The 56,464-nt window shown below is 65.1% G+C and carries 52 protein-coding genes, 1 tRNA gene and 1 pseudogene (2 of these 54 running past the window's edge); 18 read left to right on the forward strand and 36 right to left on the reverse strand.

Annotated features, from left to right (window positions below):
- Positions 1-1,534, forward strand: the 3' portion of a protein-coding gene (locus J1C56_RS20415; RefSeq protein WP_214391909.1) for an aldehyde dehydrogenase family protein. 836 nt of this gene lie to the left of the window's left edge; only the last 1,534 of its 2,370 coding nucleotides appear in the window; its start codon lies beyond the left edge, outside the window; the stop codon is at positions 1,532-1,534.
- A 104-nt stretch (positions 1,535-1,638) separates the two neighbouring features.
- Here J1C56_RS20415 and J1C56_RS20420 read toward each other — a convergent pair whose 3' ends face one another.
- The 6 genes from J1C56_RS20420 to J1C56_RS20445 are packed head-to-tail and all read right to left on the reverse strand — an operon-like array spanning position 1,639 to position 8,769.
- A complete protein-coding gene (locus tag J1C56_RS20420) occupies positions 1,639-2,067 on the reverse strand; it encodes a MarR family winged helix-turn-helix transcriptional regulator (protein ID WP_214391910.1) in 429 nt (142 codons plus the stop codon).
- Positions 2,064-2,648, reverse strand: a complete 585-nt coding sequence (locus J1C56_RS20425) for an amino acid synthesis family protein (RefSeq protein WP_214391911.1) — start codon at positions 2,646-2,648, stop codon at positions 2,064-2,066. The genes J1C56_RS20420 and J1C56_RS20425 overlap by 4 nt, the downstream gene beginning before the upstream one ends.
- Positions 2,641-3,522, reverse strand: coding sequence for a UPF0280 family protein (locus J1C56_RS20430; RefSeq protein ID WP_214391912.1), 882 nt, complete (start codon positions 3,520-3,522; stop codon positions 2,641-2,643). Before J1C56_RS20430 ends, J1C56_RS20425 begins: the two co-directional genes overlap by 8 nt.
- Positions 3,519-5,054, reverse strand: a complete 1,536-nt coding sequence (locus J1C56_RS20435) for a 6-hydroxynicotinate reductase (RefSeq protein WP_214391913.1) — start codon at positions 5,052-5,054, stop codon at positions 3,519-3,521. Before J1C56_RS20435 ends, J1C56_RS20430 begins: the two co-directional genes overlap by 4 nt.
- The gene (locus J1C56_RS20440) at positions 5,051-7,915 is read right to left on the reverse strand and encodes a molybdopterin-dependent oxidoreductase (RefSeq protein ID WP_214391914.1); all 2,865 of its coding nucleotides are present in this window, start codon (positions 7,913-7,915) and stop codon (positions 5,051-5,053) included. Before J1C56_RS20440 ends, J1C56_RS20435 begins: the two co-directional genes overlap by 4 nt.
- A complete protein-coding gene (locus tag J1C56_RS20445; RefSeq protein ID WP_214391915.1) occupies positions 7,912-8,769 on the reverse strand; it encodes an FAD binding domain-containing protein in 858 nt (285 codons plus the stop codon). Before J1C56_RS20445 ends, J1C56_RS20440 begins: the two co-directional genes overlap by 4 nt.
- A 211-nt stretch (positions 8,770-8,980) precedes the next feature.
- Between J1C56_RS20445 and pncA the strand changes: the two genes are divergently transcribed.
- Positions 8,981-9,580, forward strand: a complete 600-nt coding sequence (gene pncA, locus J1C56_RS20450; RefSeq protein ID WP_214391916.1) for a bifunctional nicotinamidase/pyrazinamidase — start codon at positions 8,981-8,983, stop codon at positions 9,578-9,580.
- 90 nt (positions 9,581-9,670) lie between these two features.
- The gene (locus J1C56_RS20455; RefSeq protein ID WP_214391917.1) at positions 9,671-11,098 is read left to right on the forward strand and encodes a sodium:proton antiporter; all 1,428 of its coding nucleotides are present in this window, start codon (positions 9,671-9,673) and stop codon (positions 11,096-11,098) included.
- On the opposite strand, the gene J1C56_RS20460 is transcribed toward J1C56_RS20455, so the two are convergent.
- From J1C56_RS20460 to gcvA (J1C56_RS20495), 8 genes are all read right to left on the reverse strand, one after another.
- The gene (locus J1C56_RS20460; RefSeq protein WP_214391918.1) at positions 11,095-11,802 is read right to left on the reverse strand and encodes an ABC transporter ATP-binding protein; all 708 of its coding nucleotides are present in this window, start codon (positions 11,800-11,802) and stop codon (positions 11,095-11,097) included. The two genes, J1C56_RS20455 and J1C56_RS20460, sit on opposite strands and share 4 nt — an antisense overlap.
- On the reverse strand, positions 11,799-12,536 hold the full coding sequence (locus tag J1C56_RS20465) for an ABC transporter ATP-binding protein (RefSeq protein WP_214391919.1): 738 nt from the start codon (positions 12,534-12,536) through the stop codon (positions 11,799-11,801). Before J1C56_RS20465 ends, J1C56_RS20460 begins: the two co-directional genes overlap by 4 nt.
- Positions 12,533-13,498: a branched-chain amino acid ABC transporter permease gene (locus J1C56_RS20470; RefSeq protein ID WP_214391920.1), complete on the reverse strand. Its 966-nt coding sequence runs from the start codon at positions 13,496-13,498 to the stop codon at positions 12,533-12,535. Before J1C56_RS20470 ends, J1C56_RS20465 begins: the two co-directional genes overlap by 4 nt.
- The gene (locus J1C56_RS20475; protein ID WP_214391921.1) at positions 13,495-14,376 is read right to left on the reverse strand and encodes a branched-chain amino acid ABC transporter permease; all 882 of its coding nucleotides are present in this window, start codon (positions 14,374-14,376) and stop codon (positions 13,495-13,497) included. The genes J1C56_RS20470 and J1C56_RS20475 overlap by 4 nt, the downstream gene beginning before the upstream one ends.
- Positions 14,377-14,528: 152 nt before the next feature.
- The gene (locus tag J1C56_RS20480; protein WP_214391922.1) at positions 14,529-15,827 is read right to left on the reverse strand and encodes an ABC transporter substrate-binding protein; all 1,299 of its coding nucleotides are present in this window, start codon (positions 15,825-15,827) and stop codon (positions 14,529-14,531) included.
- A 165-nt stretch (positions 15,828-15,992) separates the two neighbouring features.
- Complete coding sequence (locus tag J1C56_RS20485; protein ID WP_246591673.1) at positions 15,993-17,441, reverse strand: hypothetical protein; 1,449 nt, start codon at positions 17,439-17,441, stop codon at positions 15,993-15,995.
- Positions 17,442-17,794: 353 nt separating this feature from the next.
- The gene (pncB, locus tag J1C56_RS20490; RefSeq protein ID WP_214391923.1) at positions 17,795-19,099 is read right to left on the reverse strand and encodes a nicotinate phosphoribosyltransferase; all 1,305 of its coding nucleotides are present in this window, start codon (positions 19,097-19,099) and stop codon (positions 17,795-17,797) included.
- 151 nt (positions 19,100-19,250) lie between these two features.
- The gene (gene gcvA / locus J1C56_RS20495) at positions 19,251-20,213 is read right to left on the reverse strand and encodes a transcriptional regulator GcvA (RefSeq protein ID WP_214391924.1); all 963 of its coding nucleotides are present in this window, start codon (positions 20,211-20,213) and stop codon (positions 19,251-19,253) included.
- 211 nt (positions 20,214-20,424) lie between these two features.
- On the opposite strand from gcvA (J1C56_RS20495), the gene speB reads away from it, so the two are divergent.
- From speB to J1C56_RS20535, 8 genes are all read left to right on the forward strand, one after another.
- Entirely contained in the window at positions 20,425-21,486 is a 1,062-nt protein-coding gene (gene speB, locus J1C56_RS20500) for an agmatinase (RefSeq protein ID WP_214391925.1), read from the forward strand.
- Between the two features lie 93 nt (positions 21,487-21,579).
- Complete coding sequence (locus J1C56_RS20505; protein ID WP_214391926.1) at positions 21,580-22,383, forward strand: transporter substrate-binding domain-containing protein; 804 nt, start codon at positions 21,580-21,582, stop codon at positions 22,381-22,383.
- Positions 22,384-22,386: 3 nt separating this feature from the next.
- Positions 22,387-23,055: an amino acid ABC transporter permease gene (locus J1C56_RS20510; RefSeq protein WP_214391927.1), complete on the forward strand. Its 669-nt coding sequence runs from the start codon at positions 22,387-22,389 to the stop codon at positions 23,053-23,055.
- A complete protein-coding gene (locus tag J1C56_RS20515) occupies positions 23,052-23,699 on the forward strand; it encodes an amino acid ABC transporter permease (RefSeq protein ID WP_214391928.1) in 648 nt (215 codons plus the stop codon). The genes J1C56_RS20510 and J1C56_RS20515 overlap by 4 nt, the downstream gene beginning before the upstream one ends.
- Before the next feature lie 72 nt (positions 23,700-23,771).
- The gene (locus J1C56_RS20520; protein ID WP_246591675.1) at positions 23,772-24,860 is read left to right on the forward strand and encodes an ABC transporter substrate-binding protein; all 1,089 of its coding nucleotides are present in this window, start codon (positions 23,772-23,774) and stop codon (positions 24,858-24,860) included.
- A gap of 202 nt (positions 24,861-25,062) precedes the next feature.
- A complete protein-coding gene (locus tag J1C56_RS20525) occupies positions 25,063-26,100 on the forward strand; it encodes an ABC transporter ATP-binding protein (RefSeq protein ID WP_214391929.1) in 1,038 nt (345 codons plus the stop codon).
- Complete coding sequence (locus J1C56_RS20530) at positions 26,097-26,951, forward strand: ABC transporter permease (protein ID WP_214391930.1); 855 nt, start codon at positions 26,097-26,099, stop codon at positions 26,949-26,951. The genes J1C56_RS20525 and J1C56_RS20530 overlap by 4 nt, the downstream gene beginning before the upstream one ends.
- Positions 26,948-27,748, forward strand: a complete 801-nt coding sequence (locus J1C56_RS20535) for an ABC transporter permease (RefSeq protein ID WP_214391931.1) — start codon at positions 26,948-26,950, stop codon at positions 27,746-27,748. Before J1C56_RS20530 ends, J1C56_RS20535 begins: the two co-directional genes overlap by 4 nt.
- 34 nt (positions 27,749-27,782) lie before the next feature.
- Here J1C56_RS20535 and J1C56_RS20540 read toward each other — a convergent pair whose 3' ends face one another.
- Complete coding sequence (locus tag J1C56_RS20540; RefSeq protein ID WP_214391932.1) at positions 27,783-29,186, reverse strand: MATE family efflux transporter; 1,404 nt, start codon at positions 29,184-29,186, stop codon at positions 27,783-27,785.
- Between the two features lie 185 nt (positions 29,187-29,371).
- A complete protein-coding gene (gene gcvA / locus J1C56_RS20545) occupies positions 29,372-30,265 on the reverse strand; it encodes a transcriptional regulator GcvA (protein WP_214391933.1) in 894 nt (297 codons plus the stop codon).
- A gap of 118 nt (positions 30,266-30,383) precedes the next feature.
- Here gcvA (J1C56_RS20545) and J1C56_RS20550 point away from each other — a divergent pair, with 118 nt between their 5' ends.
- Both J1C56_RS20550 and J1C56_RS20555 read left to right on the forward strand, forming a co-directional pair.
- Positions 30,384-30,563: a hypothetical protein gene (locus tag J1C56_RS20550; protein ID WP_214391934.1), complete on the forward strand. Its 180-nt coding sequence runs from the start codon at positions 30,384-30,386 to the stop codon at positions 30,561-30,563.
- A gap of 99 nt (positions 30,564-30,662) precedes the next feature.
- Positions 30,663-31,298, forward strand: a complete 636-nt coding sequence (locus J1C56_RS20555) for an HAD family hydrolase (protein ID WP_214391935.1) — start codon at positions 30,663-30,665, stop codon at positions 31,296-31,298.
- A 267-nt stretch (positions 31,299-31,565) separates the two neighbouring features.
- Here J1C56_RS20555 and J1C56_RS20560 read toward each other — a convergent pair whose 3' ends face one another.
- The 13 genes from J1C56_RS20560 to J1C56_RS20620 form a co-directional block, all read right to left on the reverse strand.
- On the reverse strand, positions 31,566-32,324 hold the full coding sequence (locus J1C56_RS20560; protein WP_214391936.1) for a class II aldolase and adducin N-terminal domain-containing protein: 759 nt from the start codon (positions 32,322-32,324) through the stop codon (positions 31,566-31,568).
- Between the two features lie 113 nt (positions 32,325-32,437).
- Entirely contained in the window at positions 32,438-33,073 is a 636-nt protein-coding gene (gene ureG / locus J1C56_RS20565; RefSeq protein WP_184770298.1) for an urease accessory protein UreG, read from the reverse strand.
- The gene (locus tag J1C56_RS20570) at positions 33,070-33,510 is read right to left on the reverse strand and encodes a DUF3995 domain-containing protein (RefSeq protein WP_214391937.1); all 441 of its coding nucleotides are present in this window, start codon (positions 33,508-33,510) and stop codon (positions 33,070-33,072) included. Before J1C56_RS20570 ends, ureG begins: the two co-directional genes overlap by 4 nt.
- Complete coding sequence (locus tag J1C56_RS20575; RefSeq protein ID WP_420797424.1) at positions 33,507-34,220, reverse strand: urease accessory protein UreF; 714 nt, start codon at positions 34,218-34,220, stop codon at positions 33,507-33,509. Before J1C56_RS20575 ends, J1C56_RS20570 begins: the two co-directional genes overlap by 4 nt.
- Positions 34,168-34,719, reverse strand: coding sequence for an urease accessory protein UreE (locus J1C56_RS20580; RefSeq protein ID WP_214391938.1), 552 nt, complete (start codon positions 34,717-34,719; stop codon positions 34,168-34,170). Before J1C56_RS20580 ends, J1C56_RS20575 begins: the two co-directional genes overlap by 53 nt.
- Positions 34,720-34,761: 42 nt before the next feature.
- A complete protein-coding gene (locus tag J1C56_RS20585) occupies positions 34,762-35,352 on the reverse strand; it encodes a hypothetical protein (RefSeq protein WP_214391939.1) in 591 nt (196 codons plus the stop codon).
- A gap of 205 nt (positions 35,353-35,557) precedes the next feature.
- The gene (locus J1C56_RS20590; protein ID WP_214391940.1) at positions 35,558-36,103 is read right to left on the reverse strand and encodes a peroxiredoxin; all 546 of its coding nucleotides are present in this window, start codon (positions 36,101-36,103) and stop codon (positions 35,558-35,560) included.
- Positions 36,104-36,257: 154 nt separating this feature from the next.
- Positions 36,258-37,046 carry a PhzF family phenazine biosynthesis protein gene (locus J1C56_RS20595; RefSeq protein WP_214391941.1) on the reverse strand — a complete coding sequence of 263 codons (789 nt, stop codon included), beginning with the start codon at positions 37,044-37,046 and terminating at the stop codon, positions 36,258-36,260.
- A 27-nt stretch (positions 37,047-37,073) separates the two neighbouring features.
- Positions 37,074-38,786, reverse strand: coding sequence for an urease subunit alpha (gene ureC / locus J1C56_RS20600; protein ID WP_214391942.1), 1,713 nt, complete (start codon positions 38,784-38,786; stop codon positions 37,074-37,076).
- On the reverse strand, positions 38,786-39,091 hold the full coding sequence (locus J1C56_RS20605) for an urease subunit beta (protein WP_214391943.1): 306 nt from the start codon (positions 39,089-39,091) through the stop codon (positions 38,786-38,788). The genes ureC and J1C56_RS20605 overlap by 1 nt, the downstream gene beginning before the upstream one ends.
- Before the next feature lie 11 nt (positions 39,092-39,102).
- Positions 39,103-39,357, reverse strand: coding sequence for a DUF1272 domain-containing protein (locus tag J1C56_RS20610; protein WP_214391944.1), 255 nt, complete (start codon positions 39,355-39,357; stop codon positions 39,103-39,105).
- 7 nt (positions 39,358-39,364) lie between these two features.
- The gene (locus tag J1C56_RS20615) at positions 39,365-39,667 is read right to left on the reverse strand and encodes an urease subunit gamma (RefSeq protein WP_055981164.1); all 303 of its coding nucleotides are present in this window, start codon (positions 39,665-39,667) and stop codon (positions 39,365-39,367) included.
- A gap of 16 nt (positions 39,668-39,683) precedes the next feature.
- The gene (locus J1C56_RS20620) at positions 39,684-40,538 is read right to left on the reverse strand and encodes an urease accessory protein UreD (protein ID WP_214391945.1); all 855 of its coding nucleotides are present in this window, start codon (positions 40,536-40,538) and stop codon (positions 39,684-39,686) included.
- A 197-nt stretch (positions 40,539-40,735) separates the two neighbouring features.
- On the opposite strand from J1C56_RS20620, the gene J1C56_RS20625 reads away from it, so the two are divergent.
- From J1C56_RS20625 to J1C56_RS20635, 3 genes are all read left to right on the forward strand, one after another.
- Positions 40,736-40,990: an acyl carrier protein gene (locus tag J1C56_RS20625; RefSeq protein WP_214391946.1), complete on the forward strand. Its 255-nt coding sequence runs from the start codon at positions 40,736-40,738 to the stop codon at positions 40,988-40,990.
- Position 40,991: 1 nt separating this feature from the next.
- Complete coding sequence (locus J1C56_RS20630) at positions 40,992-42,203, forward strand: beta-ketoacyl-[acyl-carrier-protein] synthase family protein (protein WP_214391947.1); 1,212 nt, start codon at positions 40,992-40,994, stop codon at positions 42,201-42,203.
- Between the two features lie 143 nt (positions 42,204-42,346).
- A complete protein-coding gene (locus J1C56_RS20635) occupies positions 42,347-43,051 on the forward strand; it encodes a glutathione S-transferase family protein (RefSeq protein WP_214391948.1) in 705 nt (234 codons plus the stop codon).
- Positions 43,052-43,076: 25 nt separating this feature from the next.
- Here J1C56_RS20635 and J1C56_RS20640 read toward each other — a convergent pair whose 3' ends face one another.
- The 3 genes from J1C56_RS20640 to J1C56_RS20650 all read right to left on the reverse strand — a co-directional run bounded on the left by J1C56_RS20640 (position 43,077) and on the right by J1C56_RS20650 (position 45,263).
- A complete protein-coding gene (locus J1C56_RS20640; protein WP_214391949.1) occupies positions 43,077-43,400 on the reverse strand; it encodes a hypothetical protein in 324 nt (107 codons plus the stop codon).
- Positions 43,401-43,496: 96 nt separating this feature from the next.
- Positions 43,497-44,105 carry a nucleoside triphosphate hydrolase gene (locus J1C56_RS20645; protein WP_214391950.1) on the reverse strand — a complete coding sequence of 203 codons (609 nt, stop codon included), beginning with the start codon at positions 44,103-44,105 and terminating at the stop codon, positions 43,497-43,499.
- Positions 44,106-44,171: 66 nt separating this feature from the next.
- Positions 44,172-45,263: a hypothetical protein gene (locus tag J1C56_RS20650; protein WP_214392357.1), complete on the reverse strand. Its 1,092-nt coding sequence runs from the start codon at positions 45,261-45,263 to the stop codon at positions 44,172-44,174.
- Positions 45,264-45,539: 276 nt separating this feature from the next.
- Here J1C56_RS20650 and J1C56_RS20655 point away from each other — a divergent pair, with 276 nt between their 5' ends.
- Positions 45,540-46,520, forward strand: a complete 981-nt coding sequence (locus tag J1C56_RS20655; RefSeq protein ID WP_214391951.1) for a D-alanyl-D-alanine carboxypeptidase family protein — start codon at positions 45,540-45,542, stop codon at positions 46,518-46,520.
- Between the two features lie 22 nt (positions 46,521-46,542).
- Here J1C56_RS20655 and J1C56_RS20660 read toward each other — a convergent pair whose 3' ends face one another.
- Together J1C56_RS20660 and J1C56_RS20665 are read right to left on the reverse strand one after the other, a co-directional pair.
- Positions 46,543-46,944, reverse strand: coding sequence for a (R)-mandelonitrile lyase (locus J1C56_RS20660; RefSeq protein WP_214391952.1), 402 nt, complete (start codon positions 46,942-46,944; stop codon positions 46,543-46,545).
- 242 nt (positions 46,945-47,186) lie between these two features.
- Complete coding sequence (locus tag J1C56_RS20665) at positions 47,187-47,774, reverse strand: IMPACT family protein (protein WP_214391953.1); 588 nt, start codon at positions 47,772-47,774, stop codon at positions 47,187-47,189.
- Positions 47,775-47,970: 196 nt separating this feature from the next.
- Between J1C56_RS20665 and J1C56_RS20670 the strand changes: the two genes are divergently transcribed.
- A tRNA-Arg gene (locus J1C56_RS20670) sits at positions 47,971-48,047 on the forward strand.
- A gap of 233 nt (positions 48,048-48,280) precedes the next feature.
- Here J1C56_RS20670 and J1C56_RS32995 read toward each other — a convergent pair.
- Positions 48,281-48,559, reverse strand: a pseudogene (locus J1C56_RS32995) (pyridoxamine 5'-phosphate oxidase family protein); the annotation flags it as partial.
- A 203-nt stretch (positions 48,560-48,762) separates the two neighbouring features.
- Positions 48,763-56,464, reverse strand: partial view of an autotransporter-associated beta strand repeat-containing protein gene (locus tag J1C56_RS20680; protein WP_214391954.1) — the 3' portion only. 2,027 nt of this gene lie beyond the right edge of the window; the window shows 7,702 of its 9,729 coding nt (coding positions 2,028-9,729); its start codon lies beyond the right edge, outside the window; the stop codon is at positions 48,763-48,765.

Here is a 56,464-nt window from a genome sequence, read left to right on the forward strand (position 1 = left end):
CGATCTCGACAGCGCGGTCGAAGGCCTTGTCGACGGCATCTGGTTCAACCAGGGCCAGGTCTGCTGCGCCGGTTCGCGGCTTCTGGTGCAAGAGAGCGTTGCCGACGCCTTCATCGCCAAGGTCAAGACACGCATGAGCCGGCTGCGCGTCGGCGCGCCATTGGACAAGAACACCGACATCGGCCCGCTGGTCGACAAGACCCAGCTCGACAGGGTCAGGCGGCTTGTCGAGGAGGGCGCCAGGCAAGGCGCGGTCTGCTGGCAGCCCGACCAGGATGTGCCTGAGACCGGCTACTACCACCTGCCGACCTTGGCGACTGGTGTCGCACCCGCCAACATCCTCGCCCAGGAAGAGGTGTTCGGCCCGGTGCTCGCCACCATGAGCTTCCGCAACACCGAAGAGGCGGTCGAGCTTGCCAACAACACCCGTTATGGCCTTGCCGCCTCGGTGTGGAGCGAAAACGTCAATCTGGCGCTGCATGTCGCCCCGCAGCTCAAGGCCGGAGTGGTCTGGGTCAACGGCACCAACATGTTCGACGCATCTTGCGGCTTCGGCGGTTATCGCGAAAGTGGCTTCGGCCGCGAGGGCGGGCGCGAGGGGCTGGAGGAATATCTGGCATCCAGCGAGCCGCATGGCCCCGTCATCAAGCCGGCTTCGGCTCCCAAGGCAGCCGCGCGCGACAATGGCGAAAGCCACGCCATCGACCGCACGGCAAAACTGTTCATTGGTGGCAAGCAGGTCCGTCCCGACGGCAATTATTCGATTGCCGTACTCACGCCCAAGGGCAAGCTCGCGGGCGAGGTCGGCCTTGGCAGCCGCAAGGACATCCGCGACGCGGTCTCGGCGGCTAGAGCCTGCAAGGCCTGGCCTGAGGCGACAGCCTACAACCGCGCCCAGGTGCTCTATTACCTCGCCGAGAATCTCTCGGGCCGCACGGAAGACTTCGCTGCCCGCATCTCGGAACTGACTGGCGCCAGCCACAAGGTCGCGAAGGCCGAGGTCGAAACCTCGATCGAGCGGCTGTTCTACTACGCCGGCATGGCCGACAAGTTCGAGGGCAGGGTGCACCAGCCGCCGGCGCGCACGGTCACGCTGGCGCTGCATGAACCGGTCGGGGTCATCGGCATCGTTGCCTCAGACGAGGCGCCGCTGCTCGGTCTGATCTCGCTCATCGCCCCCGCACTCGCCATGGGCAACACGGTGGTGCTGGTACCGTCGACCACCGCCCCGCTCGTTGCCACCGACCTCTACCAGGTGATCGAATATTCCGACGTGCCTTCAGGCGCGATCAGCATCGTCACCGGCCATACCGCCGAACTGGCAGCCGTGCTCGCCAAACACGACGACGTCGACGGCCTGTGGGTCGTCGCCGAGGCCGACATCTGCGCCAGGGCGGAAGCGGAATCGACAGGCAATCTCAAGCGCGTCTGGACCGGCCACGGCCGCAGCCTCGACTGGCCAACAGCCCAAGGCGAAGCCTTCCTCCGCCGCGCGACAGAGGTCAAGAACGTCTGGGTCCCATACGGGGATTGAGGGGAATAGGGCAGTAAGGCAGTAAGGCAGTAAGGCAGTAAGGCAGTAAGGCAGTAAGGGGAGCTTTCTCCCATACTGCCCTATTCCCCTACTGCCTTACCTCCTCAACTTATCTTCGTCAGCAGTTGCAGCAGCGTTTCCGCATCCTTCGCAGATAGCGGCGAAAGCGTCTCATCGCTGATCGCCTTTGCCAGCGGCACAAGCTCTTCTATGGCGCGGCGCCCCTCGTCGGTCAGGTTGACCTGAAGCCGGCGTTTGTCGACCTCATGCTTGCTGAGCCGAACCAGCCCACGCGCCGCCAGCCGGTCAATGACGCCTTTGACTGTCGCCGCATCCATGGCGATCATGTTGCCAAGCTGGTTTTGCGAGGTCTCGCCGACATCGTGCAGCTTGGCGAGCGCGGCGAACTGCGGCGGTGTCAGGTCGCTGATGTGCGAGGCGAAGATCGCGACATGGCGTTGGTTTGCCTTGCGCAGGATGAAACCGATCTGCCCCTGGACCTGATAGTCGCCTTCACTGGGGTTCGGGCTCATCGCAGGCCGTCCCAGGCCTTGATGTCGGAGGCCTTCAATCCACCCATGCGGTCGTGAATGCGCGGGCCTGAGGTCATGACCAGCGCGAAGACGATTTCGTCGGGGCGTGGCCCGTCCGGCACGCCCACCTCCATGGCATCGAAATGGCTGCGCACATAGGCGGCGTTGATATGGCCGATCGGCACGTCGAGCCGCGCGCCGAAGGCGCCGAGCTTCTTGGCCGAGGGTACGATCGCCTTGGCTTCGCCGAGGCGTTCGCGCATGGCGTAGCCGCCCGGCACGTGCCATAGCGCGCCGTGTTCCAGTTCGCCGGCCGAGCCGACGATGGCGCCCTTGCCATAGCCGTCTATGGCCTTGGCATCGCCACCGAGCGCCGCGATCAGCCGGTCGGACAGCATCAGCCCGAGGGGTTTCAGATCCTCCATCGCGCTTTGCAGATCCTCGACATAGCGGCCGGCGAGCGGGTTCTTCACCACCGCGAGCGCTGCCGCCCGTCGTCGCGGCGTGTCCGCGGCGCGGCCTCCATCATGGAATATCTCTTCGACCGTCACCGCGATCTTGCGGATTGGAAACTCAGGCATGGCTCAGTACCCCCCTAATCGAAACATCGGGCACGGCGGCAAACTGTTTGCCGCTGATGCGATGTTCACCTGCGAGGAATAGCGCGGCAGACTGGATCGACCCTTGCCGCCGCAACGTTTCGGCGATTTTGAGGCCGGCATCGAGTGCCGCGCGGATATCTGCTTGAGGCAGTGGACTGACATCAGTGGTGACCAGCCTTTGGCCGAGATCGCTGTCGGGCGCCAGTTCGCGTGCTGGCTTGCGCTGGATGGCCGGGTGCCCGGGCAGGTCGACGGCATTGGCGATCAATGTCGCCGCCGCATCGGCAGCTGCAGCGCTGGCGGCCAGCACGGTCACCGCCTCGGCGATGCCGAGCGAAAAGCTGCGCCCGCGCCAGCCGCTGGTGGCGATGCCGCGCACACCATCTTCCGCCCGGATCGTCAGCCGGTCGGCAAGACCGTGACCGGTACCGGCAATCGCTACTGAAATCTCGTGGCCCGGCGCTATATGCAAGGCGATGTCGCCACCATTGTTGATGTAGGCGCGGTCGAGCCTGCGCCCTGCGACCATCGCCGCCATGATCTCGTCGGCGACCGAGCCTGCAACCGCGGCCATCGGCGTGATGAACGCCCGGGCCAAAGGCGCGACCGCGGCCTCCATGCGCTGCGCCGTCGCGCCAGCGAAAAGTCGGGGCGTTGTCGAGGCCGGGCGGCGCAGCTCGGCGAGTTCGTCGACAAGCTCGGGCAGGATCGTCTCGAAACGCCGGGCGGCTTGCCGGTAGGCCGCCTGCAGCTCTTCGGCATCGCCAAAGGCCTCGACGATCAGGTCGATGGGGCCGTGGTTGAAGTGCAGGCGGCGGCGGTCGGGCAGCCAGGAGATTTCGGGGCCATTCATGGCAACCCGCCCGGCGCCATCCGGCGCAATTGCGCCAGTGGTGGCCAGGGGTTGTCTGTCCCGGCCGATCCAGTCGCCCGCTCGTTGAAATATTCGCCGCCACGCGCCATCACGTCGTCGACGCTCCTGATCTCGCTTTCATAGCCGCCGAGCGCCAGATAGTCGTCGCGCCGAAGCGTGAATTCGATCGGCGCCACCAGTGCCGGGGTCGGCACGTAGCCAAAGGCGTTGTCAGGCACGCGCGTGACATCGACCATCAAGGTGATGCCGCCACCGGGCCAGACATAGACTGGCGCGCCGCCCACCGTCACGTAGGTTCTCAGGCCTTGCACCGAGCGTGTCAGGTTGACCGGGTTCTCGGTCACCCCGGCACGCAGGCTGCCGCCGGCGCCACCGACGAACAGCACCGTACACATAGCCGGCTCACAATTCTCCTCGATCAGCCCGACCGATTTGCCCAACCGCTCCGGAAATGGCTTTTCGACCGGCTTGAGATCGTCGTCGAGCTCGTAATAGGCGAACTGCTCGCCGGTGGTGGAGACCATCAGCAGCGACAGGCCGGGCCGAGCGCCCTTGTTGGCGTTCCACTCGCCGAGGATGGCGAGCGGATCGGAGATCGAAGTGCCGCCCCAGCCAAGGCCGGGTTCCGACACCTTGAAATAGCGCCCCGGCGTCGAACGGCGGCCGAGGATCCTGATCCCGGTTGCCTCCCAGCCCAGAACCTTGCCGGCCTGGTGCTCGGAGACGACGCCGGTGATGTGATCGTCGACCACCACAACCTCGTCGACAAGGCCGCGCCATTGCGTCGCGAACATGCCGATGGTCGCCGAGCCGCAGCCGACGCGCATGCGATGCTCCGCTTTGCCATCGATGATGGGCGGCTTGCCGGCCTCGACCACGATTGTCGCGCCGCCGTCGATGCTGAGCTCGACCGGCTTGCGGTTGCACAAGCTGAGCAGCGTGTCGCAGGTCACCCGGCCTTCCGATTTGGAGCCTCCGGTCAGATGATGCACGCCACCGAGCGACAGCATCTGCGAGCCATACTCGCCCGTCGTCACATGGCCGACAGCCTCGCCTTGCGCGCGTACCATTGCCGTCTCGGGACCAAGGTGGCGGTCGGTGTCGATCTTCACCTTGACGCCGCAATAGGAGAAGATGCCCTCGGTCACGACGGTGACGAGATCGACGCCTTCGACCTCCTGGCTGACGATGAAAGGTGCCGGCTTGTAGTCGGGATAGGTGGTGCCCGCGCCGATCGCGGTGACGAAGCGCCGTCCTGTGTTGACCAGTTCCCCGTCCCACGCCTCGCCGCCGAACGGCACCACGGCCGCGCTTTTTTCGACCGCATAGTCAAGCACGCGGACGGGGTCGGCGCGCACAATGCGGCCACCGAAATTGCCGTAGCGGTCGCAGGCGCCGGTGCGGCCCTCGGCGATGTAGCACATCACCGGGCAGGCGTCGCAGCGCAGCTTTTCGTCTGCTTGCCGGTCGCCGGGTTCATGCGTCTCGAAACGTTCGGAGAGCTCGTTCATCGCCGTGCCTCCTGGATTGCCGAAAGGACCCGCGAGGGCGTTGCCGGCACCCTGGTCATCGCAACACCGGTGGCGTGGCGGATGGCGTTGAGGATCGCCGGTGCCGTCGGGATCAGCACATGCTCGCCCAAACCCTTGGCGCCGAATGGTCCTTCCGGATCCGGAACTTCCACCAGTATGGTCTCGATCGGCGGCACGTCGCCGATCGTCGGGATCAGGTAGTCGTGCAGGTTCTCGGTCCGGCCGGGAATATACTCTTCCATCAGCGCCATGCCGATGCCCTGGGCGATGCCGCCTTCGATCTGGCCTTCGGCGAGCAGCGGGTTGATCGCCTTGCCGACATCATGCGCCGCGGTGATCTTGACCAGCCTGACCGTGCCCAGCGCGAGATCGACCTCGAGCTCGGCGATCTGGGCGCCATAACCATAGACCGCATAGGGCTTGCCCTGGCCCTTGGCATCGAGCGGCGCGGTTGGCGGGTCGTAGCTCTCCTCGGCGGCGAAGACGAGGCCGTCCTTGTCTGCTTCAAGCTTCGTCAGGTCGATGCGCCGGCGTTCACCGCCTTCGTGCACGACCAGGAACCCACCCTGCAGCAATTGCAGCGATGCCTCGTTTGAGACATTGGCGTAGCGCAGGACCGTGTCGCGCAGCGCCCTTGCCGCCTTTTCCGCCGCCTTCCCCGACACATAAGTCTGGCGTGAGGCCGAGGTCTTGCCGGCGTCAGGCGTGATCGACGTGTCGGCGCCTTTCAGCACGAAGTCGCCGAGCGGCAGGCCGAGCGCGTCGGCGGCGATCTGGGCGATGACGGTGTTCGATCCCTGGCCGATGTCGACAGCGCCCTGGTGCAGCACGACCTTGCCGTCGGGCGAGATGCCGAGCTTGATTGTCGAGGGGTTGGGCAGCGAGGTGTTGCCGCAGCCATACCAGCACGAGGCGATGCCGACGCCGCGCTTGGTTGTGCTGTTGGTCGCGTTGAAGGCATCAGCTTCGGAAAGCGCGCGTGTCCAACGCGAGGCTAGCACCTCGAGGCATTCACCGATGCCGACGCCCGCTTCCAGTCGCTGTCCGGTAACCGTTTCGGAGCCGTTGCGAAGCGCATTCTTCAGGCGAAATTGCAGCCGGTCGATGCCAAGCGTGTCTGCCAGCTCGTCATAGAGCGTCTCCTGCATCAATGTCGCCTGGGGCACGCCGAAACCACGGAACGCGCCCGATACCGGGCCGTTCGTATGGATCGCGCGGGCGACGGCGCGATAATTCGGCGTGGCATAGGGTCCCGATGCGTGCACCGGTACCCGGTTGGCGACGGTCGGGCCGAAGCTGGCATAGGCGCCGGTGTTGAACGTGCCGTCAAAGACCATTCCACTGATCATGCCGTCGGCATCCGTACCGATCGTCGCCCGCATCGAGGCCGGATGACGCTTGGTGGTCGAGGCCATCGATTCCTGGCGCGTATAGGCCAGCGCGGCCGCCCTGCCGGTCTTGAGCGCCACCAGCCCGATCAGCGGCTGCAGCGAGATGTCGATCTTCGAACCGAACCCGCCGCCAGTCGCCGTCGGCATGATGCGCACCTTGTCCGGCGCGAGGCCCAGGATACGAGCGGTATCGTCGCGGTCCATGTGAGGTGCCTGGGTGCAGGCAACGATGGTCAGCGTGTCGTCGTCGAGGAATGCATAGCCGGCTTCCGGTTCGATATAGGCATGCTCTACATAGGACGTCTGCATGCTGCCCGAGACCACGCATGCCGCCTGTGCCAGAGCATTTTCCGGCTCGCCGCGCTCGACCAATCCGCGCACAAGCAGATTGTCGGGGCGGTTGGCGTGGACGAGCGCGGCCCCTTCCGCCTGGGCACCCGGCGGTTCCAGCATTGCGGGCAGTTCGCGCCATGTGACGGGAAATGCCGCCATGTCCAGATCGCGCGCCACCCAGCCCTCGCAGGCCACCAGCGCCACCGCCTCGCCGCGGAAGCGCGTCTCGCCCTCGGCCAGCGCCGGCTGGTCGGCAAAGGGCGGGATGACGCCAAAACTGTTGATGCCCGGGATATCCCGGGCAGTGAATACAGCCGCAACGCCGGCATTGTCGGCGATATAGGCACCGAGATCGCCGAAGGAGAAGCTGGCCCGGTGATGCGGCGAGCGGACGACCAGAACCGACAAGGCGACAGCGGGAAATGAATCGCCGCCGAAAAGCTCGGCTCCTGTCACCTTGGGAATGCCGTCGAGCCTGACGGGCGAGTTGCCTACGGCGGCACCTGAGGGGGGCAGCGCGAATTGCCCGTCACCCTTGCCCTCTCCCCATAAACGGGGCGAGGGGAGCGTCAACGTCGCGACCATCTCCCTTCCCCCCGCCGGCGGGGAGAGGCTGCCGGCAGGCGGATGAGGGGCGGCACTGTCGTCGTTCCAGCGCCACGCCCCCATAACGGCCTCGACGATCTTGCGGTAGCCGGTGCAGCGGCACAAAACCCCGCCGAGTGCGTCCTGCACCTGCTGCTCGCTCGGCTGGGCGATGCGCTCCAGCAACGCGCTCGCCGTCACCAGCAGGGCGGGCGTGCAGATGCCGCATTGTGCCGCGCCATGCGCCAGGAACGAAGCCTGCAGCGCCGACAGGCTGCCATTGCCCAGTCCCTCGACGGTGCGGATCGAGGTGCCTTCCACCGACGCCATCGGCAGCAGGCAGGCGCAGACCGGCTCGCCGTCCATGAGCACGGTGCAGGCGCCGCAGTCGCCGGCATCGCAGCCCACCTTGGTGCCGGTCAGCCTGAGGTCGTCGCGCAGCACCGACGACAGCCGCCGCATCGGCGCGGCGGTTACCGACATGAGGGCGCCGTTGACTGTGAAGTTGATCGGCGCCCGGTCGCTTTTCATGCCGCTGCCCGTTTCTGCGAGCCATGTGTCGCCAGCAAAATTGCACGCGCCACGATCTCGCGCGCCGCACTTCGCCTGTACCCGGCGCTGCCGCGCACGTCGTCGATCGGCGATAATTCATCCAGCCCTGCGGCTTGGACGCTCGCTTCAATGGCTTCCGGCCCTTGCCCGGCAAGCGAAGCTTCCAGGGGGTACAGGCGCTGCGCCACCGCGGAGCAGGAACCCACTGAAATCGCCGCGCTGGCGATCCGTCCTTGGCCGTCGAGCACGACCCTTGCCGCCGCCATGGCGATCGAGATGACGAGATAGCGCCGCGCCCCCAGTTTGACGAAGGCCGAACGACCGGCAACGCTGGCCTTGGGAATGCGCAGCGCCGTCACCAGTTCGTCCTCGCGCAGTCTCGTTTGGCGGTTGCCGACGATGAATTCGCCAAGCGGCAGGATGCGCAGCTCGTGACGCGACCGCAGCTCGACCTCGGCGTCGAGTATCATCAGGGCCGGAACCCCATCCGCTGCCGGCGAGGCGTTGCATATGTTGCCGGCTACCGACGCGACGTTCTGGATCTGGATCGAGCCGACCTCGCGCGCCGCCTGCTTCAGTGCCTCGAAGGCCGGCGGCAGCGGCGTCTTGTCGACCTCGGCCCAGCTTGTGCGCGCCCCGATGACAAAATGGCTGTCGCTTTCGACGATGCCACGCAGCGCGTCGATACCATTGATATCGATTACATCGTACTGAAGCGGGCGGTTGCCCAAGGCGGGATAGAAGTCCGTTGCGCCCGCCAGAATTCGCCACGAACCTTCGCTGAGCAGCGCCAGCGCTTCGTCGAGCGTCTTGGGTTTCGCGTAACGGGTCACGCAATGCCTCCCGGCAGTTGCCGGACATTTTCATTCGTACACAAGTGATAACCTGCCGGGACCTTTTGTCAAAGCCTGGCTTTACTTCGCCGGATCACTTCCCGGCGCGGATTGCGCCTCGCCAAGTTGGTGGTTGACGCAAGGCGCCTTCTGGACGAATTTCGGCGGCCCGCCACCGAGGCGGTACCGATTGAGTCACAATGGAGGCCGTATGGCCACGGACGCGCTTATCGTCGTCGATCTGCAAAACGACTTCTGCCCCGGCGGCGCGCTTGCCGTTAATGGCGGCGACGAGATCATTCCGCTGGTCAACGACCTCATCCGCAACGCCGAGCACGTCATGCTGACCCAGGACTGGCATCCGGCCAGCCATTCGAGCTTTGCTTCCAGCCATCCGGGCAAGCATCCGTTCGAAAGCGTTCGCATGTCGTACGGGCCGCAGACCCTGTGGCCAGATCACTGCATCCAGGGCAGCCGTGGCGCCGATTTCCACCCCGGGCTCGCTTGCGCCAAGGCCGAAATCGTCATCCGCAAGGGCTTTCGCCCAGGCATCGACAGCTACTCGGCATTTTTCGAAAACGACCGCTTCACCCCGACCGGTCTTGCGGGATATCTCCGCGAGCGTGACGTCGCCTCCATAACCCTCGTCGGCCTCGCCACCGATTTTTGCGTCGCCTATTCGGCGCTCGACGCGGTCAAGCATGGCTTCGCCACCACGGTGCGCCTCGATGCGTGCCGGGCGATCGACCTCAATGGTTCGCTGGAGACGATGATCGGCAAGATGCGCGACGCCGGCGTAAAGCTGGTCTAGTTATCCGGCGCTGGCAGCGCCCGGCTGCGCCGCCGACACGACGAATTTGAAAAGAATGTCCGGCGCATACGCCGGCACCGAGGGGACAGCATGAAGAGTTCGCGTCTTGCGGCAGCGTCATTGGCGCTGGCCTGCTTGCTTGTGAGCGCGGAATCGGCGCTGGCAGCCGAGCAAGGGTTGCCTGGCGCGTCGATGTCGCTGTGGTGGGCGTTGCCCTTCGCGGGGTTGCTACTCTCCATTGCCACCGGGCCGCTGCTTTGCCCGCATGTCTGGGAACATCATTATGGCAAGATCACTGCAGGCTGGGCCGCCCTGGTCGTGGCGCCGCTCGCGCTGTTTTTCGGTTTCGACGTCTCAGCCGGGGCGGTGCTGCACACGCTGCTGCTCGAATACATGTCCTTCATCATCCTGCTGTTTGCATTGTTCACCATCTCGGGCGGCATCCTGGTGGCGGGCAACATCCAGGGCACGCCGCTGGTCAATGCCGGGCTTTTGCTGATCGGCGCGCTGCTCGCCTCGGTCGTCGGCACCACCGGCGCGTCGATGATCATGATCCGCCCCGTCATCCGCGCCAACGACAACCGGCCGTTCAACGCTCATGTCGTCGTCTTTTTCATCTTCCTGGTGTCCAACATCGGCGGTTCGCTGACCCCGTTGGGCGATCCGCCATTGTTCGTCGGTTTCCTGCGCGGCGTCGATTTCTTCTGGACCACCGCCAACCTCTGGTGCGAGACGCTTTTTGTCGGCGGCATCGTGCTTGCCGCCTTCCTTGCGGTCGACTGGTTTTTTCATAGGCGCGAGTTCGGCCGGCCCAAGATCAAGGACCCGACGCCGCATTCAAAGGTTCGCATCCGCGGCCTCGCCAATATCGTGCTCTTGGCCGGCGTCATCGGCGCCATCTTGCTGTCGGCGTCGTGGAAGCCCGGCGTCGCCTTCACCATCCAGGGGGTGGCGGTCGAACTGCAGAACCTCGTTCGCGACGCCATCATTATCGTTCTGGCCGTCGTCTCGCTTGCCGTCACCCGTAAGGAGTATCGCGCGGCCAATGGTTTTTCCTGGGGGCCGATCCTTGAGGTGGCGAAGCTGTTTGCCGGCATCTTCATCTGCATCGTGCCAGTCATCGCCATCCTGCGCGCCGGACTCGACGGCGCCTTCGCACCGCTGGTGGCACTGGTCACCGGGCCGGGCGGCGCGCCCAACGATCTCGCCTATTTCTGGCTCACCGGCGCGCTGTCGTCGTTCCTCGACAATGCGCCGACCTATCTGGTGTTTTTCGAACTGGCCGGAGGCGATCCGCAGGCGCTGATGACGACCTTCGCCACGACGCTGGTCGCGATCTCGGCCGGCGCGGTGTTCATGGGCGCCAACACCTATATCGGCAATGCGCCCAACTTCATGGTCTATGCCATCGCCAGGGAGAGGGGGGTCAGGATGCCCGGCTTCTTCGGCTACATGCTCTGGTCGGGCGCGGTGTTGATCCCGACGTTTCTGATTGCCGGTTTCGTGTTCTTCGGCTAGCCGACGCCGACATAGCGCCTGACCATTTCAGGATCGTTGCGCAGCCGCGCGACATCGACGGTTTCGCGGTTGCGGCCGTTTTCGATGAAGGCGACCCGGTCGGCCACCGACAGCACCGCATCGACGCGCTGCTCGACAAGAATGGTCGAAACGCCGCGGTCGCGCAGCGCGGCCACGGTCTCGCGGATTTTGGCGATCATCGATGGCATCAGGCCCTCGGTCGGTTCGTCGAGCAGCAGCACCTCTGGTTCGAGGCACAACGAGCGCGCCATCGCCAGCATCTGCTGCTCGCCGCCCGATAGCGTGCCGGAGCGTTGCCTTAGCCGCTCGCGCAGGACCGGGAACAGGTCGAGCACCGCCTCGCGGGTTGCAGCGCCCTTGCGGCGTGCCATCAGCCCGATCTCGATGTTTTCGGCAACCGTCAACTCTGCAAACAGCCGCCGTCCCTGCGGCACATAGGCGATGCCTGCCCTTGGCACCTCATGCGCGGGCAGTTCGGTCAGTTCCCGCGCGCCGAGCCTGATCGAACCGGCGCGTGCCGGCACCAGCCCCATGATCGCCTTCAGCGTCGTCGTCTTGCCGGCGCCATTGCGACCGAGCAGGCACAGCACCTCGCCCTTGCGCAGTTCGAGGTCGAGGCCGTGCAGCACCTGCACTTCGCCATAGAAGCAGTCGAGTCCGGATATCGTCAGCGCCGCAGTCATGTGCCTGCTTCCTGCGCGGTGCCGAGATAGGCTTCCTGCACGGCGGTGTTGGCACGGATTTCGGCTGGGCTGCCTTCAGCCAGTATCTTGCCGGCGTTGAACACGGTGATGCGCCGGGCCAGTTCCATCACGACCTGCATGTTGTGCTCGATCAGCAGCACTGTCGCGTCGCTGGCGATCTCGCGCACCAGCGCGATGAAGTTTTCGATCTCGCCGTCCGACAGGCCCTGCGTCGGTTCGTCGAGGATCAGCAGTCGCGGCTTGAGCGCCAGCCCCATCGCCACCTCGAGCAACCGCTGGTGGCCGTAGGCCAGGGCGCCCGCCGGCTCATGCGCCCGGCCGGCGAGCCCGACGCGTTCCAGCGCTTGCATTGCGCCCTGCCGCACCGCGCCGCGCGAACGCCCGTCGGTCAGCGTGCGCTGCACCGGCAGGGCGACGTTGTCGTAGGCGCTGAGATTGGCGAACACGCTGGTGATCTGGAACGTATAGGCGATGCCACGCCTGACGCGGAGATGCGCCGGCATGTCGGTAATGTCTTCGCCGTCGAAGGTGATGCGGCCCGAGCTTGGCGCGTAGCGTCCGCAGACGAGGCTGACGAAAGTCGTCTTGCCCGCACCGTTCGGTCCGATGACGGCGCGGATTTCGCCGGTTTCGAGCGAGAAATCGACATCGTCGACGGCGCGCAGGCCGCCGAAATGGCGCGACAATCCCTTGGTGGTCAAAAGCGCCGTCATGGCAGCCACCTGACCCAGCGCTCGCGCATCGTGCCGAGCACGCCTTTGCGGAAATAGAGCACCAGAAGGATCAGCACGAGGCCGACGACCAGCATGTAGGCCGAGGTGTAGCCGCTGGTGATGTCGATGACATAATACATGAACAGCGTGCCGAGCAGTGGGCCGAGCGTGGTGGCGGCACCGCCGAGCAGGACCCAGAGCAGCGGGAGGATCGAGTATTGCACCGAGGCGAAGGTCGAGCCGACATAACCGAACAGCAGGGCATAGGCAGCACCGGCGGCGGCGCAGATGACGCCCGAGGTGACGACTGCCGCCAGCTTGTTGGCGAAGGTGTCGTAGCCGAGCATCTTCGTCCGCTCCTCGTTCTCGCGGATCGCTACGAGCACCCGGCCATGGCGCGAGCGGACGATGGCGAGCGTGGCGAATAACGCCGCGGCAAACAGCGCCACCGCCAGCAGATAGCGCGTCGCCGGGTTGGTCAGGTCGAGCGTCCCGCTGCCGAGCGCGACCTGCCGCGTCTGCTGTTGCAGCACCAGCCCTTCGTCACCACGTGTCCATTCGCCGAAATAGAGCGTGGTCAGGTAAAACACCTGCGCGAACATCATCGTCACGATCATGAAGGCGACGCCCGACGTGCGCAGTGCCAGCAGGCCGATGACCAGCGCCACCACGAAGCCCGCGCCAAGTCCGCCGGCAAATGCCGCCGGCACGCCCCAGCCGAGATGGTAGAGCGGCAGGCCAGCACCATAGAGCCCGGCGGCGAAGAACATCGCGTGACCAAGGCTGAGCAGGCCGACATAGCCGAACAGCAGATTGTAGCCCATCGCAAAGACGGCGAGCACCAGCACCCGCGCCAGCACGCCATGATGATATTCGGGCAGGATGAAATTCAGCGCGACGAGCAGGGCGATGACAGCCGCATGCAACGCATAGACTTTGGCTGTCGTCCCGTCGCCGCTCATTTCGTCGCCGTTCCGAACAGGCCTTGCGGGCGGAACACCAGCACCATGGCAACGACGAGCGTGGCGATGATCTTGGCCAATGTCGGCGAGAAGAACACCGAGATGATGCCGTCGGAGACGCCGATCAGCAGGGCGGCGATGACGGTGCCGCGCAACGAGCCGAGCCCGCCGATGATGACGACGATGAACGACAGCAGCAGTGGGTCGAGGCCCATCAGATAATGCGCCTGCTGGATCGGCACGATCAGCACGGCGGCGATCGCCGCGAGCATGGCGCCGAGCGCGAAGACAGCGCCATAGACGCGCCCGACCGGGATGCCGAAGGCAAGGGCTGTCTCGCGGTCATATTGCGTCGCCCGCATGATCAGGCCGATGCGGGTGCGGGTCAGCACGAACCAGGTGGCGAGCAGCAAAAGCGCGGAGGCCGCGATGATCGACAGCTTGTAGCCGGAGTAGCCGAACCACGGCAGCTGGATGCGGTAGTTGAAAGGCGGCGTCACCGGCCGCGCCTCGGGGCCATAGAAGGTCAGCGCCAGCTGCTGGATGATGTAGAGCAGGCCGATGGTGGCTACGATTGTCGCTTCCGGGTTGTATTCGATGCGGCGCAGCACCAGCCGCTCGGCGATCCAGGCGATGGCGCCGACGATCAGCGGCGACAGCACCAATGCGAGTGCAAAGCCGAGTGCTGGATTTCCGCTGATGGCGGACGTGATCGCCCAGGCAAGCACCGCACCCAGCATGAAGAACTCGCCATGCGCGACATTGACGATGCGCATCACCCCGAACACCAGCGACAGCCCGAGCGCCGTCAGCGCCAGCACCGCCGAGGTGACCAGTCCTTCAAGCGTGGCGAGCAGGAGATGCGGGAAGAAGGCCATTCAGGGGCGGCGTCCTTACCCTCCCCCTTGTGGGGAGGGTGACCGTGCAGCGGTCGGGTGGGGGTATCGGGCTAGGGCTGTTCTAGACGACCCCCACCCCGGCGCGTTCCGCGCCGACCCTCCCCACAAGGGGGAGGGTGGAGGTCGCACCCTCACAGCGGCTGCGTCGTGTAGTCCGCTTCCGGCTCGTACAGGCCGTCCTCGATCGAGGTCCGGTGCACCACGTTGAGCTTGCCGCCTTCGACCTTGGAGATGTTCTGGTGGCCGAAGACCTGGTGGAGCTTGCCGTTGAACTTCTTGTCGCCCTGGGGATGCTCGGGGCCTTCCTTGAACTTGGTCAGCGCCTCGGTCGCCTCGACGAGCTTGGCGCGGTCCTCGGGGCCCTTGTAGCCCGAATCCTCCATCGCCTTCTTGATGACGTAGAGCGTTTCCCAGCAGCCGAACATGTGGGCCGCGGTCGAGACGTCCTTGGCGTCCGTCGTCGAGGCGCCATTGTCATCGATGCCGACGGCGGCGCGATAGGCTTTCTGCGCCTCGCTGTCATTGGCCTGGGCGTAGCGCGGCGAGCCTTCCCAGAAATGGCTGCCATCGAGAAATTCGAGGCCGGGGCTGTTGATGTCGACGGCTTCGAGCGAGTCGATGAAGCCGAACAGCTGCGGCTTGTTCGAGCCGTAGAACTCGCCGAGTTCCTTGACGAAGGTCAGGACGCCGGGGCCGACCATGACGTGGTACAGCACCTCGGTGTCGGCCGGGATCTGCGGCAGGTATTTGGTGAACGAGCTTTCGGTCGGCGGGATCGGAATCTGGGCCACGACCTCGCCGCCCTGCGCCTTGATGGCGGGCGCGAAGTAGTCGCGGTGATCGTAGCCGAAGGCATAGTCCGGATAGATCATCGTCACCTTCTTGCCGAGGTTGGCCGCGACCCAGGGCGCGACCGAAGTGACCTGCGAACGCACGTCGGTGATGCCGGGCTGGAACACCCAGCGGTTCAGCTTGCCCGAGGCGACGTGGTAGCCCTCGCTGACGACGTAATAGGGGATCTTGAGCTCGCCGGCGGTGGGCGCCGAGCCGACGACGACATGGCTAAACAGCGTGCCGAAGACGATGTCGGTCTTGTGCTGGCTGGCGAATTTCGCCACCACCTCGGCGCCACGCTTGGGATCAGTGCCGTCATCCTCGACGATGATCTCGACTGGCCGTCCATTGATGCCGCCGGCATCGTTGATCAGCTTGACCGCGGCATTGGTGGTCTTTTCGTACCAGCGGCCATAGGCAGCACCGATGCCGGTGCGGTGGGCCTGGAAGCCGATCTTGATCGGCGCCGACGACTGCGCCTGCGAATAGCGCACGAAGCCGGGTGCCGCCATCAGGCCGGCACCTGCGGCGATGCCCTTGAGCGCCGTGCGGCGGCTGAGACCGGTCTTGCCGATGTCGAAGAAGCGTTTAGTCATGCCCTGTCCCCTTGCCGTGCCTTTTGACCAGCTGTGGTGCGGATTGGCGGCTGTTCCGCCCGGAACTCAAGAAATGGCGAAAAATTGCATGTATACAAACTAGATCACCAATCCCCAGGCGTGGCAATAGTTGCTTCCGCAGGGTCAAAACCATCTGCATTTGCACTATCCCGCCGTGGCTGTCGAGAGCAGCCAGAGGCCGAAAACGGTATAGCCGATCATCAGCACTGTGAGTGGCAGCTGGCTGAGCGAGGCGCTGGCTGGGGAGGGGTGAAGCCGCCAGGCGAGCAGGTGGGCGACAAGCACCGCCAGCACGTGCCCGGCGACGATGGCAGCCGCCTGCAGGTTCCAGATCAGCCAGGCGGATTCCGAGCCCATTGCGATGCCGGCCTCGACCGGCATATGGGCTGTGCCGAACAGGTTCCAGCCCAGCGCGAACGGGTCCGACAGCGCGACAAGTGCGTATTGGCCGTTGACCAGCAATGCCGTCAGGTAGTGCGAGAAATGATAGGCGAGCGCGATCGGCACGATCGACCAGACAAGCAGGCCGGCGGCATTCGACAGCGGCACGGTGCTGCGGACCAGCCTTTGGCCGGCGACGACCGCGAATAGCCCAAAGGCGGCGAGCGCCACGAAAACCGCCACCAGGCCGACGCTGTTGATGGCAATGAGCGCGCTGCGGCCTGGCAGTTCGAGCGGATTGATGCCGTTGAGCCCGAGCCAGACGAAGGTTTTGGCGAAGCCGTCGAAGGACACCGAAGCGAGTGTCGAGAGCAGGAACAGCGCGCCCGATGGCGGCAGCGGCTCGACGTCGTTGAGTTTCGCGCCGGGCCAGCACACGGCTAAGCGCAGGCGGGCCCCGTCCCGCTTGCCATCGACGATGCCGAAGCGGCCGATCATGGCTGAGAAGGCCGACAGGAATTCGCCTTGCCGGCTCCAGCGCTCGAAGCCGAAGGCCAGCATCGCAACGAACGAAAACAGCCAGTAGGTGCCGGCCGCGATGGCAAGGCGCGCCGGATCGTCGGGAGCCGGGTCGATCAGCTCGAACCAGGCGAAGGCAAGGAACAGGATGAAGGCCGGCCAGTAGCCGACCCAAGCGGGCAGGCGCAGCGGGCTGTCGCCATCCGCCTTCGAGCCCAGTGCCCGCCTGACCAGGCGATACGGCCCGTACCATGGGTTGAGCCGTGCCCAGAGATTGCCAACCAGGCCCTGGGCGAGGGTCAGGCCGACCCAGAGCAGTGTCCAGATCGTCAGCGGCAGTGGGTTGGACAGCGGGTCGCGTGAGCCGATGAACCCGGCGAGGATCAGTGCTGCGAAGGCGGCAAATGAGAGCAGGCTAACCGGCAGCCGCAGATTCGGGATCGAGCCGAGCGGAAAGCGTGTGCGCCAGAAGGAGACCAGCCGTTCAGGAGGCAGGATCGCAAGCACGAGGAAACTCGCGGCTACGGCCAAAGCTGCACCGGCTATGTAGTGTCCGGTTGGCAACAGCAGGACATGGCCGCGCTCGGAGGCGTGGGCGAAAGCGGGCGAGGTTTGCCATGCGGTCGCGCTGCATGCGGCAAGCACTGTCGCCGCACTTCGCCGGATGGCTCTGGTTGTGTTGGTTCCCCGCATCACGCTCCCGATGTGCCATATGGCTTGGGTCGCGGAAAGGGGGCGACTATCTACGGCGGATGGCGACAGGTGGTGACGCTCGCGCTTTGCGAGGCAGCCCTTTTGCCGCGCGATCCTTCGCACCCCCCTCTGGCCTGCCGGCCATCTCCCCCACAAGGAGGGAGATCACGCCTTCATCAGCCGCCCGGCCAACTACCAACGTTGCAAAGGCTCATCCATACGACGTTGTAGAATGAGCGCCGCCGGCAACGAGACTAATCTCCCTCCTTGTGGGGGAGATGCCCGGCAGGGCAGAGGGGGGTGCGAAGGAATGAGAGGTTGAAGGAAACCCAAATCCAGGCCCCAAGCCGCCCCTAAACCTTCACCAGCTGCTCGACCCGGTCCTTTTCGCCGAAGATGCGGAGGTAGCGGGCGATTTCTTTTTTGTCGCCGGTGGCCTTGGCCGGGTTGTCGGACAATTTGACTGCCGGGCGGCCATTGGTCTCGGTGACCTTGCAGACCAGCGAGATGGCGTTGAGCCTGTCGGTCTCGACCGGCGCGCAGCCTTCGAAGTCGTTGGTGAGGTTGGTGCCCCAGCCGAAGGACATGCGCACCTTGCCTTCGAAGTGGCGGTAGGTCTCGATGATGGTGTCGACGTCGAGGCCGTCGGAGAAGATCAGCAGCTTGGACCTGGGGTCCTGGCCCTTCTTGCGCCACCACTCGATGATGCGTTCGCCGCCTTCGATCGGCGGGGCGCTGTCGGGGCGGAAGCCGGTCCAGTCGGCGACCCAGTCGGGTGCGTCGCGCAGGAAGGCCGCCGTGCCGAAGGCGTCGGGCAGGACGATCAAGAGGTTGCCGCCGTAATAGCGCTGCCAGTCGCGCAGCACCTTGTAGGGCGACTGCTTGAGCTCGTCCTCGTTATTGGCAAGGGCGGCATAGACCATCGGCAGCTCGTGCGCGTTGGTGCCGAGCGCCTCAAGGTCGGTGTCCATGGCGAGCAGCACGTTGGAGGTGCCGGTAAAGGCTTCGCCGATGCCTTCCTTGAGCGCTTCGACGCACCAGCGCTGCCACAAGAAGGAGTGGCGGCGGCGAGTGCCGAAATCGGAGATCTTGATCTCGGGCAGCATCTTCAGCCGCTCGGTCTTGTCCCACATCTTGGCCTTGGCGCGGGCGTAGAGCACGTCGAGCGCAAAGGGGCCGAAGGCCTTCATCGCCGAGCGCGAGCGCAACTCGTTGATAATGGCGAGCGCCGGGATTTCCCACATCGAGGTCAGGACCCAGGGGCCAGCGAAAGTCAGCTCGTACTGGCCGTCGCGCTTTTCGAGATGATAGGGCGGCAGCTGGAAATTCTCGAGCCAGGCCAGGAATTCAGGTTCGAAGATCTGCTTGCGGCCGTAGAAATTGTTACCGCCGAGCCAGATCATCTCCTTCTTGGAGAAGCGCAGCGTTCGCGCATGGTCGAGCTGCTCGCGCAGTTCGCCCTCGTCAATCTCCTCGGCGAGCTTGACTGAAGTGGCCCGGTTGATAAGCGAGAAGGTGGCGTCGACCTTGGGGTGCATGCCCCAGATCATCTGCAGCATCAACAGCTTGTAGAAGTCCGTGTCGAGCAGCGAGCGCACGATCGGATCGAGCTTCCAGGTGTGGTTGTACACCCTGCGTGCAATGTCGGTCCTGGCCATGCCGCTTCATTCCTCCCTGGCGCGCCACTACCGGACGCACCTACGTTGACAGCATTGGGATATAGCGCCCGGGCGATCAAGCTTAAGACCAGAAAAAAGCAACCCTGGCCCTATGGTTGCATCGGCTGAACAAGGTAGGCGCCGGCGAAGACTAGCCGGCGGTCGCCGCCTTCTGGCCGCGCCGCTTGCGGATGCTGATCTGGCCGGTGACGGCCTGTTCGGTGCGGGCGGGAAGCTCTTCGCGCTCGGCGAACAGCCAGTCGATGAAGACCTGGGCAATGGGCGCCGATTTCACCTCGTTGCGGCAGACGATGTAGAAGGCATCGACCGCCGGAACCGACAGGTTGAACGGCGTGACCAGCTGGCCCTTGGCGAGCATGCCCGACGCGGTGACGCTGTCGCCGAGCGCCAGCCCGTGGCCATGGACGGCCGCTTCGGTGGTCAGGCTCGCCCCCGACATGCGGTGCTGCTGCACCGGCCTGACGTCGAGCGCGTCGGCGGCGGCAAGCCAGGTGTGCCATTCGCGGCCGTCATCGGCGTGCAAAAGGATGTGGTCGGACAGGTCGCGCACGCTGCGGATAGGCCGATTGTTGATCAGCGTCGGGCTGACCACCGGAAACAGCTCCAGCGTCGACCACTTCTTCAGCCAGCAATCGGTCCAGCTGCCGTCGCCATAGAGCATGCAGACATCGACGTCGGGCGCGTGGATGTCGCGCGGGTCGTTGGAGGCGTTGAGGCTGAGGCTGATGCCAGGATATTGCGCGGTGAAGCCGCCGATGCGCGGCACAAGCCACAACGACAGCAGCGCCGGAACGCAGCTGACGGTGAGCTTGCCCGAACTGGTCGGCCGGGTCATGCGGGCGGTAGCCGCCGCGATGCTTTCGAAGGCGCCTGTCACTGCAGGCAGAAGCTCGGCGCCTTGCGGGGTGAGCTTGAGGCGTGAGCCGGCACGCTCCAAAAGCTTGACCTTCAACGTGGCTTCAAGCGCCCGGATCTGGTGGCTGATGGCGCCGTGGGTGACGTTGAGCTCGCCTGCCGCCTTGGTCAGCGAGCCATGGCGGGCGGTCGCCTCGAAGGCGCGCAGCGGGTTGAGCGGGGGCAGGCGCCGGGACATGGAAACTCCGCCTGGGAGAGGTATGGACTGTGAGAAATTCTCACAGCACAGACCTTAACATTATCAATTGCTATTTCAACGGCGCTGCCGGAAACTTGCCCCATAACAACCAAAAAGCATGCGGGGAACACGAGGTATCAGGCTGACCGCCGGGAGCGGACGGCCGCAGGCGATCATCCCGCATTGCCGTCTCGGACCACAGGAGGACATCATGGGTTTCGACGTCAAGAAACTTGACGAGCTGCGCAAGAAATATGGCGAAGGCCATGGCGGCGACCTGTTCGACCCGAAGTTTCGCCGTGTCGCCGACAAGATCTTCAACAAGGCCGGCACGCGGCTTGCGCCCTATTCGGGCATCCCGACCTTCCTCACCGCACCTTACCGTGAGGTCGACAACGACAACCCCGATTTCGGCGACCTGCAGGTGGCGATGATCGGCGTGCCGATGGATCTCGGCGTCACCAACCGTCCGGGCTCGCGTTTCGGCCCGCGCGCGCTGCGCACCATCGAGCGCATCGGACCCTACAACCATGTGCTCGACTGCGCCCCGGTGCAGGAATTGCGCGTGGCCGATATCGGCGACGTGCCGTTCCGCAGCCGCTACCGGCTCGAACTCAGCCATGAGGACATCGAGCGCCGCATCGGCCAGATCGTCGATGCCGGCGTTGTGCCGCTGTCGGTTGGCGGCGACCATTCGATCACCCATCCGATCCTCAAGGCGGTCGGCAAGAACCGCCCTGTCGGCATGATCCATATCGACGCCCATTGCGACACTGGCGGCGCCTACGACCTGACCAAGTTCCACCATGGCGGTCCGTTCCGCAACGCGGTGCTCGACGGCGTGCTCGACCCGAGCCGCGTCATCCAGATCGGCATCCGCGGCTCGGCCGAATATCTGTGGGAATTCTCCTACGAATCCGGCATGACCATCATCCACGCCGAAGAGGTCAGTGGCATGGGCATCCCGGCCGTCATCGAGAAGGCCAAGAAGATCGTCGGCGACGGCCCGACCTACCTGTCCTTCGACATCGACAGCCTCGACCCGGCCTTCGCGCCCGGCACCGGCACGCCCGAGGTGGGCGGCCTGACGACGCGCGAGGTGCTGGAGATCGTTCGTGGCCTCAAGGGCCTCAACCTTGTCGGCGGCGACGTCGTCGAGGTGGCGCCGCAATATGATTCGACAACCAACACGGCACATGCCGGCGCCCAGGTGCTGTTCGAAATCCTGAGCCTGATGCTGTTCAGTCCCTTCGTCACCAACAAGGGCGCGTAACCAACAGCAATTTCGACTGGCCGCTGTATGGGAAGCGGCGGCCAGGTGCTAACGCGACACTTCAACAACAAACATCCCAGAGGGAAGCACGACATGAACATCAAGACGCTCCTGCAAACGACGGCAGCGGCCCTGCTTGTCGCAGGCACCGCCATCTTCGCCGTGCAGCCGGCAAATGCCGACGCGCTCGAGGACATTGCCAAGGCCGGCCAGATCAATGTCGGCGTCTTCGCCGATTTCCCGCCCTTCTCCTCGGCCAGCGCCGACATGAGCCTCAAGGGTTATGACATGGACGTGGCGCAGGCGATCGCCGATGCGCTCAAGGTCAAGCTCAACCCGGTGCCGGTGACCGGACAGAACCGCATCCCCTACCTGACCGACAAGCGCGTCGACCTGCTGATGAGCGTCGGCTACTCCAAGGAGCGCGAGCAGGTCATCGACTTCGCCGCGGCCTATGCGCCCTACTACATCGCCGTGATCGGCCCCGCCGAACTCAAGGTATCAGGCAAGGAAGACCTCGCCGACAAGTCGATCGCCGTCAATCGCGGCACGCTGGAAGACACCTCGCTGACCGAGGCGGCACCTGCCGGCGCCGACATCAAGCGCTTCGACAACTACAACGCCGTCATCCAGGCCTTCATTTCCGGCCAGACCCAGCTGATGGTCGTCGGCAATGACGTCGGCGCCCAGGTGCTGGCACGCCAGGAGGCGCTGAAGCCGGAGCAGAAGTTCCAGCTTCTGACCTCGCCGTCGCATATCGGCCTCAACAAGAGCGAGGACGGCCTCAAGAAGGTCATCAACGACACGGTGGCGGCGATGCTCGCCGATGGCCGTCTCTCGAAGTCATCGGAAGAATGGCTCAAGGTTCCGCTCAACCCCGAAAACCTCAAGGATTGATCGGTGAGCTACAGCCTCGACTTCGGCTGGCTTGAGGGGGCCGTGGGCGCGATCGCCCGCGGTGCCGCCATGACGGTCCTGCTGATCGTGGTGACGACGATTGCCGGCACGCTGATCAGCGTGCTGGCAGCCGCCGGCCGGCGCAGCGGGCCGAAATGGCTCCGGCGCGCCATCACGGTCTATGTCGAGGTGATCAGGAACACGCCGTTCCTGGTGCAGCTGTTCTTCATCTTCTTCGGCCTGCCGAGCATCGGCATCCGGCTCGATCCGATTGTCGCCGCCATGCTGGCGATGACGCTCAACATGGCCGCCTACACCACCGAGATCGTCGGCGCCGGCCTCGACGCGGTGCCGAAGGGCCAGCGCGAGGCGGCCTTTGCTTTGGGCTTGCGGCCGCGCCAGGTCTTCGTCAAGATCGTCTTGCCGCAGGCGCTGAAGGTCATCTTCCCGGCGCTGACCAGCCAGATCGTGATCATGATGCTCGAGTCTTCAGTCGTGTCGCAGATCGCAGTGAGTGAACTCACCTACGAAGCCGATATGCTGCAGGCGCGGACCTTCCGTCCGTTCGAGACCTATTTCGTCGTGGCGATGATCTATCTCGGCCTGTCGATCATCCTGCGCCGTGTCCTCGTCGGTGTCGGCCGCCGCACGCTTTCGGCGGGTGTGTCATGATCGAGTTCACCTTCTGGGACATCCTGCGCAACCTGATCTTCGCGACGCGCTGGACCGTGCTCCTGTCGATCGCGGCCTTCGTCGGCGGCGGCATCGTTGGCATCGCCATCCTGTTTTTGCGCATCTCCAAGGCCAAGTGGGCACGGCGCTTTGCCAGCGGCTACATCGCGCTGTTTCAGGGTACGCCGTTGCTGATGCAGCTTTTCCTGATGTTCTTCGGCCTGCCGATGCTCGGTTTCCGCATCGAGCCGTGGACGGCCGCTGTTCTCGGGCTGACCTTCTTTGCCAGCGCCTATCTTGCCGAGATCTGGCGCAGCGGCGTCGATGCCTTGCCGCGTGGCCAGTGGGATGCCGGCGCCAGCCTCGGCCTGCACTATATCCAGGAGCTGCGCCTGATCATCCTGCCGCAGGCCTTCGCCATCACGCGTGCGCCGGTCGTCGGCTTCCTCGTCCAGCTGATCAAGGCAACCGCACTGACCTCGATCATCGGCTTCGAGGAGCTGCTCAGGACCTCGAACGCCATCAACAACGCGACCTTCGAACCGTTCACCGTCTACGGGCTGGTGGCACTGATCTTCTTCGTGCTCTGCTACCCGCTGACCCAGTATGCACGTTCATTGGAGGCCCGCGCCGCAGCACGCTGAACGACACTCCATCATCATAAGAACCCGTGGGAACAGCCGGCACAAAGCCGGCAATAAATGAGGAGAACTAGCATGAGCAAGATTCTGAACCACCCGATCAGCCGGCGCGCCGTGCTCGGTGCCGGCGTCGCATCGGCGAGCCTGCTGGCGATGCCGTCGATCCTCAGAGCGCAGGACAAGTCGATCAAGATCGGCGTCTATGGCGGCTACTTCAAGAAGTCGTTCGACGAGCACATCTTCCCCGAATTCACCAAGGCGACCGGTATCGCTGTGGAATCCGTCGCCGAGCCGACCGGCGAGGCCTGGCTGGTGCAGCTCGAGCAGGCGGCCAAGGCAGGCCAGGCACCGGCCGACCTGTCGATGATGTCGCAAGTATCAACGTTGAAGGGGCAGGCGACCGATCTGTGGGCGCCGATCGACCTCACCAAGATCAAGAACAGCTCGAACCTGATCGACCACTTCGTCAACAAATACCCCGATGGCCGCGTCGCCGGCATCGGTGCGGTGGCCTGGTACATCACGCTTGTCACCAACACCAACGTCTTCCCGACAGCGCCCGACAGCTGGGCCGCGTTCTGGGACCCGGCCAACGCCGACAAGCTCGGCCTGCTGGCGCTCGCCTCCAACTCGTTCCTGCTCGAAGTGACAGCCACGACCTTCATGGGCGGAACCAAGGCGCTCGACACCGAGGAGGGTATCCAGAAGGCGCTGGAAAAGCTCGCCGAGGTCAAGCCGAACGTCAGGTTGTGGTATCGTGACGAGGCACAGTTCGAACAGGCGCTGAAGTCGGGCGAAATCCCGATGGGGCAGTATTACCATGACGTCACCGGCCTTGCCGCTGCCGATGGCCAGCCCGTTCGCTCCACATTCCCGAAGGAAGGCGGCATCCAGGATTCCGGCAACTGGGTCATCTCGCGCGCCTCGAAGAAGACCGAGGAGGCGCATGCCTTCATCGACCACATGTGCCAGCCCGCCGTGCAGTCGCTGATGTCGCGCAAGGTCGGCACCGCACCGACGGTCAAGCGCGAGCTGCTTGATCTCACGCCGGAACAGTTCGCCGCGGTGTCGTCCGACATCCCGCCGATCATCCCGCGCTACGACCTCTACACCACCAAGGCCGACTGGATTAACCAGAAGTGGACCGAGCTGATCGTCGGCTGATCTGGTTTACCCTCCCCCTTGTGGGGAGGGTGGCCCGCAGGGCCGGGTGGGGGTACTCGCCAAACTTCGTGCTTGCCGACCCCCACCCCGTCGCTACGCGCCGACCTCCCCACAAGGGGGAGGGTAACGCCAGCCGTCGACGCGGCGTTTCCGACCGACGCGAGGCGCAAGGGCATTCTCAAAATCTCAGATGGGGCAATGCATGTCAGGCCTGTCACTGCAGAACATCACCAAGTCATTCGGCAACTTCACGGCTGTCGACACGGCCAATCTGTCGGTGCCGCATGGCAAGTTCGTCTGCCTGCTCGGCCCGTCGGGCTGCGGCAAGACCACGCTGTTGCGCATGATCGCCGGGCTGGAGGATCCGACAAGCGGCCAGATCCTGCTCGACGGAACCGACATCACGCCGGTGCCGACGCACAAGCGCAACCTCGGCATGGTGTTCCAGTCGCTGGCCTTGTTTCCGCATCTGTCGGTCGGCGACAACATCGCCTATCCCCTGCGCATCCGCGGCGCATCGCGCGAGGACCAGAAGAAGCGCTCGGACGAATTGCTCAAGCTGATCCATCTGCAGGGCTTCTCCGACCGCCCCGTGGCCAAGCTTTCCGGCGGCCAGCGCCAGCGCGTCGCCATTGCCCGCGCGCTCGCTTTGTCGCCGAAACTGTTTTTGCTCGACGAGCCGCTGTCGGCGCTCGACGCCAAGCTGCGCGAGGCGATGCAGGTCGAGCTGCGCCAGCTGCAGCAGCGGCTTGGCATCACCACCTTCGTCGTCACCCACGACCAGCGCGAGGCGATGACCATGGCCGATCTCGTCGTCGTCATGGGCAACGGCAAGATCCTGCAGGCAGCACCGCCGATCGAGATCTACCGCAAGCCGGCCGATGCCTTCGTCGCCGATTTCATCGGCATGACCAACCTGCTCGATGCGACCGCCGACAGGCTTGGCCGTGTCTCGGTGCTGGGCCAGGCCATCCCCAACCTGACGATGCCCGAAGGCATGACCAAGGCGTCCGTTTCGATCCGCCCCGAGGACGTGCATCTCGGCCCGGTTGGCGGCGACGCGATCGCTGGCACGGTGACCTTCGTGCGCGATCTCGGCGGCACCATCGAAACCTTCGTCGAGGCCGGCGGCAAGACCATCGTTGCGGTGGCGACGCCGCGCGAGCGACCCGAGGTCGTGGCCGGCCAGCAGGTCGGCCTGATCCTGCCGGCGGACGCCTGCGTGGTGCTCAAGTCATGAAACGCGAGGCGCCGAAATCGCTTGCCGATTACAGCCCGCTGTTCTTTCCCGGGCTGATGCTGATCGTCTTCTTCGTCGTGCCGTTCTCGACGATGATCGCCGTCAGCTTCTTCCAGCGCGATCCCTCGGGCTTCTACACGCCCGACTTCGTCTTCGACAATTACGCCCGCTTCCTCAGCCTGTTTTTCGCCAAGGTTCTCGGCTTTTCGCTGATGCTGGCGGTGATGGTGGCGATCTGCTGCGTCGTCATCGCCTTTCCCTTCACCTATCTTTTGACCAAGCGGCCACGCAAGGTGCAGACGATCTGGCTGGTCTGCCTGTTGTCGGTGCTGTCGCTGTCGGAGGTCATCATCGGCTTTGCCTGGTCGACGCTGTTTTCGCGCACCGCCGGCATCACCAATTTGTTCGTCGCCATCGGCCTGATGAAGGAACCGGTGGCGCTTTTGCCGAGCTTCTGGGCGGTGCTGACCGGCATGGTCTACCAGGCGTTGCCCTACACCATCCTGGTGCTCTACCCCGCCCTGGTGCGGCTCGACCCGACCTTGCTTGAAGCTGCGCGCACGCTCGGCGCCTCGCCGGTTCGGGCGTTCATGAACGTCGTCGTGCCGGCGCTGCGCAACACCATCGTCGCGACGCTGATCATGGTCTTCGTCTTCGCGCTCGGCTCCTACCTGCTGCCGCAGATCCTTGGCCGGCCGTCGCACTGGACGCTGTCGGTGCTGATCACCGACCAGGCCATCTACCAGTCCAACATGCCGTTTGCCGCTGCGATGGCGGTGTTCCTGGTTCTGATGTCTCTGGCGCTGGTGGGGCTTACGTTGCTTGTCGGACGCAGGGAGAACGCGCTGTGAAACAGACCTTCCTTCGCCGGCTCTATTTCGCAGCCGTTGCCCTGTTCCTCGCCGCACCACTGATTGTCGTTGCCGGCGTTTCGGTCAACGAAAAGCAGGACCTGGCCTTCCCGCCGAAAGGCTTCTCCCTGGCCTGGTACGCGCAGATCTTCGCCGATCCGGAATGGCGCAAGGCGCTGATCGCCTCGCTGTCGCTGGCCGTCACCGCCGCCGCCCTTGCGGTCGCCATCGCCTTGCCGCTGGCCTGGTTCCTGTGGCGGCGCATCGCGCCCTGGGCCAACGTGTTCCAGATCCTCGGCCTGGCGCCGTTCATCCTGCCGCCTGTCATCACCGCGCTCGGCATGCTGACCTTCTGGGCGACGACCGGTTTCTATGGCCAGCCCTGGACGGCCGTCATCAGCCACGCGATCTTCTTTGTTACCTTGCCACTGGTGACGCTGTCGCTCGGCTTCGCCTCCATCGACCGCTCGCTGGTCGAGGCGGCGGCGACGATGGGCGCCGACGACCGCACGGTGCTGAAGACGGTGGTGCTGCCGCTGATCCGGCCCTATCTCGTCTCGGGCTACGCGTTCGCCTTCGTCTTGTCGCTAAACGAATACATCGTCGCCTACATGACGATCGGCTTCACGATGGAGACGCTGCCGATCAAGATCTTCAACGCCCTGCGCTACGGCTACACGCCAACGATGGCCTCGGTGTCGGTGTTCTTCGTCGCGGTGGCGGCATTGGTGTTCGGCCTGATCGCCAGGTTCGGCGATATCAGGCGGTTGCTCGGGGCGATGTCCTCGGAGAGCTGAATCGAAAAGGGCCGCAGAAACGCGGCCCTTTTCATCACATCACCGGCTTGTCCATCAGGCCGAGCCTGTCGCGCCTCAGCCAGCGCCACAAGAGCAGCACCGACACCACGGCGAGGCCGGAGAACAGGCCGATCCAGATGCCGCGGCCCTCGAAGCCGAAGTGGAAGGCGAGCACGACGCCGAGCGGCAGGCCGATGCCCCAATAGCCGATCGCCGCGAGGATCATCGGCACCTTCGTATCCTGCAGCCCGCGCAGCTGGCCGGCCGACACCGCCTGGGCGCCGTCGACGACCTGGAAAAGTGCGGCGAAGACCAGGAAGCTGACCGCGAGGCCGATCACCTGGGCGTTGGCCGGGTCGCTTGTGTCGATGAACGCCGAGATCAGCAGATGCGGCCAGAACACCATCACCAGCGCCATCAGCGCCATGAAGCCGACGCCGAGCGCATAAGCCGTCCATCCGGCACGAGTAATGCCGTCGCGGTCCTTGGCGCCGTAGGCCAGGCCGACGCGCACCGTGACCGCCTGGCCGAGACCGAGCGGGATCATGAAGGTCACCGAGCAGATCTGGAGTGCGATGGCGTGCGCGGCGAGCGAGGACGAGCTGATCAGCCCCATCAGGAATGCGGCGGCGTTGAAGATCGTCACCTCGAAGGCGAGGATGCCGGAGATCGGCAAGCCGAGCTTGAGCAGTGTCTTGAAGCGCGGCCAGTCGGCGCGCCAGAAACGGCCGAACAGGCGGTAGCGGCGGAACTTCTTTTCCATCATCACGACGGCCGCCATGCCGACGAACATCATGCCGCTGGCGATGCTGGTGGCAAGGCCGGAGCCGGCGATGCCCATTTCGGGGAAGCCCCATTTGCCGAACACCAGGAGCCAGTTGCCGAACGCGTTGGCCGCTACAGCGATGGCCATGATGACCAGCGCCCAGCCGGGGCGCTCCAGCGCCGAGATGAACGAGCGCAGGACGATGTAGCCGAAGAACGGCAACGCCGCCCACTGCAGGTGATGGACATAGATGCCGGCCTGCTCGGCGAGCTTGGGCTCCTGGCCCATGGCGAGCAGGATCGCCTCGGCGTACCACAACAGGGCCCAGATCGGGATCGAGATGAGGACGGCGAGCCACAGGCCCTGGCGCACGGTGCGGCGGACGTCGCGCACCGAATGGCGCTTGCGGCCAAGCTCGGCCGCCATCATCGGCGAGGTCGCATACATCAGGCCGAGGCCGAAGATCAGCGGCGCGAAATAGAGGTTGGAGCCGAGCGCGCCGGCGGCCAGCGCATCGGGACCCAGCCGGCCGAGCATCATCACGTCGGTGGCGGTCATCGCTGTCTGCGCCAGGTTGGTGAGTATCATCGGCCAGGCAAGCGCCAGCATCGCCCGAATTTCGTGACGCCAAGGCGTTGCCGGTGATTGCGCGCCGGTTGCGATCGCAGACATTTCTTTTCGTCTTTCGTGCCGATATCGCGAGATATGCCGCCGATATCGATCGATTCGGCCTCAAAACACCTGGTTTTGCCTCGCCGTGGAGCGGTTTTGAAGCAAACGGGCTGGCCTGGCAAGGCGTCAGGGTGGCCAAGCATTGAGCCAGCGCGGTGTTGACCTGGCGGCAACGGCGCTCGCGCTCACTCGGCGAAGTCGGCGATCTCTGGCAGGATCCAATCGCGGAAGGCGCGGATCTTGGGCAGGTTGCGGCGCGCCTCGGGATAGACCAGCCAGTAGGCGTGGCCGTCGTCGCCAAGCAGGTCGAAGGGCTGGATCAGCCGACCCTCGGCGAGTTCGCTGGTGAAGAATTTCTGGGTCAGGATTGCTACGCCCTGGCCGGCCATGGCGGCATTGGCCTCATAGGCCTGCGAGCCCATCGAGGTGTCGGGGCGCCCCTCCAGGCTGTCGGTCGGCACACCCGCCAGCTCGAACCAGCGTTTCCACCAGACGTCGCTGGGATCGAGGATGCGCAGCTTCAGGAGATCGGCGGGCTCCTTGATGCCGCCGACGCTCTCGGCGAGGCGCGGGCTGAGCATCGGGGCGTACTGGGCGCGAAACAGCAGGTGCTTGGCAAGACCCGGCCAATTGCCGTCGCCGGAGCGGATGCCGATGTCGACCGCCTCGCGCGAAAAATCGACCATGTGGCTCGAGGTGTCGAGGCGCACGGCAATGGCGGGATGGCGCAGCTGGAACGAGCCGATGTGGCGCGCCAGCCAGTTGGAGGCGAAGGTCAGCACCGTCGAGATGCATAGCGTACCGCCTGACCCGGCGCGCGCTTCGGCATAGGCCTCGCTCAGGATGTTGAAGGCGGCGCTGACGGCCGGCGCCAGGCGCGCGCCGGCTTCGGTCAGCATCACCTGCCGGGGTTTGCGCAGAAACAACGGCGCGCCGACCCGCTCCTCGAGCAGCTTGATCTGGTAGCTGACCGCCGCCTGGGTCATGCCGAGCTCGTTCGCCGCCTTGGTGAAGCTGGCGTGGCGGGCCGCGGCCTCAAACACCCTGACGGCGGCAAGCGGCGGGAGTTGCTCGGCCATTATACATAAGCCCTGTTAATGGGTTCAGATCGACGTTCGATTGGAAATAAAGGGTTTCACAGCGCTATATCAAGGTCAACCCATCAACTGATGACGGGTATTAGAGGAGTTGAATGTCATGAACACGGTACAGGCAAGTCTCATCCATTGCGAACCGGTTTCCCTGACTTCACGGTTGGCGGCGGTGTTCGGCTGGCGTGCGCGCAAGCGCCTCCTTGATGTCCGCGACCTGCCGGATCACCTCAAGCGCGACATGGGCTTTCTTGACGGCAACGACCCTTGCGGCCGCCGCGTCTGATGGCCGGACGCACGCGCATGTGTTCCGCACTGTCACATCAACGGTTCATTTCCGCCGCCAAAGCTCCTATGAGCAATGGGGTGAACAAGGACCAGTCATATGACGCCGAAGGCAGTGTATTGGGACATGGACGGCACGCTGATCGACAGCGAGCCGCTGCACGAAGAAGCGCTGGTGTCGGCGCTGCGCGGCGTCGGCATCGAGCCGCCCGCTGACCTGCACGCCCGCGTCGTCGGCCAGGCGGCGCGGCCGGTCTATGAGGTGCTGCGCGACCAGTTCGGCCTCGCCCTCGAATTCGACGACTGGATTGCCCTCAAATACGATCACTACATGAGCCGCGCGCCCAACCTTCTGCCACGTGAGGGCGCAATGGAGATCTTCCGCGACCTGAAGGCGAACGGTGTCGTCCAGGCGATCGTTTCCAATTCGGATCGCATGGTGGTCGAGGCCAATCTGCAGGCTGTCGGCGTGCACGAACCGACGATGAAGACGATCAGCCGCAACGACGTGCGCAACGGCAAGCCCGATCCCGAGCCCTATCTGCGCGCCGCCTATCTCACCGGCATCGCGCCTGCCGACACCGTGGTCATGGAAGACAGCGTGCCCGGCGCCATGGCCGGCGTCGCAGCGGGGATGCGCACCATCTTCTGGCCGCAGGACAAGATCGATGGTCCGACGGGTGCGCTGGTGGCGCACAGCGTGGAAGAAGTGCGGGCGCTGCTCGGGCTGGATTGAGCAGGTTCAGGCCTGGCTGGAACCGTTGGCGTGGTGGAGATGTCACGGCATGGATCCCCGGGTCTGCGCAGTTCGCTGCGCTCCTGCTCCGCCCGAGGATGACGAAGGCTTTGATACCCCGGCCAACCTTCAACCGCCAAGTGGTATTAAGTGCGCCAAGGAAGGCTCGTCATCCTCGGGCGGAGCAGGAGCGCAGCGACTGCGGAGACCCGGGGATCCATGCCGTGACGCTGCCGATTGATACGCTGACGAGCTAAATCCCGCCTTCTAATTCCGGTACACCGGCTCCTGCTCGTCGAGGATCGCCTTGAGCTCGGCGAGGTGGCGTTCGGCCTGGCCGGGATAGTCTTCCTGCTCGAGCGCTGCCTTTTCGGCGATTTCGTCCGACAGCGTGCGCAGTGGCCGGCCGGTCCATAGCGCCTTGATGTAGGTCTCGCAGGCGCGCTCGAAATAATAGAGCCGGTTGAAGGTGTCGGCGACGCTGTCGCCGATGACCAGCACGCCGTGATTGCCCATGATCATCACCTTGACCTTGGGATCGGCGAGCAGGCTTGAACAGCGTTCGCCCTCTTCCTCGAAGGCGAGCCCGCCATAATGGGCGTCGACGACGTGGCGGCGGAAGAAGATCGCCGTGTTCTGGTCGATCGGCGGCAGCGTGGAATCGGCCAGCGACGCCAGCACGGTGGCGTGGATCGAATGCACATGCATGACGCAGCGCGCATGGGCGCAGTTGCGGTGGACTGCGCCGTGCAGGCCCCAGGCGGTGGGGTCGGGCGCGTTCGGGCCGGTCATCGTTTCTGGATCGTTGGCATCGATCAGAAGCAGGTCGCTCGCCTTGATGCGCGAGAAATGCACCTGGTTGGGGTTCATCAGGAACTTCGAGCCGTCGTCGTTGACGGCGAGCGAGAAGTGGTTGGCCACCGCCTCATGCATGTTGAGCCTGGCTGTCCAGCGGAAGGCGCAGGCGAGGTCGACGCGCTCCTCGTAGAACGGCAGGTTGGTCTGCTTGAGCTGGGTGACGGCCATCTGTTCTTCCCTCTCGATTTCATCGCATCATACTTTCCGGAAGCCGCAACCGGCTTCGGGTCGATGCGCTGAGAGGAAGAATGCCGCGTCAGGTCAGGCGCGGCAACCGCCGGTCAGGCTGAAATCTGCTGGTCCAGCCTGAGCCCGCCATTTTCGACGATGAAGTCGATGACCGCTTCCAGGCCCTTGCCGCGCGAAAGATCGGTGAAGCCGAACGGGCGCTTGCCGCGCTGGCGGGCGGCGTCGCCTTCCATGACCTCGAGATTGACGTTCACATAAGGTGCCAGGTCGCTCTTGTTGATGACCAGGAAGTCGGAGCGGGTGATGCCGGGGCCGCCCTTGCGCGGGATCTCCTCGCCCTGGCAGACCGAGATGACGTAGAGCGTGATGTCGGCGAGGTCGGGCGAGAAGGTTGCCGCCAGGTTGTCTCCGCCCGACTCGATGAAGACGATGTCGAGGTCGGGGAATTTCCTGTTCATCTCGGCGATGGCCTGGAGATTGATCGAGGCGTCCTCGCGGATGGCAGTGTGCGGGCAGCCGCCCGTCTCCACGCCCATGATGCGCTCTTCCGGTAGCGCCTGCAGGCGCGCCAGCATCATCGCGTCTTCCTTGGTGTAGATGTCGTTGGTGACAACCGCGATGGAGAACTCGTCGCGCAGCGCCTTGCACAGCTTTTCGGTCAGCGTCGTCTTGCCCGAGCCGACGGGGCCGCCGATGCCGATGCGAAGCGGGCCGTTTTTCGAGGTCATGACTGGAATCCTGATATGGCGAGGACGACGAAGCCCGTGCCGATGAGCAGGCACAGCGGCGAAAAGTAATTCCTGTCGAGCCGCGCGAAGGGCATCTCCGGCGTCAGCCTGCGCCATGCCGGCGTGAAGCCGGCAATGCCTCGGCCGAGAAACACCAGTGCGATCATCAGCGCCGAGGCGGCGAGGCCCGCTTTAGGGAAAGGCGTGGCGAAGACACCGACAAGCGCCAGCGGCCACAGCGTCGCCAGCACGAGACAGGCGGTGACGGCGAAGCTGGCAAAGGCGTCGGGCATGGTTTCGATGCCGCGGAAACCGGCAACGGTGCGGGCGCATGACCTCTGGTCGGTGCCCGGCCAGACGCCGCCAAGACCCCAATAGGCATGGATCGAGGCCAGCAGGTACAGGACGATTGCGAGGGCGAAGGCGAGCACGGTCATGAGCGGAACAGTCTCGAATGTTGGGTCTCGTGGCGCATCGCCATGATGTAGGAGGTTATGGCGGCGGACCCCAGATCGTCGAGCGTCGATACTGCCGCACGCGCAGCGACCGAAAGTGCCGTCGGTTCAAACGCCGCAACGATGCCGGTGGCGGCGGTCTGGCCGATGACGCTAAGCCGGATCGCTGCCTGGATCAGGTTGCTGGCGAAGGCCTGCAGGTAAGCCGCAAGCGCATCTTCAAGGGTAATGCCATGCGCGCCGGCGACAGCACCAACGGCGACACAATAGGGGCAGTCGGCGGGCAGCCGCGCCAGCACAGGATGCGGCCAGGCCGTCGCGGCGGCGAGGAAGGCCTGTCCCTGCAGCATCGTTTCCATGTGGCGCTCGCGCGAGCCGGCCAGCGCTTCGGCGAGTTCCGCCACCTCGCTCAGGTCGCCCTCCGTCGCGGCGCGGCGCCAGCTTTCGGCGAACAGCACCACGTCGTTCCAGCCCGAGCCGATCTCGGCGAGTGCGGTGAGCCATGCGGTGAGGTCGTCGCGGCTGGCAATCAGCCCGTCATGCACGGCGCGTTCGAGGCCGTGGCTGTAGGAGAAGCCGCCGACAGGGAACGCCGGCGACAGCCACGCCATCAGGCGCAGTAGTGCCGTGTTGCCGCGCTCAGTCATGATGGTGACGATGGTGGCCGCCATGGTCGTGGTGGTGGTGCCCATGGTCATGCCCATCGTCATGATCGTGTCCATGTCCATGGTCGTGCGAAGGGCCGTGATCGTGGCCGTGGCCGGAATAGGCGCCGCGCACCGGCTCGAAAGGTGCCAGGATGTCGGTGACGGTGGCGCCCAGTCCTTCCAGCATCGCCTTGATGACATGGTCGCGCAGGATGAGGATGCGCTCGGCCGATATGGCCGCGGCGAGATGGCGGTTGCCGATGTGCCAGGCGAACTGCGTCAGGTGGACGGCGTCGCGGGCGCGGATGTCGTAGAGCTCTTCTTCGGCGGCGACGATGCCGGCGGTGCGATCGTCTTCAAGCAGCAGGAGGTCGCCGGTTTCGAGCACCACAGGCTCGGGCAGGTCGACCAGGACGCGTTCGCCTTGCGACAGCGCGATGGCGCGGCGCCTGATGTGGCGCTCGTCATGGGCGAGCACGGCGACGTCGAAGGGCTGCGCGCCTGTTGTGGCGTCGGCACGGATGATCTTGGTAGCGCGCAGCATGGGGTGTTGTTCCTGTGGCGTGATGGCGGAGCGGGCGGCGGTTCAGACGATGGTGTCGAACAGCCGCCAGATCCACGATATCTGATACAGCAAAGTAGCTGTCACGAATGCCAGATGATATCGCCTGCTCGCGGTGGCGATGGCGATGAGGCAAAGTGCCACCAGGATCGGCGTGCGGATCAGGTACTCGCCGCCGAAATGGGCGAAATGCACCTCGCCCTTGATCAATGTGTCGACGATGTCGAGCAGGTAGGTCATGGCCAGGAGCCCGAAGAACCAGGCGCGGCGCGAGTAGAAGAAGTCCTCGTAGCTTTTGTAGTCCTGCATCGAGTCGGGGAAGAGCAGGGCGCACAGCAAAAACAGCGCGATCGCGTAGCCGAGGATGAACAGGTAGGTGCCGAAGGTCCAGCCTTGGACGCCGTACAGCCCGAATTCCCACCACCAGAAATGCACCAGCGTCAAAAGCAGCGACGCCACCCAGGCGAGGTGCACCGGGTAGAGCCGGTACTGGTCCGGATGCTGGACGATGCGGGCCACGCCCGACAAAAGCCGCGCCATGCCGAGGCCGATGATCATGCCCATGACGATGCGGATATGCGGAAAGATTTCGGCTACCGCCGGTTCGGGCGTCATCTGGCGCCCCTGGTATCGAATGCGGGCATGGTCGGCACTTGTTCCGGGAGAAATTCGAGATGGAGGATGCTTGGTGGGCATCCTGCGCCGAAACGGATTTCGAGCCAATAGACGTTGCCGTGAGCAGGCAGTGTATGGCCTTCGGTACAAAAAGCCCCAGCGCGCTGATGCGGCCGGGGCTTCGATTTTGCGAACGTGCTGAAGCTTATGCGGCTTCGGCGACGGCGTCGTTCTTGAGCGCCTCGAGAATGTTCTGCGGCGAGGAGACGCCGTAGGGATCGCTGTCGCAATTGTCGGCGAAGCCCTCTTCCTCGAACCACTTTTCGATGCGGCCGTTGTTGATGACGGCGGCGTAGCGCCACGAGCGCATGCCGAAGCCGACATTGTCCTTGGCAACCAGCATGCCCATCTTGCGGGTGAATTCACCCGAACCATCCGGGATCAGCTTGACCTTGTCGAGGTTCTGCGACTTGCCCCAGGCGTTCATGACGAAGGCGTCGTTGACCGAGACGCAGTAGATCTCGTCGATGCCTTCGGCTTGGAACTCGCCGAACAGCTTCTCGAAGTCGGGCAGCTGGTAGGTCGAGCAGGTCGGCGTGAAGGCGCCCGGCAGCGAAAACAGCACGACGCGCTTGCCGTCGAAATAGTCGGCCGAGGTCTTGTCTTCCCAGCGGAAGGGGTTCGGGCCGCCAACGGCCTCGTCGCGCACGCGCGTGCGGAAGGTGACAGCAGGAACTTTCTTGCCGATCATTTGAAACTCCATTTCCAAGAAAGCAGGGCGCCCTGGTCTTGGGGCCAGGGAATCCTGCCGAATTTTTAGCTAGCGGGGGCTAGATAACAACTCGCCGGAAGCCGTTCCAGCATTGCCGGCGTGGCATCAGGTCGCGCCTCGACTGCAGGGGCGGTCAGGGAAGGTGGATCGTCGCATCCATGTAGATCACGGCCTGGCCGGTCAGATAGACCCGGTCGGCTGCTACTTCGCAGCCGAGCACACCACCCCGGGCCGACAGCTGGCGCGCCGAAAGTGTGGTCTTGCCGAGTTTTTCCGCCCAGTAGGGTGCGAGCGTTGCGTGGGTCGAACCGGTGACCGGATCCTCCGGTATGCCGGCGCCGGGCGCGAAATAGCGCGAGACGAAATCGCAGTCGCTGCCCCGCGCGGTGATGCACAGGCCAAACGAGCCGAGCTCGGCGATGCGTGGCAGGTCGGGCTGGTAGGCGCGCAGCTCAGCCTCGGACGTCAGCTCGACGAAAAAGTTCTCGCGGTTGCGGAACAACTGCACCCAGCCGTCGTCACGCAGGCCGTTGACCAGCGCATCCCCTGATATCGCGAAGTCGGGATCGAAGCGCGGGATGTCCATGCGGTAACGGCCATCCTGCGGCGTGACCTTGAGGTCGCCGACCTCGCGGGTGGAGAAGCGCATGGTGCGCTCGACGCCCTTGCGCAAATGGAGCGCGCAGGCCGAGGCCAGCGTGGCATGACCGCAGAACGGCACCTCGTCGGTGGGCGTGAACCAGCGGATGTCCCACCCATCATCCGCGGGCTTCAGGAACGCCGTCTCGGCGAGGTTGTTCTCCAGCGCGATGCCCTGGAGCACCAGGTCGGGCAGCCAGTCATCGAGGAACACGACCGCCGCCGAATTGCCTGTGAAGACCGTGTCGGTGAAGGCATCCACCTGGATCATTTCGAGCTGCATTGCGACCTCCCATGCACGGCACGGAGGCTAGAACAGGAAATAGCGCTGCGCCATGGGCAGAACGGTCGCCGGCTCGCAGGTGAGCAGCTCGCCGTCGGCGCGTACCTCGTAGGTTTCCGGGTCGACCTCCATGTGAGGCATGGCGTCGTTGAGGATCATCGAGCGCTTGCCGATGCCACGGCGGGTGTTTTCCACCGCCACCATCTGCTTGTGCACGCCGATCCGTTCACGCAGGCCGCTCTCCAGCCCGGCCTTCGAGACGAAGGTGATCGAGCTGTTGGTCAGCGCCTTGCCGAAGGAGCCGAACATCGGGCGGTAGTGGCTCGGCTGCGGCGTCGGGATCGAGCCGTTGGGGTCGCCCATGGGCGCGGTGGCGATCCAGCCGCCGAGCAGCACCATGTCGGGCTTCACGCCGAAGAAGGCGGGGTTCCACAACACTAGATCGGCGCGCTTGCCGACCTCGATCGAGCCGATCTCGCGCGACATGCCATGCGCGATGGCCGGGTTGATGGTGTATTTGGCGATGTAGCGGCGGGCGCGGAAGTTGTCGTTGTCGCCGATCTCGCCAGGCAACGCGCCGCGCTGGCGCTTCATCTTGTCGGCGGTCTGCCATGTACGGATGATCATCTCGCCGACGCGCCCCATGGCCTGGCTGTCCGACGAGATCACCGAGAAGGCGCCGAGGTCGTGCAGGATGTCCTCGGCGGCGATGGTCTCCTTGCGGATGCGGCTTTCGGCGAAGGCGATGTCTTCCGGGATCGACGGCGACAGGTGATGGCAGACCATCAGCATGTCGAGATGCTCGGCGACCGTGTTGACGGTGTAGGGCCTAGTCGGGTTGGTCGAGGCCGGGATGACGTTGGGATACTGGCAGACCTTGATGATGTCGGGCGCGTGGCCGCCGCCGGCACCTTCGGTGTGGAAGGAGTGGATGGTGCGGCCCTTGAAGGCGGCGACCGTGTCCTCGACGAAGCCGCTTTCGTTGAGCGTATCGGAATGGATCGCGACCTGGATGTCGTAGGCGTCGGCGACCGTGAGGCAGGTGTCGATGGCGGCCGGGGTGGTGCCCCAGTCCTCATGCAGCTTGAGGCCGCAGGCGCCGGCCAGCACCTGCTCTTCCAGCGCGCCGGGCAGCGAGGCGTTGCCCTTGCCGAACACGCCGATGTTCATCGGCAGGCCGTCGAAGGCTTGGATGATGCGGGCGATGTTCCACGGTCCGGGCGTACACGTGGTGGCAAGCGTGCCGTGCGCCGGCCCGGTGCCGCCGCCGACCATGCAGGTGACGCCGGAGTTCAGCGCTTCGTCGACCTGCTGCGGCGAGATGAAGTGGATATGCGTGTCGATGCCGCCGGCGGTCAGGATCTTGCCTTCGCCGGCGATGATCTCGGTGCCAGGGCCGATGATGATGGTGACGCCGGGCTGCGTGTCCGGGTTGCCTGCCTTGCCGATGGCAGCGATGCGCCCGTCCCTGAGGCCGACATCTGCCTTGTAGATGCCGGTGTGGTCGAGGACCAGAGCATTGGTGATGACGCAGTCCATGGCACCCTGGGCGCGGCTCCGCTGGCTCTGGCCCATGCCGTCGCGGATGACCTTGCCGCCGCCGAATTTTACCTCTTCGCCATAGACCGTGAAGTCGTTTTCGACCTCGATGAACAGTTCGGTGTCGGCGAGCCGCACCTTGTCGCCAGTGGTCGGGCCGAACATCCTGGCGTAGTCGGGACGGGAGATCTTCGCGGGCATCAGAGCTTTCCCATCACCTTCTTCTGGAAGCCATAGACCTCGCGCTTGCCGCCATAGGGCACCAGCGTGACGTCGCGCTCCTGGCCGGGCTCGAAGCGCACGGCGGTACCGGCGGCGATGTCGAGCCGCATGCCGCGCGCCCGCTCGCGGTCGAATTTCAGCCCGTTATTGGTCTCGTAGAAATGATAGTGGCTGCCGACCTGGATCGGGCGGTCGCCCGTGTTGGCGACCTTGAGCGTGACCGTCGGCTGGCCCTTGTTGAGCTCGATCGAGCCTTGGGCGGTGATGATTTCGCCTGGGATCATGCTCGTGCTCCTCAGGCCGCGGACTTGGGCGCGCAGCCTTCGGCTTTCAGCACGCGCCTGGTCGAAGCAGGATATTTCAGGAGCATGGCGGCCGGCCGGATAGGCCGGGCGGAAAAATTGCCACCGCAATTGGGGCAGGTGCCGCTGAGCACGCCTGTCGCGCAGTCGGTGCAGAAGGTGCACTCGAAGGTGCAGATCACCGCATTGGCCGCCTCGGGCGGCAGGTCGCGGTCGCAGCATTCGCAATTGGGGCGCAGTTCGAGCATGGCGGCCTCAGCGGATGGGTTCGTGGACGGTGACGAGCTTGGTGCCGTCGGGAAAGGTGGCTTCGACCTGGACGTCGTGGATCATCTCGGCAATGCCGTCCATGACCTGGGCGCGGGTGATGACATGGGCGCCCGCCTCCATCAGTTCGGCGACGGGGCGGCCGTCGCGGGCGCCCTCGACGATGAAATCGGAGATCAGCGCCACCGCTTCGGGATGGTTGAGCTTGACGCCGCGCTCAAGCCGCTTGCGCGCCACCATTGCCGCCATGGCGATCAAAAGCTTGTCTTTTTCCCTCGGCGTCAGGTTCATGCCGGTACCAAAAATCCTAGAGTGACCAAAGTCTGGGCAGGCCTGCCTGCCCGTTGAGCAGTTCGACAAGCGGTACGAGCCGTTTGCGCAACGTATAGCCGTCCTCGGCGTAGAGCCTCGCAAGAAGCTTGCCACTTCCGCCAACTGTCCACAGGCTGGCGCCGCCATCGTCGCCGATGATCTGGCGCGCCGGTTCCAGCAGGGCCTCGGCGCGCTCGGAGACCAGCAGCAGCGTCGCCATGGCGATCCGTCCACCCGCCGATGCCGGTCTGGCGAGCATTGCTTCGATGTCTGGCCCGACGAAAAAATCCTCGGCGTGGATGAGTCGGTTGCCCTGCCTGACGCGCCAGCGGTCGCGGAACGTGCCACCTTCCACGCGTTCGCCCATGGCGGAGCGGCCGAAGACGGTGGCTTCGACGATAAGTGCTTCGGCACCCGCCGCGAGGTCGGCGTCGAGCGTGCGTGAAAAGGCCGAGCGATCATAAGCGATCGTTTCCTGCGGCAGCCAGCCGAGGAAGCCGCCGGCCCCGACCGACAGGCGAACATCGACTTCGGCGCGGCCGGCAAGCGCGCGATAGACCTTCTCGCAGGCTTGGGTTGTGATGACCGCGCGTGCGCCCTCGCCGACGGAAACCTCCCAGCCAAGCCTGTCGCCGCCCGTCAGCCCGCCGGCCATGTTGATCAGCACGGCTTCCAGCGGATCCGCGCCGGTATCGGGCAGCCTGATCTTGGCCGCACCGTCCTGGTAGAGGCGGGCGAGACGACTGCGGCCGGCACGATGCTCGACTTCGATGCGGGCGCGCGCCGCCACGCGCTGTGAGGAAATCGCCGCTGCGTCCGTCTGGGCGGACAATGATGTGCCTGATGTCATGATGCCCAAAGGTTAGCCGCACCGGCGGAATTGTCGATATACAAGCTTGTTGCCTCCTTGCGTTTCGGTTTCTATACAGGGATGCCTTTTTGGCTCAATTCGGGGGCGATATCGTCTAAAAGGTCTGGCTCGGGCCCGGCGCAGGAGCTGCGCGGCACGGGGCATGACAAATTTGAAAGTTCTGGGGAAGGGTACTTATGGCCGACCAGTTGGCAACGGACATCATCGCCAAGATCAAGGCGCATGCTGAGGAAGGTGGCGAAGAGATCACGCTCGACACCGAGCTGACCGCGCTCGGCATCCACTCGCTCGAACTCACCGAGATCATCTTCGATCTCGAGGAAGAGTATGACATCGAGATCGAGATGAACACCGTCGATGCCTGGAGCAGCCTCAAGAATGTCGGCGACATGGTCGAAGCCGTTCGCGTCCTGATTGCAAAATCGGCCTGAGATGAAGCGTCCCCGCATCGTCATTACCGGTATCGGCGGGCTGTGCGGGCTCGGCACCGACGCTCCGGCCATCTGGGATGCCATGCGCGCCGGCCGCCCGGCCATCGGGCCGCTGACCAATGGCGAATTGTACGATCTCAAGATTCGCATTGGCGCCGAGATCAAGCAGCTTCCCGAACACGGCATCGAACGCAAGCAGCTCGTTTCGATGGATCGCTTCAGCCTTCTGGCCGTCATTGCGGCCAAGGAAGCGATGCGGCAGTCGGGCCTGGTCGTGGACGAAAGCAACACCCACCGCGTTGGCACCATTGTCGGCGTCGGCGTCTGCGGCTGGGAAGCGATCGAAGAGAACTATCGCGCCATCCTGCTCGGCGGCAAGAACCGCGCCGGCATCTTCACCGTGCCGAAGGTCATGCCGGGTGCCGCCGCTGGCCAGGTCAGCATGAGCCTTGGCCTGCGCGGACCGGTGTTCGGCGTCACCTCCGCCTGTTCCTCGTCCAACCACGCCTTCGCCACAGCGATGGACCAGCTGCTGCTCGGCCGCGCCGACGCGATCGTTGCCGGCGGCACCGACGCGCCGCTGGTGTGGGGCGTGATCAAGGGCTGGGAAGCACTGCGCGTGGTTGCGCCCGACACCTGCCGGCCGTTCTCCGCCGACAGGCAAGGGCTGGTTCTCGGCGAGGGTGCTGGCATGGTCGTGCTCGAAACCTATGACCACGCGGTTGCCCGTGGCGCGACGATCCTGGCCGAGCTGGCCGGAACCGGCATGTCCGGCGATGCATCCGACATCGTCGCGCCGACAGTCGAAGGCCCGACGGCCGCTATGCGTGCCTGCCTGCTCGATGCCGGGCTTGCGCCTGAAGAGGTCGACTACATCAACGCCCATGGTACCGGCACCAAGGCCAACGACCAGATCGAAACGGCCGCCATCCGCCGCGTCTTCGGCGGCCATGCCGACAAGCTGTCGGTGTCGTCGACAAAGTCGATGCACGCGCATTGCCTCGGCGCGTCGGGTGCACTGGAGATGATCGCCTGCGTCAACGCCGTGCGCGAAGGCATCGTGCCGCCGACCGCCAACTATCGCGAGGCCGACGCCGATTGCGATCTCGACGTGACGCCCAATGTCGCCAGGCAGCGCCCGGTGCGCGTGGCGATCAGCAACGGCTTTGCCTTTGGTGGCACCAATGCCGTTATTGCGGTGAAGGCGGTCTGACCGCGCCGTTGCCGGCCTAATCTGTCATCTGGATAAAACAGACGCGCTGCATATTGATGCGGCGCGTTCGCATGCCTAACTCTTGCGTGCCCCCACCATTTTGGCCAGCGCTTCACGCCGGGCCACCCCACGAGGAACCGACGATGAGCGATCTCACTCCATTTCCGATTGCCGCCCGCTGGCCGGCACAGTACCCCGACCGCATCCAGCTCTATTCCTTCCCGACGCCGAACGGCGTGAAGGTATCGATCGCGCTTGAAGAGCTCGACCTGCCTTACGAGGCACATGCCATCAACATCGGCAAGAACGAGAGCTGGACGCCGGAATTCTTGGCGCTGAACCCGAACGGCAAGATCCCGGCAATCATCGATCCCAACGGCCCGGGCGGCAAGCCGCTGGCGCTGTCCGAGTCGGGCGCCATCCTGATCTATCTTGCCGAAAAGACCGGTCGCCTGATCCCTTCGGACCGCGCCCGTCACTACGAGACCATTCAGTGGGTGTTCTTCCAGATGGCGTCGGTCGGCCCGATGTTCGGCCAGCTCGGCTTCTTCCACAAGTTTGCCGGCCGCGAGATCGCAGACAAGCGTCCGCTCGAGCGCTACCGCGACGAGTCGCGCCGCCTGCTCGGCGTGCTCGACAAGCGGCTCGAAGGCCGCAAATGGATCATGGACGACGACTACACCATCGCCGACATCTCGCTGCTCGGTTGGGTGCGCAACCTGATCGGCTTCTACGATGCAGGCGACCTGGTCGGCTTCAAGAGCTTCGAGAATGTCGCGGCATGGCTGGAGCGCGGCCTGGCGCGGCCGGCGGTGCAGGCCGGGCTGAACATTCCGGCGCGTTCGTAACGACCGACGTCAAGCCAGCGCCAGGTTACTTGGTGCTGGCCTTGGCTTTCGCCTTGGCGCCGTCGCGCGTCACGACGGAGGCGGCAAAGCCGGCGACGCCGGTTGCCACACCCTTGACCTTGCGCATCATGCGAGTGGCCACCGATGGCCGCTTTTCGGCCGCGGCCTTCTTCGGGCTTGCGGCTTTGGCCGGTTTTTCAGCGGCAGGCGTCACCTTCTTTGGCGCGCTCTTGCCGAATGCCGGCTTGGCTGCATCCTTGGACCGCTGGGCCAGCGCTGGGCCGGCACCCGCCTTCGATTGAAGTGCCTTGCCCATCTTCGGGGCAGCTTTCTTCGCCGTGGTCGCCATGGCTGTCGCCTCGCTGTTTCATGAATTTCTGGACGCGCATTTGCGAATCGTCCGCTGCGAGACAACGGGTAGGCTGCGGTTCGGTTCCGCTTGAGGTCAGATCACCAGATCGGCCTTGCGCCGCGCGGCGAGCACGCGGTCGATATTGGGCATGTCGTTGCTGTCGATCCAGTTGCGCGCGTCGGCGTCGGAGCGGCCATGCTCGCGCCAGCGCTCGACCAGCCGCCGCTCCAGTTCCTCGCGCGGTACGTCGACGAAGATGGTGAAGTCGAACAGCGGCTCAAGCCGCTGCCAGGGCTCTTCATCGAGCAGCAGGTAGTTGCCTTCGACGAGGATGAACTTGACGTCGGCGGTAACGATTTCCGCCGCCGCCCGCGACAGCTCGATGCTGCGGTCGAAGACCGGGATGGCGATGTCGGGTTCGGCGGCGCGCAGGCGCTTGAGCAGCACCTCGAAGCCGGCAAAGTCGAAGGTTTCTGGCGCGCCCTTGCGCGATCTCAGCCCCCTCTTTTCCAGCACGGCGTCGTCGAAGTGGAAGCCGTCCATCGGCACCACCGCGGCCGAACCTTCGGGCAGAACGTCGTGCAAGGCGGCGGACAGCGTCGACTTGCCCGATCCGGGCGGTCCGGCGATGCCGATCACGAAGCGCTCGGCATGGTGGGCGCGCTTGAACAGGGTTGCAGCGATGTGGGCGATTTCGGACATGGATCTCCCCGATGGTTTCGATGACATTCTGCCGCCGCACCCGTCAAAAATGAGGCGGCGGCTGCATCACTTCAAGATCGGCTCGCCGATCCGCAGGAAGGTTTCGTCGAACGGCACCTCGCGGTGGCTGCCATCGGCGAAGGTGAGGCGCAGCCGGCCCGGCAGGGCTTCGACCTGCGATGGCGGGTCGCCGCCGTCCAGCGGCATCGCGCCGACCACCTGCCGGAAGGCGATGCGGCCACCGAGCGCAAAGGCTGTCTCGACACCTTCCTGCTTCAGCCAGTTGTCGCCGAGCGACGCGGCATGGCCGATCGCCGCGCGCCCGTCCTCGATGCCGAGCACGCCGTGCCGGCCGTTCCACGGCGCGTAAAAACGGCCGCCATTGCTGATCCACAGCATCGTGACGGGCAGCTCGGCCGGGTTTTTCAGCACCAGAACGACATCGGCCTCGGCCTTGCGCGCCACTGCCGTCCAACCCATGCTGCCATGATCGGCCTCGACGAGCGTGACGAAATCCTCGTGCCGGCGCACGGCGCTGTAGTCGGTGAGGTCTGTTTGCCCGCCGTCGGCGGCGGGGAAACGGGTGAGGTCGCTGCTGCGCGCGGGGTAGGCGAGCAGATGGGCGCCGCGCGCCGGGTCCGGCTCGGTGACATCGGGCGGGGTAGCGGCGAGCCGCTTCGGCGAAAAGGCCAGCCGCCCGCCATCGGCCATCTCGGTCATCGGGTGGTGGGCGACCGAGATCGCGCCCGACCCGCCGGTGAACGAATGCTCCTGGTACAGGAACGGGTGGCCGTCGCGCAGGATGAGCGTCTTTTCGACGACGGCGCCCATGATCTGGCGCTCGAGGCGAAAGCTTGCCCGACGCCCGCCCGCAACGGCATCGTCGGAAACCACCTGCCATTCGCTGTTGGCGCTCCAGCCATGCAGCGGTGCTGCTTCGACGTCGCTGCGCGAAAACGGCGCGCACAAGAAATCGCCCGACAGCCTGACCACGCCCTGCGGCAGCCCCTCGGGCAGGTCGTCCCGGCCGATCCACGGCGCACGGTGCAGCGGCTTGAGCGTACGTCCGTCGCCTTCAATGGCGAACTCGGTGAGGTGGCCGACGGCAAGATCGAGTGCGGCTGAAATTCCCTCGGCTTGGAATTTATGCTGGTTCATCGCCAAATCACCCCGCTGCATGGCGCAACAGAGCCGATTTGGCATCCCTCGCGCAAGCCGGCGGGTGTAACCAATATTCAACACCGCCGGCGCAACATGCATTTGCAGTGGCTGGCCAAATGGACGGAACGGCGTGCGTTCTGTAGTTTTCCGGCTGTTGCTGCCGGCCGGCATGTGACAAAGCCAGACTTTTGGCGACCACCGACAGGTTTTTCCTTGCAAGCCCAGATCCAACGCCTGCCTTTCAGATTTCCCCGGTTGCGGCAGTTCGGGCTGATGCGCAATCTCGTGGCGCTGTTTGCGGTGGCTGCCTTGCTTGCCGGCTGTGCCACGACGGAGACGCTGAATGTCGCGCCGCAGCCGGCGCCGGACAAGTTTGCCGCGATCGTCGTCGACGCTTCCAATGGGCGCACGCTCTACCAAGCCTATTCGACGGCACCGCGCTATCCCGCCTCGCTGACCAAGATGATGACGCTGTATCTGACCTTCGAGGCGATGCAGCAGGGGCGCGTTGCCAAGACCACGCTCATCCCTGTGTCGGAGAACGCCCGCTCGCAGCCGCCTTCCAAGCTCGGCTTCAAGCGTGGCGAGCAGATCGAGCTCGAATCGGCGATCCGGGCGCTGGCGACCAAGTCGGCCAATGACGTCGCCGTGGCCGTCGGTGAATATCTTGGCGGCTCGGAAGAGGGTTTTGCCCGCCAGATGACGGCAAAGGCGCGCCAGCTCGGCATGACCAGCACCGTCTTCCGCAACGCCTCGGGCCTGCCCGACCCTGAGCAGCGCACCACGGCGCGCGACATGGCCGTACTCGGCATGGCGCTGCGCAAGCATTTCCCGCAGCACTATTCCTACTTCTCGGCGACCGACTTCAATTTCCGCGGCAAGCGGGTGCGTGGCCACAACGACCTGCTCGGCCGGGTCAACGGCGTCGACGGCATCAAGACCGGCTACATCAGGGCCTCGGGCTTCAACATCGTCACCTCCGTCCAGGCCGACGGCCGCAAGCTGGTGATCGTCGTCATGGGCGGTGATACGGCGCGCAAGCGTAACGCCCAGGTCGAGGAGATGATCGTGCGCTACATGCCGCAGGCGGCAGGCGGCAGCCTGGCGTCGTCGCTGTTCACCCCGGCACCGGCGGCCACCGCATTGGCAGCACCCTTGCCGGCACCCGCTAACCCCGGCATGCCCATACCGGTCGACACGTCCGCGACTATCCAGCAGGGAGACGCACCTGTGCCGATGGGCGAGATCCAGTAGCGCCCTGCAGACGGCGCCAGGCTTAGGCCGGTGCGGTGTACTGATCGTCAGCGACGTGCTCGAGCCAGTCGACGGCGCGGCCGTCCAGCGCTTCCTGCAGCGCGATATGGGTCATGGCTGTTGTCGCCGCAGCGCCATGCCAGTGCTTTTCGCCCGGTGCGAACCACACCACGTCGCCGGTCCTGATCTCCTCGACCTTGCCGCCCCAGACCTGGGCCCAGCCGAGGCCGGAGGTGACAATCAGCGTCTGGCCGAGCGGGTGGGTGTGCCAGGCCGTGCGTGCGCCCGGCTCGAAGGTGACGGTGACGGCGCGCAGCCGGGCCGGTGCCGGGGCCTCGAAGATTGGATCCTGGCGCACCGCGCCGGTGAAATAGTCAGGCGAGGGCGTTGCCGAAGGCCGCGAACCGCTGCGTTTGATGTCCATTTTTGTCTCCTCTGGTCGCCTTGTGGCCGCTCTCGTCGGATCGCGGAGCCCTTGCCGTTGCTACGCTATTCCGGACGGAAAGCCACTGCACGCTTTTCTTGGAACGTTGTTCCAGCGAGCGGGAATGCCTTTGTTGGTGGCCGTCATCCCGCTGGGTCGCGCACCGCTTTACAAGCCGCAGCAATGCCTTTTGGCGGCCGACAAGTCGAGCCAAGCTCCATCGATTGAGTATCGTCGCTGCGTCAGTCCGGCAGTGCGACGATCGCTCGCCCGCTGGTCAGGTCGGTTATCATCCGCACGATCCCAGCCGTGTCGGCCACGGGCAGCGCCACCACAAGCTCGGCGCCGGTCGCGGTGAAGGTCTCGGCTGTCATGCGCACGCCCGGCTGGGCCGCGAGCCGCGCCTGGACGATCGCCAGATCGGCGAAGCCGCAGGTGATTTTCGCTTCCACCGAGACGACGATTTCGGTCTTGGCCGCGGCGCGCAGGCAAGCCGCGGCCGTCCCGCCATAGGCGCGCACCAGCCCGCCGCTGCCCAACAGGATGCCGCCGAACCAGCGCGTGACGACGACGGCGATCTGATCGAGCGACTGGCCGTCGAGCGCCTGCAGGATCGGCTTGCCGGCAGTGCCGCTCGGCTCGCCGTCGTCGCTGAAGCGGTAGCCCGGGCCGATGCGCCAGGCCCAGCAATTGTGATTGGCACTGGCATCTGAATAGGCCGCGATGAACGCCTTCGCCGCAGCTTCGTCGGCAACCGGCCCGGCAACGGCCAGGAACCGGCTCTTCTTGATGTCCTGGGCGAAGGTTTCGGGCTGGGCGAGCGTGAACATGTCTGGGCGTTAGACAATGCGGGGCGGGTCGTCGTCAATCGCGCCTCGGCGGGGATTATGCCACGACCGACAGCCGTGACATCCGATCGTTCGGCCTTGCGATTTGCGACTTCCCCCGTTGAAGCTTGCCGCCGCATCGGTTATGAACGCGCGTCGTCCGGTGCGCCGGGCGTGTTCGGCGCGAATTCGCCGACGAGCACCCGTAGCTCAGCTGGATAGAGCGCTGCCCTCCGAAGGCAGAGGTCACAGGTTCGAATCCTGTCGGGTGCGCCAGCCGTTTCGGCTCCTTCCGTCTTTGCCTTCCTCTGGCTAGAGGGGCACTTTCGCCACGCTGTCCTTGTAGTCCTGCTTCGGGTCACCCAGGCCCAGGAACATCTTGGCGCCGGCAACGAGGCTGGAAGCGTCCAGCCAGATCTGGGCTTCTGCCGGGTCGAACCGCAGCAGCCGAGCTTCGGATCATCCTTGCCCTTCTCGAACCACGCGGCCACGAAGCGGTTCCACAGCCGGTCGATCGTGGCGCGGTCGCTGTCGATCCTAAGCGTGCCATGGACGGTGGCAAACATGTCATGTTTCTTCGACGCGTAGACGAGCGTGGCTTTCCTGGCGCGTGTAAGCTTGCCTGCAAGCTCCGTGTCGCTTGCCGTGAAGAAGTAGATGGTCTTGCGGTCGCCGTCGAACTGCGCGGTCATCGGGCGCGGGTCGATGCCGGAGACACTCACCATCACGGTCATGTCTGAACGTATCGACTTCCAGAACTTCGCTTCGAACTCTCTCTTGTCGGCCATGGTGAATGTCTCCTTGAAGCAGGTTCAACCCCTGGCGTCACGCGAGGTTCCATCTGGGCCGGCATTGGAATCGCCGCCGCAAAGCGCTAGCCGCGCGCCTTAGTACATCACCATGGATGTTGAGAACGATCCGGATCTTGATCCCTCAGGAACATTGATCGGAGCACCGGCAATCAGGGGCGGCGTCTCCGCCGCCCCGATGATCAAAAACTCACGCCGAGATTGGCCCTGAAGCTCTGGTCGACCGCACCACTGCCGAACTGGCCGGCATAAGTGACGCCGAGTGTGGCATCGGGCGTCAGCGTAAGATCCAACCCCGCTTCGACGATGGCCGTGTCCTTGGCGATCGGCGCGCCGGCGACGGTGAAGGCGCCACCGCTCTTGAAGGCCACGGAGGCCAGCGGCGTGACGTCGCCGAATGTGTGGCGCCAGCCGACCATGCCGTGCAGCTTGGCGTCCATGCCGCGGATGGCGATTTCGGTGCTGGCCCTGACGCCGAGCGTCGCAAACGTCGTCTCGGTGGTCGAGGTGGACGCGGTCAGCGCCGCCTGGCCGCCCTTTTCGGTGAAGCCGTCGGTCTTGACGTTGATATAGGCAAGCGCTGCGAAGGGCTCGACGATCGCGTCGCCCTGCTGCAGCCGGTAGCTCGCCTCGCCGAAGACCTGGGTGGTGCCGGCATCGTAGCTGGCGGTCAGCTTGTCGTTGAAGTTGGCAAAAGCGACGGTGCGGCTGGTCTCGATGTCGGTCCAGCTGTAGGCGGCGCCGGCGCGCAGGCTGAACGCCTCCCACTGGCCGCCGGCGAAAACGCCGGCATGGTAGGCGCTGCTGTCGCCCGAGGAGGCGCGGTCGTGGGCATTGAAGCTGCCATTGCTGTAGCCGGCGAAGGCGCCGATGCGGACACTGTCGCCGATGCCGGCGTCGAGGCCGCCGATGAAGCCGCCGGTGGTGCGGCTGAAGGCGGCGGCGTTGCCGTCGCTGCCGGTCTTGCCCCAGGAGCCATAGGCCTGGCCCCAGAACGCCATGCGCTCTGTCGTTGCTTCGGCAATGACAGGCCCGTCGGGACCATAGGCCATGACGGGCAGGGCGGCGGCCGTGCCGATGTCGCCGAAGGCGGCGCGGATACGGTCGTTGGCGGCACTGGCGAGGAAGCGGCTGTCCTCGACGAGCATGCCGCCGACGGAGGCGTGGACCTCGCCTGACAGCGCGTCGAAGGCCTTGCGTGCCGCGTCCTTGTCGAGATTGACGATCGCCTTGTAGATCGCGTGCTTGTTGCCCAGCCTGTCGGCCGCCCCGCCGGCGGCGAACTGGTTGCGGGTCGCGGCGATGTCGGTGAACTTGATGTCGTTGCGGTCGAGCGACAGGCCGACGGCGTTGCTGGTGTAGGTCAGCGTCGGCGTCAGGAAGGCTAGGTTGCTGGTAACCGAGGCGAACTGGCCGAGCACGCCGGTTGCCGCGGTCAGGATGGTGTATTGCGTCGACGGCGCGTAGTTGCCGCTGCCGGCCAGCACCTGGACGGTGCCGCCCGAGAGCGTCGCCTTGCCGGCGACGGAGAGCCTGTCCGACTTGGTCGTGTCGACATCGACCTGGAAGGTCGACCCAGTGGCGAAGCTGGCGTCACCAGTCACGCTGAGCGTGCCGATCGAGCTGCCCGCGTTGACGGTCGAACCGGATTGCGCCGTGAGCTTGCCGATGATTCCGGTGCCGCCGAGGACAGCACCCGAGGCGACCGTCACTGCCGACTTGGCGAGCGAGCCGTTCACCGAGAGCTTGCCGGCGCTGACTGTGGTGTCACCCGAGAGCAGGCTGGTGGCGGTCAAAGTGAGCGCGCCGGCGCCCGACTTGGTGAAGCTGCCGGTGCCGTTGATGGCGTTGGCGAAGCTGGCGTCGGTCGCCTGGTCGATGATGAAGGCGGCGTCGTTGAGGATCGCGCCGCTGCCGAAGCTGGTGGCCGAACCGGAGAGCGTGCCGGCGGAGATGGTCGTGCCGCCGGTGTAGCTATTGGTGCCGGTGAGTACGGTTTTCCCCGACCCGATCTGCTTGACCGCGCCGCTGCCGGAGATCGCGCCGGCGAATGTCAACAGGTCGGAGCGATTGAAGGCAAGCACGGCATTGTTCTCGACGTTGCCGATGATGGAGCCAGCCGTGCCGCCGATGCCGATCTGCAGCGTGCCGGCGCTGATCTTAGTGCCGCCGGCATAGCTGTTGGTACCGGTCAGCGTCAGCGTCTCCGAACCGGTCTTGGTCAGCTTGCCCTGGCCGGAGATCGTGCCAGATGCGGTGAGGTCGGCCCGGGTGTCGAACGTGCCGCCGGCCAGGCGCAGCTCGATGTCGCGTGCGGTGGTCATGGCTGCGGTGTTGGTCAGGATGCCGCCAACGAAGGTGAGCCCGCCCGAGGCGGCGCCGAGATTGCCGTCGGACGAGATCGACAGCGTGCCGCCCTTGATGACAGTGCCGCCGGTGTAGCTGTTGGCGGCGCTGAGCACGAGCGTGCCGTAGTCGTCCTTGACCAGCCCGCCGGAGCCGGTGAGCTCGGATTCGATCGTGGCAATGGTGCCGGCACTCGAAGCCGTGCCGTCGCCGACGCGGATGGTGGTGGCGGCGTCATGAAGGCCGATCGCGTCACCCTTGATGACGTAGCCGCTGGCGAACTGCATGCCGGTAACCGATATGGCGCCCTGGCTGCCGTCGACGGTCACCGTGCCGGCGGTGCCCTGGAAGATGGCGTAGCCCGGTTGCGGCGCCATCGGCGCGTTGAAGGCACCGTCCTGCCGGGTCCAGTTGCCGCTTGCCGCGCTCCATGTGCCGTCGCCGCCGTCGACGGTGCCGTTGTTGAGGTTGCCGCTGGCGCCGCCGTCCCAGAAGGCGAGTGCCGTGCCGCCGGTGTTGATCAGGTTGATCTGCTTGGCAACCTGCGTCTGGATGGTGAGGTCGCTGGCCTGGAAGGCGCCGGGCACGGTACCGATCACCAGCCCGTTGTCGGTCAGCGTGCCGCCATAATTGATCAGGCGATAGACGCCGGCGCCGAAATCGTTGCCGCCGCTGACATTGAGCTTGCCGTCGAGGATGAGGTCGCCGTCGACGTCGATGCGGTCGCTCTGGGCGCCGAGTTCGAAGTCGAGATTGGCGTCGTCGGACAGGCTGAGCGAACCAACTGTCAGCGTTCCCTTGCCAGCACCGGGCGCGATATGGCCGCCGTCGGAGACGGTTACGCTGCCTGCGATCGTGCCCGAGCCGGACAGGGTCGCATCGCTGTCCACGGTGACGGCGGTGTCGCCGAGCTTGCCGTTGACCTGGAGCTCGCCTGCCTTGACCGAGGTCGCGCCGGTATGGGTGTTGTCGCCTGACATGGTCAGCTTGCCGGTGCCCTGCTTGTTGAGGCCGCCGGTTCCCGACATGATGCCCGAGAATTCGGTGTCGTTGCCGTCGCCCGACGTCAGCGTGCCGGCGCCGAGCTTGACGTTGCCGGCACCAGCCAGCGAGGCGATGGTCTGGTTGTGGCCGTCGAGGTCGAAGGTGGCGCCCGAGCCAACGCTGACCGCGCTGGCAGCGGCGATCGTGTTCGCGGCTCCCGCCTTCAGCGTGCCGGCATCGATCCTGGTGGCGCCTGAGTAGGTGTTCGCGCCGGAGAGGGTGAACGTGCCAGAGCCCTTCTTGGTCAGGCCGCCGGTGCCGTTGATGATGCCGGAGAAGTCGGTCCAATCGTTGTTGCCGCCTGTGGTCAGGGTGCCGGCGCCGAGGGCAACCGTGCCCGCACCGGCGAGAGATCCGATGACCTGGTCGAAGCCGTCGAGATCGAGTTCCGTGCCGCTGGCGACTTCAACTGCGCTGGCCGAGGAGAAGCTGTTGGTGGCTCCGGCCTTGAGTGTGCCGCCATCGAGCCAGGTCTTGCCGGTGTAGCTGTTGGTGCCGCTCAGGGTGAAGATGCCGCTGCCGACCTTGGACAGGTTGCCGGCGCCGGAAATCGAGCCGGAGAAAATGGTCGAGGCGTCGTTTCCGCCCGTCGTCAGCGTGACTTCCTGTGGCGAGCCCCAGAGCGGCCTGGCCACGCCCAGCGTGACCGAACCCGCGCCTGCCAGCGAACCGATCTGCTGGTCGTAGCCGTCGAGGTCGAGCGTGGCGTCGGCCTTGACGGTCATCGCGCCAGTCATGTCGAATGCATTCGCATTGCCCGCCTTGAGCGTGCCTTCGCTGACTGTGGTCGGGCCACCGTGCTGCATGGCCTTGACGACCAGCGTGCCGTCGCCGGTCTTTTCCACGGCGCGTGGCACGCCCCCGCCCGACAGGATGAAACCCGAATGTGTGGCGGTGCCCGACGCGACCGACAGCACGGTGTTGTCCTGCTGCAGGGTCATGATGTTGGCGAGGTCGACATCGGCGCCGTAGTCGAGGGCGCCGCCGAACATCATGATGTAGCCGGTGCCGGCGGCGAGGCTGTTTTCAAGCCGCAACGTTCCGGCAAGCGAATAGACGATGCCGTCATAACCGCTGCTGTCGCCCGACAGGGTGAGCTTGCCGGCGCCGTACTTCTTGAAGTCGCCCGAGCCTGAGATGTCGCCGTCGAAGGAGCTGTCGTCGGACCTGTCGAAAGCAAGCGTGCCGGAATTGCTAACGTTGCCTGACAGCGTGCCTGTCGTCTCGGATTTGCCGATCTGCAGGACGCTGCCGCTGTCTATGGTCGTGCCGCCGGAGTGGCTGATGTCGCCGCTCATCAGGACGACGCTGTTGCCGGTGAGGGTCACCGTTCCGGTGCCGGTGATGTCGCCGGCATATTCGCCATTGGCCTCGGTGTTGTTGAAGACCAGCTTGCTGTTGTTGAGCACGTCGCCCTTGATCGAGCCGCCATTGCCGATCTGCAGCGTGCCGGCGTTGATCGTTGTGCCGCCGGTGTAATAGTTGGCGCCGGTCAGGGTGGTGGTGCCGCTGCCGTTCTGCTCGAGGCGCCCGGTGCCGCCGATGTAGCCGCTGATGACGAGCGCGTCGTCGGAGCGGTTGAAGGCCAGAACGCTGTTGTTGATGATGTCGCCGGCAACAGAGCCTGAGGTCCCCCCATCGCCGAGTTGCAGGGTGCCTGCGGAAATGGTGGTCTTGCCGGTGAAGGTGTTGTCGCCGGTCAGGATCAGCGTGCCGAGGCCGAGCTTGTCGAGTTCGGTCATGTTGCCATCGGCGATGATGGACGCAATCGTCGCCGTCACGCCGCTGTCGGTGTTGATGAAGCTCGCCTTTTCGTTGCCGAAGGGATTGCCCGACAGGGCGAGGATGCCGCCGGTGAGCTGGTAGCCGTCGGTCGTGAACTGCAGCCCCTGGAAGGCCAGCGTGCCGTCGACGGTGACCGTTCCGGCCGTGCCGGCGAACACGCCGACCTCGCCGCGCCAGCCGTCGTTGATGGTGGCTTCGCCGGGCGCGCCGGTCCAGTTGCCGTTGGAAGCACTCCAGGTGCCGCTGCCGCCATCGACAGTGCCGTTGCCGGCGAGATCCGAGCCGTCCCAGAACTGCAGCAGCTGGTCGTTGTTGCGCAGGATCAGATTGACCTGGTTGGCGACCGACGTGCTGATGAAGGCGTCGGTGGGCAGCGTGTGGAACGATCCGGTGACGCTGCCCGAGACGTTGAACAGGCGGTAGTAGCCGGTCACCGCGTCGGGTGTCTCCAGCGTGCCGCCGAGCGTCAGGTCGCCGTTGACGATGACGAGGTCGTTGGTCGGACCGCCGACGACGCCTGATGTGCCCAGCTCGAAGATGCTGGTCGAGCCACTGTTGAGGGTGAGGTTGCCATCGACGGTCAGCGTGCCCGGGCTGTTGCCTGCCGACAGCGTGCCATTGACGACAGTGGTCGCGATGGTGCCGCTGCCGCCGATGGTCGCGCCGGCATCGACCGTGACGCTGGAGGACGCCGCGATCGAGCCGTTGACGAGCAGCTTGCCGGCGGAAACTGTCGTTGCCCCGGTGTAGCTGCTGGTGCCTGTGAGGATGGTGGTGCCGGTGCCGGCCTGCTCGAACGTTCCGGTGCCCGAGATGGCGTTGTCGACGGTGACGAGGTCGGAGCGGTTGAAGGTAAGCGTGCCGCCGTTTTCGACGCTGCCCGAGCCCAGCTTGCCTGATGTTGCGCCGTCGCCGACCTGCAGCTTGCCCGCAGTGATCTTGGTGGTGCCGGCGTAGCTGTTTTCGCCCGACAGCACCGTGGTGCCGCTGCCTTTCTGGGTGAGCCCGCCGGTACCGGACAGGACGCCACCGAAGGTCACCTGGTTCGACCTGTTGAAGGCAAGCGTGCTGTCGTTCAGGGCGATGACCGAGCTGCTGCCGATGCCGCCGCCTGCAGTGCCGTCGCCGATCTGCAACGTTCCGCCGAAAAGCGACGTGGTGCCGGACATGGTGTTGGCGCCGCTCAGCGTCAACGTGCCGTAGCCTTGCTTCTCCATGGTGCCCGTGCCGGAGAAGCTGTTGGCGAGGGTGTAGTCGCCGTCCCGGTTGAGGACCAGCATCGCGTTGTTGATGACCGCGCCGCTGCCGAGCGTAGCGGGGTCGCCATTGCCAAGGGTAAGCCTGCCCGCCGAGATGGTGGTTCCGCCGGAGTAGCTGTTGACGCCGTTGAGGACCAGATCGCCCGACCCGGTCTTGACCAGGCTGCCCGAGCCGCTGATCGCACCGTTAAGGACCATGGAGTTGTCGGTCTCAAGCGTGGCGGCGGCGTCGAGATCGAAGGCATTGTCGAGCCAGGCGTTGGTGCCGCGCAGTGTTGCCGCGCCGCCGAAGGCGACAGTGCCGGAGCCGAGCCCTCCGGCCCCGTCGACCTCGACTGTGCCGCCACCGATGTAGGTGCCGCCGGTATAGGTGCTTGGCCCGCGCAGCAGGAGCTTGCCGGAGCCGGCTTTCACAAGTTCGGTGCCGGCACCGCTCAGCCCCGTGATGCCGGTCTGGCCGCTGCCGTCGATGGTCAGCCGGTGACCGTCGCCGTCCACGCCGCCGAGGAACTCGAAGCCGGTGCCCGCTTCCGTCAGCACCAGCGCGGTGCCGCTCAGGACAGCCTGGGCCATGGCACTGCTTTCGCCGGAGACCGTGTGCAGGGCGCCCTTGCCGTTGGCGCCGGTGCCATTGAGTCTCAGCGCGCGTGTGTCGATCGACATTTCACCGTCGATCTCGAGCGTGGCGTTGGCCGCGACATCGATGGCGCTCGAACCGTTGCCGAGCGCACCAGCATTGCGGACACTGAGCGTGCCGGCATTGACGGAGATGCCACCTGAGAAGGTGTTGGCGCCGGTCAGGATCGTCTTGCCCGTGCCACGCTGGCTGAAGCCGCCATTGCCGTTGATGTTGTTGGCAAGCGTGTAGGTATCGGAACGGTTGACGGCGACCGTGCCGTTATAGTTGTTGATCGTGCCGAGGACGGAACCGCTGGTGCCGCCATTGCCGAGTTGGAGCGTGCCTGCGTAGATTTCGGTGCCGTTGGTATAGGTGTTGTCGGCGGTGAGCGTCGTGGTGCCACCGCCCAGCATGGTCACGGTGCCGCCACCGGAGATGACGCCGCCGAAGGTCAGTGCGCCCGTGCGGTTGAAGGACAGCGTCGTGCCGCTGGCCAACGCGACGTTGCCGTCGAGCGAGCCTGATGTGCCGCCATCGCCGATCTGCAATTGGCCGCCGCTCACCGTGGTGCCGCCGCTGTGCGTATTGGACCCTGTGAGCGTGAGCATGCCGCTGCCGACCTTGGTCAGCGAGCCGGTACCCGACGTCCCGCCGGCGAAGGTCGAGGAGACGTCGCCCTGGCCGATGGTCAGGGCGCCGGCGCCGAGCGCGACCGTGCCGGTGCCGGTCAGCCTGCCGATGGTCTGGGCCTTGCCGTTGAGGTCGAAGGTGGCGTTGCCGGCGACGGAGAGATCCTTGCCGAACAGCAGGCTGCCGCCGGCGCCGAGCCTG

Source organism: Aminobacter anthyllidis (genome assembly GCF_018555685.1).
GTDB lineage: Bacteria > Pseudomonadota > Alphaproteobacteria > Rhizobiales > Rhizobiaceae > Aminobacter > Aminobacter anthyllidis.

Coding starts and splice junctions, on each gene's coding strand:
- J1C56_RS20420 (WP_214391910.1), bottom strand. CDS start 2,067: ATGAGCCCGAACCCCAGTGAAGGCGACTATCAGGTCCAGGGGCAGATC.
- J1C56_RS20425 (WP_214391911.1), bottom strand. CDS start 2,648: ATGCCTGAGTTTCCAATCCGCAAGATCGCGGTGACGGTCGAAGAGATA.
- J1C56_RS20430 (WP_214391912.1), bottom strand. CDS start 3,522: ATGAATGGCCCCGAAATCTCCTGGCTGCCCGACCGCCGCCGCCTGCAC.
- J1C56_RS20435 (WP_214391913.1), bottom strand. CDS start 5,054: ATGAACGAGCTCTCCGAACGTTTCGAGACGCATGAACCCGGCGACCGG.
- J1C56_RS20440 (WP_214391914.1), bottom strand. CDS start 7,915: ATGAAAAGCGACCGGGCGCCGATCAACTTCACAGTCAACGGCGCCCTC.
- pncA (WP_214391916.1), top strand. CDS start 8,981: ATGGCCACGGACGCGCTTATCGTCGTCGATCTGCAAAACGACTTCTGC.
- J1C56_RS20455 (WP_214391917.1), top strand. CDS start 9,671: ATGAAGAGTTCGCGTCTTGCGGCAGCGTCATTGGCGCTGGCCTGCTTG.
- J1C56_RS20460 (WP_214391918.1), bottom strand. CDS start 11,802: ATGACTGCGGCGCTGACGATATCCGGACTCGACTGCTTCTATGGCGAA.
- J1C56_RS20465 (WP_214391919.1), bottom strand. CDS start 12,536: ATGACGGCGCTTTTGACCACCAAGGGATTGTCGCGCCATTTCGGCGGC.
- J1C56_RS20470 (WP_214391920.1), bottom strand. CDS start 13,498: ATGAGCGGCGACGGGACGACAGCCAAAGTCTATGCGTTGCATGCGGCT.
- J1C56_RS20475 (WP_214391921.1), bottom strand. CDS start 14,376: ATGGCCTTCTTCCCGCATCTCCTGCTCGCCACGCTTGAAGGACTGGTC.
- J1C56_RS20480 (WP_214391922.1), bottom strand. CDS start 15,827: ATGACTAAACGCTTCTTCGACATCGGCAAGACCGGTCTCAGCCGCCGC.
- J1C56_RS20485 (WP_246591673.1), bottom strand. CDS start 17,441: ATGCGGGGAACCAACACAACCAGAGCCATCCGGCGAAGTGCGGCGACA.
- pncB (WP_214391923.1), bottom strand. CDS start 19,099: ATGGCCAGGACCGACATTGCACGCAGGGTGTACAACCACACCTGGAAG.
- gcvA (WP_214391924.1), bottom strand. CDS start 20,213: ATGTCCCGGCGCCTGCCCCCGCTCAACCCGCTGCGCGCCTTCGAGGCG.
- speB (WP_214391925.1), top strand. CDS start 20,425: ATGGGTTTCGACGTCAAGAAACTTGACGAGCTGCGCAAGAAATATGGC.
- J1C56_RS20505 (WP_214391926.1), top strand. CDS start 21,580: ATGAACATCAAGACGCTCCTGCAAACGACGGCAGCGGCCCTGCTTGTC.
- J1C56_RS20515 (WP_214391928.1), top strand. CDS start 23,052: ATGATCGAGTTCACCTTCTGGGACATCCTGCGCAACCTGATCTTCGCG.
- J1C56_RS20520 (WP_246591675.1), top strand. CDS start 23,772: ATGAGCAAGATTCTGAACCACCCGATCAGCCGGCGCGCCGTGCTCGGT.
- J1C56_RS20525 (WP_214391929.1), top strand. CDS start 25,063: ATGTCAGGCCTGTCACTGCAGAACATCACCAAGTCATTCGGCAACTTC.
- J1C56_RS20530 (WP_214391930.1), top strand. CDS start 26,097: ATGAAACGCGAGGCGCCGAAATCGCTTGCCGATTACAGCCCGCTGTTC.
- J1C56_RS20540 (WP_214391932.1), bottom strand. CDS start 29,186: ATGTCTGCGATCGCAACCGGCGCGCAATCACCGGCAACGCCTTGGCGT.
- gcvA (WP_214391933.1), bottom strand. CDS start 30,265: ATGGCCGAGCAACTCCCGCCGCTTGCCGCCGTCAGGGTGTTTGAGGCC.
- J1C56_RS20550 (WP_214391934.1), top strand. CDS start 30,384: ATGAACACGGTACAGGCAAGTCTCATCCATTGCGAACCGGTTTCCCTG.
- J1C56_RS20555 (WP_214391935.1), top strand. CDS start 30,663: ATGACGCCGAAGGCAGTGTATTGGGACATGGACGGCACGCTGATCGAC.
- J1C56_RS20560 (WP_214391936.1), bottom strand. CDS start 32,324: ATGGCCGTCACCCAGCTCAAGCAGACCAACCTGCCGTTCTACGAGGAG.
- ureG (WP_184770298.1), bottom strand. CDS start 33,073: ATGACCTCGAAAAACGGCCCGCTTCGCATCGGCATCGGCGGCCCCGTC.
- J1C56_RS20570 (WP_214391937.1), bottom strand. CDS start 33,510: ATGACCGTGCTCGCCTTCGCCCTCGCAATCGTCCTGTACCTGCTGGCC.
- J1C56_RS20575 (WP_420797424.1), bottom strand. CDS start 34,220: ATGGGCACCACCACCACGACCATGGCGGCCACCATCGTCACCATCATG.
- J1C56_RS20580 (WP_214391938.1), bottom strand. CDS start 34,719: ATGCTGCGCGCTACCAAGATCATCCGTGCCGACGCCACAACAGGCGCG.
- J1C56_RS20585 (WP_214391939.1), bottom strand. CDS start 35,352: ATGACGCCCGAACCGGCGGTAGCCGAAATCTTTCCGCATATCCGCATC.
- J1C56_RS20590 (WP_214391940.1), bottom strand. CDS start 36,103: ATGATCGGCAAGAAAGTTCCTGCTGTCACCTTCCGCACGCGCGTGCGC.
- J1C56_RS20595 (WP_214391941.1), bottom strand. CDS start 37,046: ATGCAGCTCGAAATGATCCAGGTGGATGCCTTCACCGACACGGTCTTC.
- ureC (WP_214391942.1), bottom strand. CDS start 38,786: ATGCCCGCGAAGATCTCCCGTCCCGACTACGCCAGGATGTTCGGCCCG.
- J1C56_RS20605 (WP_214391943.1), bottom strand. CDS start 39,091: ATGATCCCAGGCGAAATCATCACCGCCCAAGGCTCGATCGAGCTCAAC.
- J1C56_RS20610 (WP_214391944.1), bottom strand. CDS start 39,357: ATGCTCGAACTGCGCCCCAATTGCGAATGCTGCGACCGCGACCTGCCG.
- J1C56_RS20615 (WP_055981164.1), bottom strand. CDS start 39,667: ATGAACCTGACGCCGAGGGAAAAAGACAAGCTTTTGATCGCCATGGCG.
- J1C56_RS20620 (WP_214391945.1), bottom strand. CDS start 40,538: ATGACATCAGGCACATCATTGTCCGCCCAGACGGACGCAGCGGCGATT.
- J1C56_RS20625 (WP_214391946.1), top strand. CDS start 40,736: ATGGCCGACCAGTTGGCAACGGACATCATCGCCAAGATCAAGGCGCAT.
- J1C56_RS20630 (WP_214391947.1), top strand. CDS start 40,992: ATGAAGCGTCCCCGCATCGTCATTACCGGTATCGGCGGGCTGTGCGGG.
- J1C56_RS20635 (WP_214391948.1), top strand. CDS start 42,347: ATGAGCGATCTCACTCCATTTCCGATTGCCGCCCGCTGGCCGGCACAG.
- J1C56_RS20640 (WP_214391949.1), bottom strand. CDS start 43,400: ATGGCGACCACGGCGAAGAAAGCTGCCCCGAAGATGGGCAAGGCACTT.
- J1C56_RS20645 (WP_214391950.1), bottom strand. CDS start 44,105: ATGTCCGAAATCGCCCACATCGCTGCAACCCTGTTCAAGCGCGCCCAC.
- J1C56_RS20650 (WP_214392357.1), bottom strand. CDS start 45,263: ATGAACCAGCATAAATTCCAAGCCGAGGGAATTTCAGCCGCACTCGAT.
- J1C56_RS20655 (WP_214391951.1), top strand. CDS start 45,540: ATGCGCAATCTCGTGGCGCTGTTTGCGGTGGCTGCCTTGCTTGCCGGC.
- J1C56_RS20660 (WP_214391952.1), bottom strand. CDS start 46,944: ATGGACATCAAACGCAGCGGTTCGCGGCCTTCGGCAACGCCCTCGCCT.
- J1C56_RS20665 (WP_214391953.1), bottom strand. CDS start 47,774: ATGTTCACGCTCGCCCAGCCCGAAACCTTCGCCCAGGACATCAAGAAG.